Source organism: Desulfurivibrio nitratireducens (assembly GCF_044068515.1).
In the GTDB taxonomy this organism is placed as follows: Bacteria; Desulfobacterota; Desulfobulbia; order Desulfobulbales; family Desulfurivibrionaceae; genus Desulfurivibrio.
Genome location: NZ_JBIPKI010000011.1, coordinates 1 through 53,300, shown reverse-complemented (window position 1 = coordinate 53,300; position 53,300 = coordinate 1). Strand labels below are relative to the sequence as shown.

At 58.1% G+C, this 53,300-nt stretch carries 45 protein-coding genes, 2 tRNA genes and 1 pseudogene; 27 read left to right on the top strand and 21 right to left on the bottom strand.

All coding sequences use genetic code 11. The features are described 5' to 3' along the window. The 3 genes from ACHHTY_RS05160 to ACHHTY_RS05150 all read left to right on the top strand — a co-directional run. A partial coding sequence (locus tag ACHHTY_RS05160) for an aminotransferase class V-fold PLP-dependent enzyme (protein ID WP_395493026.1) occupies positions 1–386 on the top strand: 386 nt, incomplete at its 5' end. Positions 387–538: 152 nt separating this feature from the next. Beyond that, positions 539–2,395 (top strand): glutamine--fructose-6-phosphate transaminase (isomerizing), encoded by a 1,857-nt coding sequence (gene glmS / locus ACHHTY_RS05155; protein ID WP_395493025.1) that lies wholly within the window; start codon positions 539–541, stop codon positions 2,393–2,395. A gap of 553 nt (positions 2,396–2,948) precedes the next feature. Further along, on the top strand, positions 2,949–4,394 hold the full coding sequence (locus tag ACHHTY_RS05150) for a mannose-1-phosphate guanylyltransferase/mannose-6-phosphate isomerase (protein ID WP_395493024.1): 1,446 nt from the start codon (positions 2,949–2,951) through the stop codon (positions 4,392–4,394). A 284-nt stretch (positions 4,395–4,678) separates the two neighbouring features. Here ACHHTY_RS05150 and ACHHTY_RS05145 read toward each other — a convergent pair whose 3' ends face one another. The 3 genes from ACHHTY_RS05145 to mltA all read right to left on the bottom strand — a co-directional run bounded on the left by ACHHTY_RS05145 (position 4,679) and on the right by mltA (position 7,968). Further along, positions 4,679–5,374: a hypothetical protein gene (locus tag ACHHTY_RS05145; protein WP_395493023.1), complete on the bottom strand. Its 696-nt coding sequence runs from the start codon at positions 5,372–5,374 to the stop codon at positions 4,679–4,681. Positions 5,375–5,433: 59 nt separating this feature from the next. Then, complete coding sequence (locus tag ACHHTY_RS05140) at positions 5,434–6,609, bottom strand: type IV pilus twitching motility protein PilT (RefSeq protein ID WP_395493022.1); 1,176 nt, start codon at positions 6,607–6,609, stop codon at positions 5,434–5,436. A 240-nt stretch (positions 6,610–6,849) separates the two neighbouring features. Next, positions 6,850–7,968: a murein transglycosylase A gene (mltA, locus tag ACHHTY_RS05135; protein ID WP_395493021.1), complete on the bottom strand. Its 1,119-nt coding sequence runs from the start codon at positions 7,966–7,968 to the stop codon at positions 6,850–6,852. A gap of 242 nt (positions 7,969–8,210) precedes the next feature. Here mltA and ACHHTY_RS05130 point away from each other — a divergent pair. From ACHHTY_RS05130 to ACHHTY_RS05110, 5 genes are all read left to right on the top strand, one after another. Next, positions 8,211–8,297, top strand: a tRNA-Leu gene (locus ACHHTY_RS05130). A gap of 92 nt (positions 8,298–8,389) precedes the next feature. Next, entirely contained in the window at positions 8,390–8,617 is a 228-nt protein-coding gene (locus ACHHTY_RS05125) for an Arm DNA-binding domain-containing protein (RefSeq protein WP_395493020.1), read from the top strand. A 289-nt stretch (positions 8,618–8,906) separates the two neighbouring features. Then, the gene (locus ACHHTY_RS05120; protein WP_395493019.1) at positions 8,907–11,015 is read left to right on the top strand and encodes an AAA family ATPase; all 2,109 of its coding nucleotides are present in this window, start codon (positions 8,907–8,909) and stop codon (positions 11,013–11,015) included. 38 nt (positions 11,016–11,053) lie between these two features. Further along, on the top strand, positions 11,054–11,488 hold the full coding sequence (locus tag ACHHTY_RS05115) for a hypothetical protein (protein WP_395493018.1): 435 nt from the start codon (positions 11,054–11,056) through the stop codon (positions 11,486–11,488). A gap of 24 nt (positions 11,489–11,512) precedes the next feature. Continuing rightward, positions 11,513–11,995, top strand: coding sequence for a hypothetical protein (locus ACHHTY_RS05110; RefSeq protein ID WP_395493017.1), 483 nt, complete (start codon positions 11,513–11,515; stop codon positions 11,993–11,995). Positions 11,996–11,998: 3 nt separating this feature from the next. Here ACHHTY_RS05110 and ACHHTY_RS05105 read toward each other — a convergent pair whose 3' ends face one another. Both ACHHTY_RS05105 and ACHHTY_RS05100 read right to left on the bottom strand, forming a co-directional pair. Next, complete coding sequence (locus tag ACHHTY_RS05105; RefSeq protein WP_395493016.1) at positions 11,999–12,727, bottom strand: hypothetical protein; 729 nt, start codon at positions 12,725–12,727, stop codon at positions 11,999–12,001. Positions 12,728–12,757: 30 nt separating this feature from the next. Continuing rightward, positions 12,758–13,897 (bottom strand): hypothetical protein, encoded by a 1,140-nt coding sequence (locus ACHHTY_RS05100; protein ID WP_395493015.1) that lies wholly within the window; start codon positions 13,895–13,897, stop codon positions 12,758–12,760. 373 nt (positions 13,898–14,270) lie between these two features. On the opposite strand from ACHHTY_RS05100, the gene ACHHTY_RS05095 reads away from it, so the two are divergent. The 3 genes from ACHHTY_RS05095 to ACHHTY_RS05085 all read left to right on the top strand — a co-directional run bounded on the left by ACHHTY_RS05095 (position 14,271) and on the right by ACHHTY_RS05085 (position 17,586). Continuing rightward, positions 14,271–15,776: a DUF2779 domain-containing protein gene (locus ACHHTY_RS05095; protein ID WP_395493014.1), complete on the top strand. Its 1,506-nt coding sequence runs from the start codon at positions 14,271–14,273 to the stop codon at positions 15,774–15,776. After that, positions 15,749–16,744, top strand: coding sequence for a helix-turn-helix transcriptional regulator (locus ACHHTY_RS05090; protein ID WP_395493012.1), 996 nt, complete (start codon positions 15,749–15,751; stop codon positions 16,742–16,744). The genes ACHHTY_RS05095 and ACHHTY_RS05090 overlap by 28 nt, the downstream gene beginning before the upstream one ends. A gap of 470 nt (positions 16,745–17,214) precedes the next feature. After that, positions 17,215–17,586 (top strand): hypothetical protein, encoded by a 372-nt coding sequence (locus ACHHTY_RS05085; protein ID WP_395493010.1) that lies wholly within the window; start codon positions 17,215–17,217, stop codon positions 17,584–17,586. A 110-nt stretch (positions 17,587–17,696) separates the two neighbouring features. Here the strand turns inward: ACHHTY_RS05085 and ACHHTY_RS05080 are convergent, their stop codons facing one another. After that, the gene (locus ACHHTY_RS05080) at positions 17,697–18,056 is read right to left on the bottom strand and encodes a hypothetical protein (RefSeq protein ID WP_395493009.1); all 360 of its coding nucleotides are present in this window, start codon (positions 18,054–18,056) and stop codon (positions 17,697–17,699) included. Positions 18,057–18,999: 943 nt separating this feature from the next. On the opposite strand from ACHHTY_RS05080, the gene ACHHTY_RS05075 reads away from it, so the two are divergent. Next, positions 19,000–19,692 (top strand): M48 family metallopeptidase, encoded by a 693-nt coding sequence (locus ACHHTY_RS05075; RefSeq protein ID WP_395493008.1) that lies wholly within the window; start codon positions 19,000–19,002, stop codon positions 19,690–19,692. 72 nt (positions 19,693–19,764) lie between these two features. On the opposite strand, the gene ACHHTY_RS05070 is transcribed toward ACHHTY_RS05075, so the two are convergent. The 9 genes and pseudogenes from ACHHTY_RS05070 to ACHHTY_RS05035 form a co-directional block, all read right to left on the bottom strand. After that, positions 19,765–20,160: an ATP-binding protein gene (locus tag ACHHTY_RS05070; protein WP_395493007.1), complete on the bottom strand. Its 396-nt coding sequence runs from the start codon at positions 20,158–20,160 to the stop codon at positions 19,765–19,767. Between the two features lie 20 nt (positions 20,161–20,180). Then, positions 20,181–20,558 (bottom strand): STAS domain-containing protein, encoded by a 378-nt coding sequence (locus ACHHTY_RS05065; protein ID WP_395493005.1) that lies wholly within the window; start codon positions 20,556–20,558, stop codon positions 20,181–20,183. Positions 20,559–20,610: 52 nt separating this feature from the next. Then, positions 20,611–22,485: a SpoIIE family protein phosphatase gene (locus ACHHTY_RS05060; protein ID WP_395493004.1), complete on the bottom strand. Its 1,875-nt coding sequence runs from the start codon at positions 22,483–22,485 to the stop codon at positions 20,611–20,613. Between the two features lie 102 nt (positions 22,486–22,587). Next, a complete protein-coding gene (locus ACHHTY_RS05055) occupies positions 22,588–23,532 on the bottom strand; it encodes a cation diffusion facilitator family transporter (protein WP_395493003.1) in 945 nt (314 codons plus the stop codon). A gap of 322 nt (positions 23,533–23,854) precedes the next feature. After that, the gene (locus ACHHTY_RS12070) at positions 23,855–24,475 is read right to left on the bottom strand and encodes a prolyl oligopeptidase family serine peptidase (RefSeq protein WP_462346276.1); all 621 of its coding nucleotides are present in this window, start codon (positions 24,473–24,475) and stop codon (positions 23,855–23,857) included. Between the two features lie 276 nt (positions 24,476–24,751). Then, positions 24,752–25,973, bottom strand: a pseudogene (locus ACHHTY_RS12065) (S9 family peptidase); the annotation flags it as partial. Between the two features lie 200 nt (positions 25,974–26,173). Continuing rightward, positions 26,174–28,555, bottom strand: a complete 2,382-nt coding sequence (locus tag ACHHTY_RS05045) for an ABC transporter substrate-binding protein (protein ID WP_395493002.1) — start codon at positions 28,553–28,555, stop codon at positions 26,174–26,176. Positions 28,556–28,674: 119 nt separating this feature from the next. Then, complete coding sequence (locus ACHHTY_RS05040) at positions 28,675–29,700, bottom strand: BMP family lipoprotein (RefSeq protein WP_395493001.1); 1,026 nt, start codon at positions 29,698–29,700, stop codon at positions 28,675–28,677. A gap of 137 nt (positions 29,701–29,837) precedes the next feature. Beyond that, complete coding sequence (locus ACHHTY_RS05035; RefSeq protein ID WP_395493000.1) at positions 29,838–31,052, bottom strand: hypothetical protein; 1,215 nt, start codon at positions 31,050–31,052, stop codon at positions 29,838–29,840. A gap of 786 nt (positions 31,053–31,838) precedes the next feature. On the opposite strand from ACHHTY_RS05035, the gene ACHHTY_RS05030 reads away from it, so the two are divergent. Next, the gene (locus ACHHTY_RS05030; RefSeq protein ID WP_395492999.1) at positions 31,839–33,533 is read left to right on the top strand and encodes a TraB/GumN family protein; all 1,695 of its coding nucleotides are present in this window, start codon (positions 31,839–31,841) and stop codon (positions 33,531–33,533) included. Further along, complete coding sequence (locus tag ACHHTY_RS05025; protein WP_395492998.1) at positions 33,527–34,381, top strand: GNAT family N-acetyltransferase; 855 nt, start codon at positions 33,527–33,529, stop codon at positions 34,379–34,381. The genes ACHHTY_RS05030 and ACHHTY_RS05025 overlap by 7 nt, the downstream gene beginning before the upstream one ends. Positions 34,382–34,493: 112 nt before the next feature. Here the strand turns inward: ACHHTY_RS05025 and ACHHTY_RS05020 are convergent, their stop codons facing one another. From ACHHTY_RS05020 to ACHHTY_RS05010, 3 genes are all read right to left on the bottom strand, one after another. Then, the gene (locus ACHHTY_RS05020; RefSeq protein ID WP_395493028.1) at positions 34,494–35,249 is read right to left on the bottom strand and encodes a slipin family protein; all 756 of its coding nucleotides are present in this window, start codon (positions 35,247–35,249) and stop codon (positions 34,494–34,496) included. Between the two features lie 187 nt (positions 35,250–35,436). Continuing rightward, positions 35,437–36,870 carry an NfeD family protein gene (locus ACHHTY_RS05015; RefSeq protein WP_395492997.1) on the bottom strand — a complete coding sequence of 478 codons (1,434 nt, stop codon included), beginning with the start codon at positions 36,868–36,870 and terminating at the stop codon, positions 35,437–35,439. Positions 36,871–36,928: 58 nt separating this feature from the next. Then, positions 36,929–38,275 carry an O-acetylhomoserine aminocarboxypropyltransferase/cysteine synthase family protein gene (locus tag ACHHTY_RS05010; RefSeq protein ID WP_395492996.1) on the bottom strand — a complete coding sequence of 449 codons (1,347 nt, stop codon included), beginning with the start codon at positions 38,273–38,275 and terminating at the stop codon, positions 36,929–36,931. 467 nt (positions 38,276–38,742) lie between these two features. Here ACHHTY_RS05010 and ACHHTY_RS05005 point away from each other — a divergent pair, with 467 nt between their 5' ends. Beyond that, positions 38,743–38,976 carry a ferredoxin gene (locus ACHHTY_RS05005; RefSeq protein WP_395492995.1) on the top strand — a complete coding sequence of 78 codons (234 nt, stop codon included), beginning with the start codon at positions 38,743–38,745 and terminating at the stop codon, positions 38,974–38,976. Between the two features lie 36 nt (positions 38,977–39,012). Here the strand turns inward: ACHHTY_RS05005 and ACHHTY_RS05000 are convergent, their stop codons facing one another. From ACHHTY_RS05000 to ACHHTY_RS04990, 3 genes are all read right to left on the bottom strand, one after another. Then, a complete protein-coding gene (locus ACHHTY_RS05000; protein WP_395493027.1) occupies positions 39,013–39,558 on the bottom strand; it encodes a YqaA family protein in 546 nt (181 codons plus the stop codon). Between the two features lie 284 nt (positions 39,559–39,842). Beyond that, positions 39,843–40,493, bottom strand: coding sequence for a protein-L-isoaspartate(D-aspartate) O-methyltransferase (locus ACHHTY_RS04995; RefSeq protein WP_395492994.1), 651 nt, complete (start codon positions 40,491–40,493; stop codon positions 39,843–39,845). Continuing rightward, positions 40,490–40,888 (bottom strand): hypothetical protein, encoded by a 399-nt coding sequence (locus ACHHTY_RS04990; protein ID WP_395492993.1) that lies wholly within the window; start codon positions 40,886–40,888, stop codon positions 40,490–40,492. Before ACHHTY_RS04990 ends, ACHHTY_RS04995 begins: the two co-directional genes overlap by 4 nt. Before the next feature lie 247 nt (positions 40,889–41,135). On the opposite strand from ACHHTY_RS04990, the gene ACHHTY_RS04985 reads away from it, so the two are divergent. From ACHHTY_RS04985 to dsrP, 12 genes are all read left to right on the top strand, one after another. After that, complete coding sequence (locus tag ACHHTY_RS04985) at positions 41,136–41,921, top strand: hypothetical protein (protein WP_395492992.1); 786 nt, start codon at positions 41,136–41,138, stop codon at positions 41,919–41,921. A gap of 70 nt (positions 41,922–41,991) precedes the next feature. Next, a tRNA-Phe gene (locus tag ACHHTY_RS04980) sits at positions 41,992–42,067 on the top strand. A gap of 365 nt (positions 42,068–42,432) precedes the next feature. Then, complete coding sequence (locus ACHHTY_RS04975) at positions 42,433–43,035, top strand: ankyrin repeat domain-containing protein (RefSeq protein ID WP_395492991.1); 603 nt, start codon at positions 42,433–42,435, stop codon at positions 43,033–43,035. 372 nt (positions 43,036–43,407) lie between these two features. Continuing rightward, positions 43,408–45,486: an elongation factor G gene (gene fusA, locus ACHHTY_RS04970; RefSeq protein ID WP_395492990.1), complete on the top strand. Its 2,079-nt coding sequence runs from the start codon at positions 43,408–43,410 to the stop codon at positions 45,484–45,486. A 22-nt stretch (positions 45,487–45,508) separates the two neighbouring features. Continuing rightward, positions 45,509–46,222: a hypothetical protein gene (locus tag ACHHTY_RS04965; protein WP_395492989.1), complete on the top strand. Its 714-nt coding sequence runs from the start codon at positions 45,509–45,511 to the stop codon at positions 46,220–46,222. Between the two features lie 135 nt (positions 46,223–46,357). Continuing rightward, positions 46,358–47,119: a phosphoribosylformimino-5-aminoimidazole carboxamide ribotide isomerase gene (gene hisA, locus ACHHTY_RS04960; protein WP_395492988.1), complete on the top strand. Its 762-nt coding sequence runs from the start codon at positions 46,358–46,360 to the stop codon at positions 47,117–47,119. A 341-nt stretch (positions 47,120–47,460) separates the two neighbouring features. After that, positions 47,461–48,048, top strand: coding sequence for an RsbRD N-terminal domain-containing protein (locus ACHHTY_RS04955; protein WP_395492987.1), 588 nt, complete (start codon positions 47,461–47,463; stop codon positions 48,046–48,048). A gap of 6 nt (positions 48,049–48,054) precedes the next feature. Then, a complete protein-coding gene (gene dsrM, locus ACHHTY_RS04950) occupies positions 48,055–49,107 on the top strand; it encodes a sulfate reduction electron transfer complex DsrMKJOP subunit DsrM (protein ID WP_395492986.1) in 1,053 nt (350 codons plus the stop codon). A gap of 53 nt (positions 49,108–49,160) precedes the next feature. Then, positions 49,161–50,807, top strand: coding sequence for a sulfate reduction electron transfer complex DsrMKJOP subunit DsrK (gene dsrK, locus ACHHTY_RS04945; protein ID WP_395492985.1), 1,647 nt, complete (start codon positions 49,161–49,163; stop codon positions 50,805–50,807). Between the two features lie 3 nt (positions 50,808–50,810). Further along, positions 50,811–51,194: a sulfate reduction electron transfer complex DsrMKJOP subunit DsrJ gene (dsrJ, locus tag ACHHTY_RS04940; protein ID WP_395492984.1), complete on the top strand. Its 384-nt coding sequence runs from the start codon at positions 50,811–50,813 to the stop codon at positions 51,192–51,194. 1 nt (position 51,195) lies between these two features. Beyond that, on the top strand, positions 51,196–52,011 hold the full coding sequence (gene dsrO / locus ACHHTY_RS04935) for a sulfate reduction electron transfer complex DsrMKJOP subunit DsrO (protein WP_395492983.1): 816 nt from the start codon (positions 51,196–51,198) through the stop codon (positions 52,009–52,011). A gap of 11 nt (positions 52,012–52,022) precedes the next feature. After that, a complete protein-coding gene (dsrP, locus tag ACHHTY_RS04930) occupies positions 52,023–53,192 on the top strand; it encodes a sulfate reduction electron transfer complex DsrMKJOP subunit DsrP (protein ID WP_395492982.1) in 1,170 nt (389 codons plus the stop codon). Positions 53,193–53,300 lie beyond the last annotated feature (108 nt).

Genomic DNA, 53,300 nt, shown 5'->3' with positions numbered 1-53,300 from the left:
ACCTGGCCGGCGGCGGCCGGGCGGCGGTGGCCCAACTCCGGGGCCGGCTCGAGGAAGGGATTCTCGCCGCCTGTCCCGGCGCCCGGATCAACGGGGCCGGAGCCCCGCGGCTGGTCAACACCGTCAACGTCAGCTTCGAACACTGTTCCTCGGCCCAGATGATCCAGGATCTCGACGACCGGGGCTTCGCGGTTTCGGCCCATGCCGCCTGCCACGGCTCCGATCCTGAGCCCTCATCGGTGCTGGGCGCCATGGGGGTGCCGGAAACCTTCCGCCATGGGACCCTGCGTCTCAGCCTGAGCCGCTTCACCAGCGCCGCCGAAGTCGACGCCCTGCTGGCGGTCCTGCCTGAGGTGGTGGCCAATTCCCGGCGCGGATTTGTTTGAATCAACTTCCATCGCCATGGATCAAGGCCGGTTACGGCGGCCTTATTACCTTGGCTCTTGCGCCTTGGGCCTCGACCCTTTATAAATACGGATTGGGGAGGGAACCGGTTTGATTGCCGCAGGCATCAACTAACCCAAAAGAAGGGAACATCATGTGTGGAATTGTAGGTTATATCGGTTCGCGGCGGGTGGTTCCGGTACTCCTTGAAGGTTTGAAACGCCTGGAATACCGGGGCTATGATTCCGCCGGCCTGGTTTACCTGAGCAAGAACGGACTGGTCAAGCACCGGGCCGCCGGCAAGCTGGTCAACCTGGAGACCAAGCTCGACCAGGTGCGGGAAACCGCCAGCCATATCGGGCTGGGCCATACCCGCTGGGCCACCCACGGCTCCCCCTCGGAACTCAACGCCCATCCCCACAGTGACTGCAACGGCGAGCTGGTGGTGGTCCATAACGGGATCATCGAAAACTATCATACCCTGCGCGAGGAACTGCAGGCCGACGGCCATGTGTTCAAGTCCGAAACCGATACCGAGGTGCTGGCCCACCTGATCGAGGAGGCCCTGCCGCTGAGCCGCAACAACCTGCCCGCGGCGGTGCGCCGGGCCCTCAAAAAAGTCCGGGGCTCTTACGCCATCGGGGTTCTCTGGACCGGGGCGCCCGACCAGCTGGTGGCGGTTCGATCGCAAAGCCCGCTGGTGCTGGGCATCCAGGAGAATGAGGGGGGCGGCTCCCTGCTGGCCTCCGATATTCCCGCCCTGCTGCCCTATACCCGCAAGGTGGTCTTTCTCGACGACCAGGAAATGGCGATTCTCCGGGCCGACGGTTTTGAGGTGCGCTCCCTGGCCAGCGGCCGCAAGATCAACAAAGAAATCAAGACCATCGACTGGAACCCGGCCATGGCCGAAAAGGCCGGCTATACCCACTTCATGCTCAAGGAAATCTTCGAGCAGCCCCAGGCGATCATGAACACCTTCCGGGGCCGGGTCGAGCCCGAAACCGGCCAGATCTGCCTGCCCGAACTGGACCTCTCCGACCGTGAGATCAAAAAGCTCAACCGGATCTCCCTGGTGGCCTGCGGCAGCTCCTGGCACGCCGCCCTGGTGGCCAAGTACTGGCTGGAGAAATGGGTCGGGATCCCGGTGGAGGTGGATATCGCTTCCGAATTCCGCTACCGCCGCCTGATCCTGAATGAAAATGTCCTGGTGGTGCCGATTTCCCAGTCCGGCGAGACCGCCGACACCCTGGCCGCAATGTGCCTGGCCCTCCAGAAGGATGCCAAGGTGGTGGCCATCTGCAATGTCCTGGGCAGCACCATCACCCGCGAAGCCCACGGGACCATTTATACCCATGCCGGCCCCGAGATCGGGGTGGCCTCCACCAAGGCCTTCATCTGCCAATTGGTGGCCCTTTACCTGCTGACCCTCTATCTCGCCCAGGTCCGGGGGGTGATGAGCGCCTCGCAGCGCCAGACCATGATCGAGTCCCTGGTGGAACTCCCCCCCATGCTGGAACGGGAATTGCCGGGCTGGCAGGAGGAAATGGGGCGGTTGGCCGAGCACTTCGTCAAAAGCCGGGACTTTCTCTTCCTCGGCCGGGGCGAAAATTTCCCCATTGCCCTCGAGGGGGCCCTGAAGCTCAAGGAGATTTCCTATATTCATGCCGAAGGCTACGCCGCCGGCGAGATGAAGCATGGCCCCATCGCCCTGATCGACCGGGATATGCCGGTTTTGGCCCTGGCCCCCCAGAACGGGGTCTACGAGAAGCTGATCGCCAACGTCGAGGAGGTCAAGGCCCGCCATGGCCGCCTGATTCTGCTGGGCAGTCGGGGTGATCGCGATCTGGCCCGGCTGACTCCCCATGTCATCTACCTGCCGGTGGTGATGCCGGATCTCAACCCGATTCTCTATACCATCCCCCTCCAGTTGCTGGCTTACGAAGTGGCCCGGCTGCGGGGCTGCGATGTCGACCAGCCCCGTAACCTGGCCAAAAGCGTTACCGTTGAGTAAACGGGCAGCAGGGCCGCATCTTGCGACGATCGGTTCGGCTGGCATAGCGAACTATGCGGCGCCGACCCGCTTGCCGCAACCTGCGGCCCTGCTGCCCGTTTACGGTAGGTGGCCGTCAGAAAGCTTCAGCCGGCCGGAGCAGGGCCCGGCTTGTCCGGTGCGTTACCGGTACTGCATCTTGCGACGATCGGTTCGGCTGGCATAGCGAACTATGCGGCGCCGACCCGCTTGCCGCAACCTGCGGCCCTGCTGCCCGTTTACGGTGGGTGGTCTGTCAGAAAGCTTCAGCCGGCCGGAACAGGGTCCGGCTTGTCCGGTGCGTTACCGGTACTGCATCTTGCGACGATCGGTTCGGCTGGCATAGCGAACTATGCGGCGCCGACCCGCTTGCCGCAACCTGCGGCCCTGCTGCCCGTTTACGGTAGGTGGCCGTCAGAAAGCTTCAGCCGGCCGGAAAAGAGTCCGGCTGAGCCGGCAGCCCGGTTTTGGCCTGGTGTGATAAAGACCCCGGGGGGCTGGACTGGCCCGCTCCGGGCAAGATAAGGGGGGATTTATGATTGTTCCGGTTGTGTTGGCCGGCGGCGCGGGAACCCGGCTCTGGCCCCTGTCGCGGGAGCTTTATCCCAAGCAGTTCCTGCCCCTGGTGGGCGAGATGACCATGCTGCAGGAAACCCTGAACCGGGTCGGACAACTTGCGGGCTGCGGGCGCCCCATCGTGGTCTGCACCGAGGCCCACCGCTTCATGGTGGCCGAACAGCTGCGGGCCATCGGGGTGGAGGCCGACATCATCATCGAACCCGTGGGCCACGACACCGCCCCGGCCATCGCCGCCGCCGCCCACCAGGCCATGGCCGGGGGCGACGACCCCCTGCTGCTGGTGCTGCCTTCCGATCATCTGGTCACCCGGGTTGATATTTTCGCCGTCGCCGTGACGGCCGCCGTCCCGTTGGCCTTGGCCGGCTGCCTGGTCACCTTTGGCATTGTGCCCACCCGCCCCGAAACCGGTTACGGCTACATTCAACCGGGTCCCCCCCTGACCCCCGGCACTCCTCCCCTCGATCCTGCCCAATGTCCCGGCAACGGGACGGCGGCCTACGCCGTGACCCGCTTTGTCGAAAAGCCCGCCCTGGCGGCGGCCCAGGCCTACCTGGAGCAGGGGTACCTCTGGAACAGCGGCATGTTTCTTTTCCGGGCCTCGGAGCTGCTGGATCAGTTGGCCCACTTCGAGCCGGAAATGGCCGCCCGGATCGACGAATCTTACGAGAAGCGGGTAATGGACCTTGATTTTATCCGCCTGGAAGCCGAGTCCTTCGCCGCCGCCCCCGGCCGTTCCTTCGATTACGCGGTGATGGAGCGGACGCCCAAGGCGGCGGTGGTTCCCCTGGCCTGCGGCTGGAGCGATGTCGGTTCCTGGAACGCCCTCTGGGAGATCGGCAGCCCCGATGCCCAGGGCAATATCTTCCAGGGCCAGGTCCTGGCCCGTGAGACCCGCAACTGCTACGCCCAGGGCACCGGCCGGCTCCTGGCCCTGCTGGGGGTCGAGGACCTGGTGGTGGTGGAAACCGCCGACGCGGTGCTGGTGGCCCGGCGGGACCGGGTCCAGGAGGTCCGGGAGCTGGTGGGCTCCCTCAAGGAGCAGGGGCGCGATGAGGCCATGCTGCACCGCCGGGTCTTCCGGCCCTGGGGCTTCTACGAGTGCGTGGACACCGCCGAACGCTTTCAGGTCAAGCGGATCGTGGTCAATCCCGGGGCCAGCCTCTCCCTCCAGCGCCATTATCACCGGGCCGAACACTGGGTGGTGGTCAAGGGCACGGCCGAAGTCACCACCGGCAGCGAGGTCCGCCTGCTCGGCGAAAACGAATCCACCTTCATCCCGGTGGGCGTCTCGCACCGCTTGCGCAACCCCGGCCAGATTCCCCTGGAAATCATCGAAGTCCAGTCGGGGAGTTATCTCGGCGAGGATGATATCGAGCGATTAGAAGACCTCTACGGCCGGTAAACGCCCGGCAGCACCGCACCTTGCGGCGATCGGGCCGGCTTGCGTACTGATGTACGCGGCGTCGGCCCGCTTGCCGCAATCTGCGGCACTGCCGGGCGTTTACCTTTCGGTTTGGCGTAGGTGGGTGATGATGGCGCGGTATCAGGAGGGACCCAGCATTCAGCTTAGATACGGCCCCGCACCTTGCGGCGATCGGGCCGGCTTGCGTACTGATGTACGCGGCGTCGGCCCGCTTGCCGCAATCTGCGGCACTGCCGGGCTCTTTACCTTTCTCTCCCCTACCGCTATAATTTGCCGTGGGTTTTTAGGGTGTCCAGGTAGGGGCCGAAGAGGAGTTGGTAGTCCTGGATGGCCTTCTTGAGGATCAGTTCCATTTGGGGGAGGTCATTTTCGTTGACCACCAGGTTGGCGCTGTTGGCCAGGGCCTCCAGGTCGTAAAGGGTGTGGAACTCGGGGCCGACCAGGACATAAAGCATCAGGCGGCGCTGGGTCATGGGCAGCTTGCGCAGGTGCCGGTGAAAAACCGATTGAGCCAGGGTGCCGCCCTCAAATCCGCTGTGGAGGACCACGGCGGCGAAGTTGACGAACCGCAGCCGCTTCAGGGCCACCGCCGCCGAAGGGGGAAATTCCACCTTGTAGCCCTGGTATTCCAGGGCGGTGGCCACCGGCTCGCGCTGTTCCTCGTCATGCATCAGGACCATGGCCAGGGGAATATCCCGGATGATCCCCGACTGGTCGGCGAATACCGCCCCCTCCTGCAGCCAGCTGATATCGGGCGGGGCCGGGGCCGCCGTGGTTACGGGCTTGGGTCCGGGCGCCTGGCTGCCCTCCCGCTCAAGGTGGATCGGCTCCTGGCAGAGAGGACAGTTGATCTTGAGGGTTTTGCCCGCCGGCAGGGCGGCCAGGGCCTGGCGGATCTTTTCCTGCTGGGCGGCGGTCAGTTCCAGTTTGTTCCGACAATGTGGGCATTGTGACAGCATCTGGCATTCTCCCTGGATGAGCGCTGGTTAAAAAGCTTTCCGGCGGGGCTGGGGCTGCTTCAGCGGTTGCGGCCGTAGGGGTCCTTCAATTCTTCCATGCTGAGGCCCCTGATATCGGTGGTTTCCTCGCCCCGGCCGGCCTTGATCTGGTCGAGGCCGCGGTTGATCGCGGTGCGGCGGGTGCAGTAGCCCACCGCGGTTTCCTCGGTGATCAGCCCTTCCGTATAAAGGTCGAGAATATGCTGGTCGAAGGTCTGCCAGCCCAGAGCCCGGGAAGAGTCGATGATGTCATAGAAGGTCTTGTCCTCCTGTTCCCCGTTCATGATCAGTTCCCGCACCCGCAGGTTCATCCCCATGATCTCCAGGGCGGCGATCCGGCCGCCGCCCACCTTGGGCAGCAGGCGCTGGCAGACCACCCAGCGGACCGTGTCCACCAGCCGGTTGCGCACTTGGGCCTGTTCATCCTGATCGAACATGCCCAGGATCCGGTTGATGGTCTGGCCGGCATCGACGGTGTGGAGGGTGGAAAGGACCAGGTGGCCGGTTTCCGCCGCGGTCAGGCCGATTTCCATCGTGGTGCGATCGCGCATTTCGCCCACCAGGATGATCTTGGGAGCCTGGCGCAGGGCGGCCCGCAGCCCCGAGGCGAACTCGTCGAAATCGGTACCCAGTTCCCGCTGGTTGAAAGTCGCCCGCTTGTGAGGATGGACGAACTCGATGGGGTCTTCGAGGGTGACGATATGCTCGGGGCGCTCGTCGTTGAACTTGCCCAGCAGGGCCGCCAGGGTGGTGGACTTGCCGGTGCCGGTGGCGCCGGTGACCAGGATGAAGCCGGTGCGCTCGATGGTCATTTTGTTGAGGATCGGGGGCAGATTGAGCTCGGCCACGGTGGGAATATCGGTGGCCAGGCGGCGCAGCACGGTGGAGAGGTTGCCCTTCTGCGAGAAGATGTTGACCCGGAAGCGGGCCTTGCCTTCCAGGGTGCGGGACAGGTCGCAGGAGCCGTGTTCGATCAGGTCGTTGAGCAGCCGGCGGTCGCTGCCGATCAGGTTGAGGGCGAAAACCTCGGTCTGGAAGGGGGTCAATTCCGCCACCGGCGGCGCAACCTCCACCGGGGTCAGGCGGCCGGAGGTTTCCACCTGCAAGGGCCGGCCCACGGTGATGTTGAGGTCGGAGACGTTGCCGTGGGACTCCAGCATGGTGGTGATCCAGTAATCGATTTCCGGTTCTTTCATGTCCAGGCCTCTTTTTGCCGGAATTGAACGGCCGGGACTCGCCGGGCCGGAAGGAGAAGCGCTCTCTCACGCACTTTTATAGTAGATCGCCCCCGTTCCTGACAACCTTTCTTTCATCTTCCCCGTGCCCGAAGCGCTTTTTTTTCACCGGCCCGGCGGATTTAGGGCCGGCGCCGGCGCGGTTCAGGCGCAACCGCCGGGAGCAGTTTGCCGCCGGGGCCTGGCCGCGCTCCCCTGTGCTCAGGCCGGGTCCCGGGGCAGGAGCAGGAAAAGATCGGCCGGATGGCGGGTCGCCCCGGCGGCTATTTCGGCTGCCCGGTCGCTGCCCCAGAAGAGATCGGCCCGGCCCGGGCCCCGGATGGCCGAGCCGCTGTCCTGGTTGAAGACAAAGCGCCCGAAAGGGCGCCAGCCGGCGATTTCGTCATCAGGGGCAATTTCGGGCTTGGTCCCGGCCAGATAGGCGGGCATGCCCGGCGGATAATGGGCCTGGTCCAGGGCCAGGGAGCGGCCGGCGGTCAGGGGCAGGCCGAAGGAGCCCAGGGGGCCGGGCTCGTCGGGCCGGTTCCAGCGGAAAAAGATATAGGATTCGTTGTGGTGGAGAACCCGGGTCAGCTCCTCGGGATGGGCCCGCAGATAGCGCTGGATGCCCGGCCAGTCGGCTTCCGTCAGCGAGAGCCGGCCTTCCGCCACCAACAGGCGGCCGATGCTGCGGTATTCCCGGCCGCTTTTGGCCGCGTAGCCCACCGGCCGCAGGCTGCCGTCGGGCAGCCGGATCCGGCCCGAACCCTGGACATGGAGGCTGAAGACCGCCAGGGGATCTTCCAGGTAAACCAGTTCGTGGCCGGTCAGAAGATCGCCGTTTTCAATTTCGGCCCGGCTCCAGTAAGGCTCGAGGCGGCCTTCCACCAGCCGGCCTGCCTGGCCGTCGCGGCGTAGCAGGTCGGGCGGGGGGGCGTAAAGGGGGTAACGGAAGCGCTCGCTCCTCTCCAGGCTGCCGGCCAACTCGGGGGCGTAATAGCCGGTGAGAAAGGCCCGCCCCGCCCATGGTTCGCCGCCGCTGGGGCAGAGGATAAAATTTTCGGCCACGTAGGCGGCCAGTTCCCCGGGCTTGGCGGCCTGGCGGGCGGCGGCGGTGAAATCCTCCAGGCCCCGGCGCAACCGGGCCAACGAATAGTCCCGGCCGCAAAGGGTAAAAAGGGCGGCCCCGTCCCGGCCGGCCATGATCCGGAGGCTGGTTTCGGCGGCGCTTACCAGGCCGGCCAGGTTGAGGTCATCCTCCAGCAGCGGGGGAGCTTCGGCCGGGTTGGGAGCCGGTTGGGAGGCCGGGCTTCCCGACGCCGGGTAAGAGCCGGCAAGCATGATCACTCCCAGGCAGAGCAACAGAACGGGTGCGAAGAGGGGGGCTGTCCGGCCCCCAACCGGGGCTGGCAAGGCCTTAACTCTTGCTTCTGGGCGGGTTTCAGCCATGGGGATAAGCTCCGTTCACCGGCGGCAAAAAGCGTGATTTACCGCATAGCTTGTGCTTGACAGGCTCCGCCGGCCTTTTTATAGTGAGCGCTTCCGGCTGCTCCACCCCGTTTGCGCGGAGGGCAGCCGTTGCCGCCGGAGTGGTGAAACTGGTAGACGCACGGGACTCAAAATCCCGCGAGGGCGACCTCATGTCGGTTCGATTCCGACCTCCGGCACCATTTGAATACCCCATACCGTCCGGTATCGTTCAAAAAGCCCTGAGAAATCAGGGCTTTTTCTTTTTGTGTTGTCCGATGACGTACGCTTTAATATGCTGGAATCCAGAAAGTTTGGGGGCCTTCTTGGGGGCCTCGGAGCCTCAACTAAAAACAAAGGCCCCCAAAAACTTCTTCTGGAGGAAAAGGCAATGCCCAAGCGGACAATCCCCTTAGTCCCCCTACAAATTATCAACGCCAAAGTCAAAGAAAAAGAATGCAAGCTGATCGATGGTGGGGGCCTATATTTGCTGGTGACCACCAGCGGTGGCAAGCTGTGGTGACCCAAGAACCCTTTTGGGGGCATGGAGAAGAAGCTCTCTCTGGGTGTAGCTAACCCCATTTGAAGAGATACCTTGATTTACTAAATAGCAACCAGGGGCACGCTACAGCAAAGATAATAATTCACCGAACAATCTTACTCTGAAGTATTTGCTCGTAATTATGTAATGTTTTCAGATAGTAACAGCCGATATGGCTTCGTTTCGCAATTGTCTGCTTCTGACTATGTGCGACACATTTTGTCTCACCTCCTTGGTATGATGTTCTTAAAGCCAAACGGAGGAGGACAGAATGATACGTCGGCGCAGGAAAAAAACCGCGAGTTGGGCAGATGTCGATGGTCATGAGCAGAGCCCGGTTTTGGACAAGCAGGTTCGTCTTTGGGTACTACGGATTCTGGCGGGATTGCGGGGTTATCGAAACTTTTTCGAGTTGTTCAGGCAAAGCGAAGAAATTCTGCTCGATCTCTTCGGCACCTCTGAACCACTGGATATTGACAAAAATAATCTCCCCCGGGTGGTCAAGACCCTCCAAAAACATCATCGAAAGGCCGAAGCGGAAGCCGCCAACCCGCACTCTGCTAACCCTCGACTAAGCAATAACCTGAAGCTGATCGGTGATCTGGTGGGTCTCTCAGCCATCGATCGCCGAATCCTCGAGTTTCTGGTTATGCTGAGCAACAACGCTGCCCTGGCTAATGCCGCTGAGTCCTTGGGCGATCTTTCCACCCAGAAGTTCCAGCATACGCTGGCGGTAATCCTGGATTTGCCAGAGGCGGAAATCAAGGCTTCTTTATCCCCCAGCGGTACCTTGGAGCAGTCCGGCCTGGTCCGGCTCGATCGAGCCAACTCCAACGAAATGGCGCGGAAGTTTGAACTCCTTTCCGACAACTTCGCCGACTACATGCTTACCGAGGAGGAGGATCCGCGACGGATTCTGCGGGATAGCGTAACCACTGGCAAGAAGACCACCTTGCGACTTGCTGATTTCGCCCACCTTGGTTCCGATCTTGAGGTGCTCCATGGCCATTTGGCGCGATGCATCGCTGATGACAAAAAGGGGGTCAACATCTTTCTTCACGGTCCCCCTGGAACCGGCAAAACGGAGTTGGCCAGGTTGATGGCTGAGGTCATTGGTCACGAGATGCTTGAGGTCGCCAGCCAGGATTATGACGGCAACCCCATTAACTCGATCAAACGCTTGCAGGCCCTCAGGGCTGCCCACAATATTTTTGCCCGCCGGCCGGTATACCTGCTCTTTGACGAGGCAGAAGATGTCTTCAATGACGGCGGATTTTTTTCCCAGAGCACCGCCGACAAGCACAAAGCCTGGATCAACCGGCTGTTGGAGGAAAACCAGGTCCCGACCATCTGGTTGTCCAATTCGGCCAAGCTGGACCCGGCTTTTGTCCGCCGCTTTGATGTGGTCCTGGAAATCCCCGTTCCTCCTCGCCGTCGGCGCGAACAACTGGTGGAGGAAATCTGTGGCGACCTGCTGGGGCCGGAGGCCCGGGCCCGGATTGCCGAGGCGGAATCTATGGCCCCGGCCGTTTTGCAGCGGGCAATGGCGGTGGTAAACAATCTCCTTCGGGATAATCCGCAAATTAAGGCGGCCCAGGTGCTGGAAAACCTGATCAACCAGACCCTGGTCGTGCAAGGACACCCTCCGCTGTCTAAGGGAAATGCCGGACGGTTGCCTGGTCACTACGATCTGCGCTACTTACGGGCCGATGTTGACCTGGCGAAAATCACCTCCGGCCTGGCCGCTGAACGCAACGGGCGCCTTTGTCTTTACGGCCCGCCGGGGACCGGTAAAAGCGCCTTCGGCCAATGGTTGGCCCAAAAACTGGACTTACCCCTGCATGTGCATCGCGCTTCGGATATTCTTGGGCCTTATGTGGGGGAAACGGAACAGAATATGGCCCAAGCCTTCCGCAAGGCGGAACGGGAGCAGGCGCTGCTGCTTATCGATGAGGCGGATAGTTTTCTTCGGGACCGCCGGGAAGCGCAACGTTCCTGGGAAGTTACGGCGGTCAACGAGATGCTGACCCAGATGGAAGGATTCAACGGCATCTTCATCGCCTCCACCAACCTCCTTGACACCCTTGATCAGGCTTCCTTGCGCCGTTTCGATCTCAAGATTCACTTTGGCTATCTGACCTGCAAGCAGGCTTGGCCATTGTTTCTCAGCCACTGTCGTTCCCTTGGGTTTTCCCGTCCAGCCGTAACTCTCAAGAAAAGTTTATCGATCATCACGACCTTGACTCCCGGGGATTTCGCCACCGTAGCCCGGAAGCACAAGTTTCATCCTTTGGCAAATCCTGCCGAACTGCTCGCTGCCCTGCAAGGGGAATGCGCCCTGAAAAACGATGGCAGGGCTAAGAGCATCGGATTTGTCTAGATCAAAGATAAGCGGCAACCAATAACGAGGATATACCGATGACTGACGCTTCCCGAGCAGTGTATACCTTGCGAAATTCTGCGCTTAAGAGAAACTTTTTCAAACTGATCTGGCATAGCAGACCTGATACCCCGTTTGGCTTAAAACATGAAAGAACTTATGCTAAACGATCGCCCAATGGTTGGCTGGTCAGACATATGTTCGTGGCCGGGAAAAAGTACACCCGATCGGCGATTATCTATCTGTCCGACAGCGAGGGAGCATGGAACCCGGAGCCCGGCGAGGTGAAATGGGAGCGTGTTGCCATCGAATCAAATCCCAACTTCGCTCTAATTACCAGCAGGATGGAGGTGCCGGGGGGCTGGCTGGTCAGTGAACTGCTCTCGACCATTTCAAGTGCGCCGGAGGCCGCGACCGCCGATGTCAGCCTGGCCTATGTGGATGACGAAAACCATGCTTGGGACATCTGGTAACTGACCAGATCAGGAAGGGGCAAAATGGCAACCACCGGCAAGCACATAGATCGGCTGGTCAGAAACGGGCGGATCAGAATCACTTTTCCCCAACGCAAGCCTGACGATGCAGGCTGGCGGTGCATTTTGCAGGGCACTTTGGCGAAAGTCGCCGGAATGGCCGGCAACACCGAGGAGTACCTGCTGGTCAACTTCGACGGTCACGATGGTACTCTGTATGCTGACGCGATCGATGATTTTCTCTGCTCACTGAACAAAGAACAGTATGAGGAATATTGGTATCCACGGGTGACGATAAGTGAAGTTGATCGGCCGCTGGAATTTATCGATCTGTCGCTGGTGATCACCTCCCGGAACCCGGCCTTCGCTCTTCATCCCAAAGGAGCCACCGGCATCGGGTCCTCGGCGACCCTGGATGCTGTCGACGCACTCCTCCGGTTCGGCTGCAGCAAAGACCTGGAACTCAATATTTTCGGCGATCTGGAGTTGATCGTCATCGAAAATTGACGGCTACAGCAGGACTTCGTTCTTGCGGACCAGCAGCATTTGGTCAAGTTGCACCGCCAGCAAGCGGCCCAGCGGCACCCCGTTTGCCTCCAACCAGGCGGCCTTTTCCGGGGCTAACAGGGTGATCAGACCGTCAGCGAACAAATCGTCGCCGTCGTAGAGCTTCCAGTCGGCATAGCCGGGGGCTTGGTAATTGTAAATAAAACGCATGAAGGGAGCAAAAATGCTGGGGTGAATCCGCCCCGTTCTGGTCTGCCATTTTCTTCTTTCATCCATCACCTGCCGGTTGGAATGGGCGACGGCCAGTGCTTCCTCCAGATCATGATCAGGCCCGCCGGTCCCTGTGGCAGAGCGCAAAATATGGGACTGGATATCGCAAAACAGGTGAAAGTGTTCGTGGGTCCAGGTTTTGAACACTGTAATGTGGGCCAGGGCTTCGAGGTCGCTCAGCCAGAAGGCATGACCCGCCTGCTCCAACTGCTGGATAATTGACCAGAAAAAACCCCGGAGCTTATCACGGTAAAGGGCGATGGTGCCGGGACTGCTCATGGGATGGTAGTAGCCAAGGCATTCTTCCCCCGACTCGCGATACTCCCCCAAGCTGAAGCCACCCTGAAAAGACTCAAGCTGTTCCGGCTCCAAATAAATCCGACCGCTTTCCGGATCCTCGGCCAGCCGGGCATCAAGGGCAGGCTTGAGGATATAACTTGTCGCTTCTTTGCAAATATCCATAATATGCTCACATTCAATAATTTGAGTTAGCTAAGGAGTTTTCCTTTCACTTTGTTTTTCCAACAAAGATAGCACCTCTTCAATCTGTTTACTCAAATTTTCAAGAACAGCCTCAAGCTCCTTGCCGACCGGCAGCAGTAACGGAATGTAAGCTGCTGGGTGCGTTTTTAACTCAGTATAAAACAAGCGATCATCTGGCAGTTGGCTTAGAGCATTTTGAACCTTGGTAGTCAAGGTCGGGTTGCCTGAATCATTTTTTCTTACCGACAGCCAGATTGGCGACAGTCCGTATTTTCTCCAAATTGTGTAGTCCAACTGGATATTTAACCCAAATTCGTAGAACGAAAACGAACGTGCATAATAACCATATCCTGCGTTACAGCTTTTTCCAGTCGGAGGAGGTTCACCGGGTACATTTTCCTTTACCTTGTAGACTACCTTGTAGAATACCTTGTCGACAATATCGTAAAACTGTAGCTGGCAACGAGGAATTGCTTGTGAAGTAATATCTTCCGAAGTAAGCGGCAGGAAAGCTTCTGCATCCATTCTTTCGCACAGACCCGAAAGCTGGGCGATATTGTTGGACAGTTGAGGCTCATCAATCGCGGCCTTTTTGAGGTAGTCTAAAATCTCACGCCAACTGGTCAGTGCCAGAAATTGCCCAGATATAAGTTTTGAAACTATGAATTTTCCAGAAGCTGGCCGTTTTGTCTCGCCAATAAAATCATGATTAACTGACTTTTTACAACGGTGGCCAAGTTCAAACCAAAGTGTTTCCAGCCTGTTCTCCGGCGCAACAAACATGAGCACCCCGTTGCCGGCACCTTTCAAATGACCCAGGTAGCCTACAGGCTGATTTGCTGTTAGTCCGGCCCCAAACTTGGCTTCGATAATCAATATTTTATCGTCTCCATTTTTCCCGATGATGTCCGGAATACCACCATCATCTCCTCTTTCCTGGGAGCTAAAAAATGTATTTTCCGGCAACTGAAAAGAAGGTTCAACGGCGCGAATCTTATCTTGCACATACTTCAGGAATGCCCGTCGCAGAACCGCCCCTCTTCTTCCGTCCAAAAGATAGGTCAGGGCTTCGGTGGCAATGTTTTCTGGATGACTCGCTAATCGCAAGGCCAGATGCCCCAACAGACTATCATGTTGTGTATCTCTCATTATTGTCACCTCGTTTTGATTTCGAGTTAGCAATGCCTGATTGCCTAAATATCATTCCTCTCACGGTTGCTTAACATGAAAGATTAGCCATGGGAAAGCCATTTTTCCCCAAGTTGTCAGGCGAATACACCAGACGAGCAGGGCGTTGTTTATGTCTCCACCAACAGTTTGCCATGGCAATGCGACAAAAAATGTCGCAAAAAAGTCGGGGAGATAATACGCTGTGTTGGCGATGCTATTCACATTTGAGTTTCTTAATTGTTGTTTTGCGGAACTGTTCGGCCGCGACGCATTATGACTTGATGCTTTGTTATAATTTCTTTAAAACGAGTAGACTCAACGAATCATGCAATCAGCAACCGGAAATTGAGCCATGACCAGACATCCTGGGCTTTCCAAATCTCGGATCATTATTCATCGCCAGTGCCCCCGGCGGTTGTGGTTGCAGGTATATCGGCCAGAGTTGGCGGTGGTCGAGAAAGCGGCTACGGAAATGATGGCGACTGGTAGACGGGTAGGGGAGGTTGCCCGGACTTTATTCCCCAATGGCCTACTGATGCCCGAAGGAGATCTCAAGCAGGCTCGGTGGGAAACTGATGCCGCCCTGGCTTTGCGCCCGAGAAGGCCGCTTTTTGAAGCCACTTTCAGTCATCAACAGGTCCTGGTTCAGGCAGATATTCTTTATCCTGCAGGGAACGGCTACCGGATGGCGGAGGTCAAGGCTGCTAACGAGGTTAAGGAATATCACTATGACGATGCTGCTGTTCAAGCCTGGGTGATTCGTCAAGCCGGGGTCCGTCTGCACCGGGTTGAAATCTGCCACCTGAACAGGGATTATATTTATCCGGGCGGGGATAACTGGCATGGGCTGTTCGCCTTGAGCGATATCACTTCTGAAGTAAAAGATCGGCGAAAAGCGATACCGACCTGGGTGAGTGATGCTCAACGCACTTTGGGCCAGACCGTACAACCAAGGGTGCAAACCGGTGTACAGTGCCGCCAGCCCTTTGCCTGTCCGTTTTTTACCCACTGCGAACCCAACGCGATTGCAGAGCTTAGGCCATGCGATCTTCAGGTATTGCCACGAGCCGGTAGTTTGGTAACAATGCTGAGGGAATCCGGCTTTACCAGCTTAAAAGATGTCCCGCCGGAAAAACTTAATAACCCGGTCCAGCAGCGAATCCGCCGAACGCTGATCGCAAACCGAGCTGAAATCGATCCGGTCGCTGGCGAAATACTTGGTGGCTTGCCTTATCCCCGCTATTATCTCGATTTTGAAACGATGCAGTTTGCTATCCCGTTCTGGATTGGGACAAGTCCCTACGCCCAGATTCCCTTCCAGTGGTCCTGCCATGTGGAAAAACGGGCTGGTGGTAAATTGCGGGAGCATTCATTTCTGGCTGACGGCGCAAACAACCCATGCCGGGAGTTGACCGAAAATCTTCTCGCGGCTGTGGGCAAGATGGGGCCGATCTTCGTTTATTCCTCTTTCGAACAGAGCCGGTTAAAAAACCTGGCCTCTCAGTATCCGGATCTGGCCCCGGCTATCGAGAAGGTTATGAAACGGCTGGTCGATCTGTTGCCCATAACCAAAAAATATTATTATCATCCGGATATGCGTGGTTCATGGTCTTTGAAGGCGGTGTTGCCAACCATCGCCCCTGATCTGGACTACAGCAATCTACCGGTCGCCGACGGACTTATGGCCCAAGAGGCTTTCCAGGAAATAATGCGACCGGAGACCAAGGTTCGGCGACGCAATCAGCTGCGCCGTCAGCTTGTTGAATATTGCGGCCTGGACACCTTGGCCCTGGTCCGATTGGTTCACTTTTTCATGGAGGCCTCAGCATCATGCCGGCGAAAATCCACCAGGCCATAGCCCGCCAATGGGAACTGCTGAAGCTTTTGCCCTCCCGGCCTCCAGGCAAATCTGCCCGTGAGTTGGCGGAAAAATTGACCCAGGAAGGCTTCCAGGTAAGCAAGAGAACGGTGGAGCGGGACTTGAACGAACTCTTGATCCAGTTTCCCATTCAATGCAATGACCGGGGCACTCCCTATGGCTGGTACTGGTCACCAGACGCTCACTGCGACCTACCAGGTCTCACCTTGGCGGAGGCCATGTCCACACGATTGCTGGAGGACTTTCTCAAGCCTTTGTTGCCCGCCTCAATTTTACGGGCTTTAACTCCACGCTTTAGACTTGCAGAGCGGAAACTCCAGGCCATGGCGGACAACCGGATGAGCAGTTGGGCCGATAAGGTGAGGGTGGTTTCCCCCACCCTTACTCTTCTCCCGCCCAAGATTGACCAAGAGATCCTTGCAACGGTACAGGAAGCTTTGTTGGAGGATGAACAGCTGGAAATCGTTTATCATTCTATTAGCAGGGAAGAAGCCAATACTCAGACAATCCACCCCTTGGGCCTGGTGCAGCGGGGCCCGATCACCTATCTGGTAGCCACTGCCTATGATTATGACTATGCCTACATCTATGCCCTGCACCGAATAAACGCCGCTCATATGACTGGGGTAAAATGCCGGCGACCCAAGGATTTCTCCCTGGATAAGTACATCGGTTCGGGAGCCCTTCACTTTGGCGATGGTGAATTTATCCGCCTGCGTGCCTCTGTCTCCCTCTCCCTGGCAAAATTGTTGCAGGAGACCCCTTTGGCGGAAGACATGATTATTAAGAAGCGTAAAAAAGATTGTATGCTGACTTGCACTATCGCTCACACCTGGCAACTTCACTGGTGGATTCTTTCCCAGAGTGACGAAATAGAAATCCTTTCTCCCCCCAAATTGCGCATTGCAGTAATTGATGCGATCCAGAGGATGGGAAAGGTTTATTGAAAGTTGGCCTCCTGCTCCAAAAACATTGCACAAATAGATAAAACAATCTGACACAAGTAGTTGACCCCATTTGAAGCGGACGCTCTTTTGAGTGGCTGACTGATACTGCCAAAATTATCTGCCCGGGACCTGGTCAATTTTGCCAGGAGGATCAACCTCGTTCCCTGCAGCAACCCGGTTAACAGCCCGGAGAGCAAAGGTGTCCGGTTTTATTGGGGCAACTCCACAACCCAAAACGGTAGTGCGCTTAAACTAGATTTGCTTGGTGATACTATCTCTGTACATTAAGTTGACACCGGATTAGGGTGCAAGTTTAAAATATGTCGCATATACAGGGCTGGGCATTTGAAGCCCAAGGCCGAGTGGTGCCGACTTTGTTCGTCGCCCGGAACACTGAGCTGGGCTTACCGATAAAATGCTAAATGTTAGGCGTGTGAAATGACAAGTGGGGGAATTGACTTATCCTTTAAATGGAGGAAGCTATGGACATTCGAAAAGGTACTTCATCAACCGTTTTGCTGAATATCAGCGGGAATGATATACGAGAAGGTACTAGCTCTAGGGTCTTATATAATTTGTCCGGCAATAACATTAATAAGGGGACCAGCTCCACAACAGTACTGAATGTAAGCGGAAATAACATTCGAAAAGGTACATCATCAGCCGTTTTGCTGAATATCAGCGGGAATGATATTCGAGAAGGTACTAGCTCTAGGGTCTTATATAATTTATCTGGCAATAACATTTGCAAAGGAACGAGTTCAACAGTGCTTTACAATACAACCAGTAGATGCAATACTCAGCAACTGGCTGCAATATTGCTTGCATTGAACGAGATATAGGTGCCTAACGGCACGAAGAGGTGGTCCCCAATTTTCGAACAGGGTGCCAAGGTGGCCAACCATCCACTGGCGAAGGAGAACCCTTAATCATGAAAGTTTCCCAACCTTGATCAGCCTCGCGCCGGGTTGCGCACCTTGCGCCACAGCCAGAAGGAGATCAGGCCGAAGATGATCAGCCAAGGGTGACCGGCCAGAACTGCCAGAGCAATGAATAATCCGATCCCAGTGGCGAACAGAGCCAGGAGGGAGGTCACCCCTTGGCCGATTGTATCTACGAGGTCCGGAGGACGATTTGGTTGATCATCAGCCAATTGTCGTCGCCAGAAGATCACTGCGATTATCCCCAGTCCCAGCGGCACCAACCAGAGATTGGTGGCCACCAACAGGGCGCAGATAATCACCACCACGGTGGAAAAAATGATAGCGGCTGTCCGGAACCAGAAATTGATGAATTTTTCAATCCATTCCATTTTTCACCTCGTCTAGCAGGATGCGGCCGGTAGCTGGGGTTTGCTCTCTTGGCTCAATTAACCGGCAGCGATTTTAATGTGGTTTATCATCACCGCTGCTGTTATGGCAGGCCAAACAGGACATACAACCAGCGATGCCAGGTGGTACTTGCCCTCTTGTCTGGGAAATCGCAAAAAAATCAGTTGCTGGCTTTGGGGGTACTTTTAGGGGTACGAGAAAAAAAGGAGTTGTAAAATAATCTATGATATCAATAAGAAGCATAATTAGTTAGAATATGACCTCCACCACCTAAAATCAAGGGTTTCCCGGTTTGCGCCGGGGAGCCTTTTTTTTTGCAAAAACCTATGTAAGCAGGGTCGCTAACTTGCATGCGGCCAATATACCATGCCCACTAACCCCTATGCTTACGAATTTTCCATTCCTGCCATGCTGTCTTTGCTCCCGGAAGCTCCCCTAACAGGCAGACGCGCCAAAGGTAAATTTTTCAGTATAATTCTCTCAAAAGGCTCAGGCAAAAATACGCGTTGCAGCGCAGTCCGGATCACCAGGATTCTCAAGCAGGTTGATACTGCCGGAATCCTGCAGATAACGCCGCCGCGCGGCCCGGACATTTGCCTCAATTCGGTTGAGTTTTCGGTCGGTTATTTGGGTTGACAAGCCTGCCGTCGTCGCGACATAATTAATTGCAGCCCGTTGTGCTTACCGGTTAGACAGGCTGTCGTAGCCCCTGTTTTTTGTCAGGACCGGCAAAAAAGATTGCTTGTCGCTCCGTTGGCCTTTAATGCTGGACATAGCGGTTTACGAGCCGGGAGAAGAGTCCGCCCACTATCCCCGCTTGGCTCAGAACTCCATGCCAAGGGGGGAGACTCTGGCTGCCCTGCACCGGCGGAAAACTCATTTGACGGCTGGAAGTTCTCATGGTCAGCCTCTGGGGGATTTTGGATGAATAAGACGGTAGTAGCAATCAAGTTTGTGCTGATTGGCCTTTTGCTGGCCAGCTTTGCCGGCTGCATAGCACTTGGCGGAATTCCTACGTCTCCCGCTCCGGCCCCTCAGCCGACCGGGACAGCCACGCAATCCAGGATCGAAGCAGCCCAGGCGGAGAGGTTGCAGAGGCTAATGATCCCCCTGCTCCAGGTAATGAACCGCCCGATCCCGGCGGGGCAAGTCCAGGTCGTGGTGGTTGATGACCCGCAGATTAATGCCGGCAGCGCCGGCAGCGGCCAGTTTATTGTCACGACGGGACTGCTGAATCGGGCCAATGACCAGCAACTGCAAGCGATCCTGGCCCACGAGATTGCCCATGATGATCTCGGCCATTCCGCCACGGCCCAGACCATGGGGGCGGGGTTGAATATCGCTACGGTTCTGCTGGATCAGATTTTTCCCGGTAGCGGCCAGTTTACCCCGATTGCCGGGGACCTGGCGATTCGGGCTTACGGACGTCGCGAGGAGTACGCGGCGGACAGCCATGGCGTTACACTCCTGCGCAGGATCAATCTGGACGGCAAGGGCATGATGGTCAGCACCCTGACCTGGCTGGAGCAGACGGCCGGGAGCGGCGGCGGCGGCGGGTTTTTCGCCACCCATCCCGGGACTCCCGACAGGATCGACCGGGTCCGCAACCTGCCGTGATGACTCTCTTACCTCGCGGTGAGCCAGCCCTGCTACGTTAAGGAGGTTACGGATGAACGAAGCTGGAAAGCTCTATTCGAGCTTGAATTTCATCCTTAAAACGTTCCGCTCGTTTTCCCGACAGTAGCTTACGCTATCCGACAATTTGCGGATAAGATGAACCCCAAGTCCACCGATTTTTCGCTCCATGATGCCCAGTTTTGTATCCGGATCGGGGAGGGACAAAACGTCAAAAGGGTTACCGCTGTCCGCAATTTCCAGCACAAAGACCCCGCCGTCTTCCCCGCAAGAAATTTCGGCGTCCCCTGCGCTGCCAGGGTAGGCATAGCTACAGATATTAACGAACGCTTCTTCCAGAACCAGCGCAAGAGCGTATTTTTTTCTCTGGTCAAGGCCGCTACGGTTGGCGCACTCCTCGACAAACTCGGTCGCTAAAGCGAGATTTTCCAGGACAGCCGGAAATTTCATTGTGCATAAGTTCATGATATTCAGGAAAAGGTCGCCAGAGACGCCGCTACCGAGTCATCCATCGGGAAGATCGTGCCGAAACCCGATATATCGAAGACTTCCTTGACTGCTCCCTTCACATTGGCAAAACGAACCTGCCCCCCTTTAGCCTTGAGCTGCTTGGCTGTGGTAAGCAACCCTCGCAGCCCGGCGCTGCTGATGTAGTCGAGACCCCCGAAATCGAGGATAAACGCAATTTCCCCCTGGGCAATCAGCTCATTTATTCTCTTTTCATACTCAGATGTCGTAACGGCATCCAGCCTGCCGGTAATCGTTGCTACGGTTACGTTTGCTTCCTTTTTTGTCTGAATATTCATTGGTCGCTCCATTTTTTGGATATGTTGAACGGGTGATGCCATGAAACATCCGCAGGGCAGTCGTGCAGCAAGAAACATCTCGATTCGTGGTAGCCTAAGCTTCCGGTCTGCCCCGGTAGGTTATTGCCACCATGGTAACATCGTCTGATTGCGCTGCGCCATTGGCATGTTTCATGACTTCGGCCCGGATGAGCTGAAGGATGGATGCAAGCGGCTCTCCCTGTTTCTGCTTCAGCGAGTTCAGCAATTGTGCTTCACCGTACAGTTCGTTCTCAAGGTTTGCAGCTTCGGTTACGCCATCGGTATAGAGAAACAGGGTGTCCCCCGGCTGCATTACGAGCCGCTCGGTTTCATAGACAGTATCTTCCATGGGGCCGAGGACAAATCCGGATTTCATGGCAAGGTAGTGTATGCCCTGTGCGTCAATAAGCAGCGGCGGGTTGTGTCCGGCGTTGGCAAAGCGGACCTCTCCGTTTTCGGTGTTGAGGATGGCACAGAAAACCGTGGCAAACATGCAACTGTCGTTGCCCTCTGCCAGGATGTTGTTGACGGCAGCCAGGATGCGGTCCGGCTCCCCCAGCCGCTGCCCTTCAGACTTGAGAAGGGTTTTTGCCACCATCATGTACAGGGCCGCAGGAACCCCCTTGTCGGAGACATCGGCGATTAGAAAGCAGAGGTTGGTTTGGTTAATGAAGAAGAAATCATAAAAGTCCCCGCCGACCTCCTTGGCCGGGTCCATGGCGGCGAAAATATCGAACTCGGGACGTTCGGGAAAGGCGGGGAAGATTCTGGGCAGCAGGCTTGCCTGAATATCGGTGGCTATTTTCAGCTCACTCTGAATTCGCTCCTTGGCGGCGGTAGTTTCGGTCAGGCGAGTGATATGCTCTTTCAGGTCACCGGTCATCCGGTTGAAGGCATCGGCAAGCTCCTGGATCTCGTCACCGGTGTGGATGTCCAGCCGGTGGTCAAGATTCCCAGTGCTGGCCTCAGCGACACCTTTTTTAAGAAGCAGGACCGGGGCGCTGATTTTGCCGGAGAGCAGAGCAATAACCAGCAGCATGGCCAGAAGCATAGCTACCATCAGCCAGGCGATGTTGCTGATCAGCTTTTCTGGCCGCTCCATGAATTCGGAGTGCAGCATGGCGATGCCGAAGCTCCAGCCGGGGGTGTTGGGAATGGGGTTGAAGATGGCTATAAACCGTTCGCCGTTTGGCCGGACATAGAGACCCTGTCCGGCCTCACCCTGGATAATCTTCTCACCGATCGCTTCCAGTCCCTGGTAGCCCGCGGCCGATGATTTCAGAAAGTTGAGCTTCATGGTAAGCGTAGGGTCCGGGTGCGCCACCTGCAGGCCACTGCTGTCTACGATCCAACTGATCCCGCTATGACCGATATTGATTGACTGTACGATCTGCGAGAGGGTGGTAAGGGTCACCGTGGCTGCAACAATGCCGATTCGCTCTCCCTGTTCATTGGTCACGGCATGGGCCAGGGCAAAAACGCTCTGGCTGGTTGCTTTGGAGATCATGGTGTCGCTGATGGCATGGGATGCGCCGTTTTCCATGATGCTTACCCAGTAGTCGCGGTCGGCAACATTGCCCCTGTCACCTGTGTTGGTGATATATTCTCCACGGGTATCGGCAAAGAGGATCATCTCGAAATCCGGATTGATTTCCTCAGCATTTTTAAGCAGATCCTGGCCGATGGTTTCAAGGTTTCCGGAGCGGATAAGATCACTTCCGACTAACACTTTGACTTCGTTCAGGTAGCCCTGTATCAGTCGGCCTACTTCCGCTGATCTGGCTTTTAGAATCTCCTGGCTCAGATCTTGAGTCAGCGGGATGACGGTACCCTTGATGTTGGAATAGGTGATAAACCCGAAAACGAGCATGAGAATCCCCAGAGTTGCACCAAACCAGGTCAGCATCTTGGCCCTGATGGATTTCATCTGTACCTTATCCTTTTTCATTCAAACGGTTTTCCGGCCCGAAAAATATTTTGCCATCTGTCATTTGTGTCGGCACCAGGACTGTAGTCATAAACGTCAGGTATTTTCTTGAGAATAGCCCAATTATGGCTTCTGAATAAGCGGGATCAGGTGGAATACCAGCTTGCTGAAATGTACCCTCAACCTCTCTTCAAGTCTTATGCGGAGGTTTTCAATTTCTTCTACGGTCGTTGTCTCTTTGAAATACAACTCCATCTGGACAAAGCGGGTGCTGCCACTGAGCTGAGTATAAAAGTTGCCGATCCCCTCGTAGGTATCGAAATCTGCGACCAGAGCTTTCAGGATCTTATGCTGATCCCCCTCCGGCAGCGGCAGATCTATCAACGATTTGAAGTTCTTCACCAGCAGGCCGATGGCACAATAAAACATATACAACACCACCGAGAGGCCGATGATCAGGTCAACCGTCACTGCCGCCTGAATCTGTCCCTCTGAGAATAACCAGAGTCCTAACAAAAGACCGGCAGAAACAGACAGGTTGAGGACCAGGGTGAGCTTGAGATCGACGTAATATGAGTGCGTCATCGGAGAATGGTCAGAATATCTGCGGCACAGGCGTGACGCCCAGGCCACCATTACCCAGGCGCGGAGTATTGCCAATACCAACGTTATTTGAGCCAGCCCTAAGTTGATTGTGGCGGGTGGGTGAAGATAACGATTCAGGGCGGAGTTAATGATGACCATGGTGATCAGAATGACAATTATAGAGTATAAGAAGCTCGAGAAATTTTCGAGTTTTCCTGTGCCGTAGGGAAAATTGAAGGAGTTGCGGCGCTGGATGACGATGACCGCGGCCATATTGAAGCTGTGGAGGATCAGACTGGCCGCGTTCTCCACGGCAATGGTGAATATTGTCAGCGAGTCACTGAGAATTGCTATCGCGATGTTGATTGCCGTTAGTGGCGCCAGGGTGGCAATCAACCAGAAAATGTATTTTTTTAGATCGGCATATTCCTGGCTGTCTAGGCTTGTTGATTTACCGTCGCTATTTCCAGTTGACAAACTCACGCAATACGCACCTTTTTCGGAGCTTCAAAGCTGACGGTAGTTCATACTTGAACTCCGGTTACTACCTTACTGATCACCGTGCCGATAACGCCTATTTCAATTTTTCAGTTTGATCGTGTAAACCATTCCCAGATATTGACCATATCTGTAGACCGGATAGAAGAGAAACGCACCATCGCCATCCTCAGACAGAGGGATTTCAAGAGCAGCAGGCTGCCGCCTGCAATGATGGCAAGAAACTCACTGTCACGTATGTCGGCACCAAGATTGTAGTCATACCCGGCGGGGAGACGGCGCAACCGGCAACAATGCCGCTAACGATTTACTCTTGCAATCCCAGTTGATTCAACATGAACGAATAATACTCCGCTGCTTCCTGATAACGCTGAAAGCGTCCGGAAATCCCTCCGTGCCCCGCCTCCATCTGGGTACGTAATACCAGCAGGTTGTTGTCGCTACGCCGGTCGCGCAGGCGGGCGACGTATTTGGCCGGCTCCCAGTACTGTACCTGCCAGTCCCACAGGCCGGTGCCGATAAACATTGCCGGATAGGAGGCCGCGTGCAATTGGTCGTAGGGGGAATAGCTCAGCATGTAATCATAGTAGACTGGATCCTGCGGGTTACCCCACTCGTCAAATTCGTTGGTGGTCAGCGGAATGGATTCATCAAGCATGGTGGTGACGATATCAACGAAGGGCACCTGTGAAACAATCACCCGGTAACTTGATGGCGCCATATTGGCGATGGCGCCCATTAACAGACCTCCGGCACTCCCCCCCATGGCGGCGATCCGATCCGGAGCCGCATACCCCTGACCCACCAGATGATTGGTGACATCGATAAAATCAGTGAAGGTGTTTCTCTTTTCGAGCAGTTTGCCATCCTCATACCAGTGTCTACCCATCTCCTGGCCGCCGCGGATATGGGCAATGGCATAGACCATGCCGCGATCAAGCAGGCTGATGATGTTTCCATTAAACCAGGGCTCCATGCTGAACCCATATGAACCGTAGCCGTACTGCAAGAGTGCGGCGGAGCCATCTTTTACAAACCCCTTGCGATAGACCAGGGATACCGGAACAAGTGTGCCATCACGCGCAGTGGCCCATTGCCGCTCAGTCACGTAATCGTGTTTGTCAAAACCACCAAGCACCGGAGCTTCCTTGAGCATGCGGAGCTCATTGTTGACGCTGTCCAGCTCATAGATGGTCGTAGGAGTTGTCAGTGAGGTATAGCTGTAGCGCACCCAGTCGGTATCTGGCTGCCGGTTGACGTTAAGCTCCATAAGATATGCCGGTTCTTCTGCGGCAACAATGGTTTCAACCCCTGCGTTGGAAAGCAGCCGGATGCGGGTAAGGCCATTGAAACGCTCGTCAATAGCGATAAAGGTATTGAACAGCTCAAACCCTGTGATCAGCACCGCCTGATCGTGGGGAACCAAGACGTCCCATTGCTCACGCCCGTTCCAGATGCCGTCGGCAAAGGTCATCAGCTTGAAATTTGCGGCATTCCAATTGGTGTGCACCACCCAGCGCTCGTCAAGATGGTCGGCCTGGTACTTGAAGTCGAGACCGCGCTCGGCAATCAGATTAAACCCACCGGGGTTGTTTGCCTCTGTACAGCGTTGTTCGTCAGACTGGGTGCTGGTACTATAAATGCAAATGTACTCTTCCGAACGGGTCAGACCGACATACATGCCGATTGGTGGCAGCGTCGGTGTTGATGGTGTGAGATTTCACCTTGGTGCTCAGCAATGTCTCCGGATCGTTCCAGATATAGAAAATGGTGGCATTGTCTGCTGCCCAGGCGATCGAGTGGGATATGCCGGAAACTCCGGTGTCGCTGATGGCTCCGGTTTCCAGGTTCTTGATGCGCAGCTTATACTGGCGGCGGCCGACGCTGTCTTCGACAAAGGCAAGCAGCTTCTGATCCGGGCTTAATTTGAAGTAATCTATACTGTAATAACTGTAGCCTTGGGCAAGCTCGTTGATGTCGAGCACGATCTCTTCAGGAGCGTCCATGCTCCCTTTGCGGCGCGCATGAATCTGATAATCTTTCCCCTCTTCATAACGGCTGTAGTACCAGTAGTCCTTGTAGAGGTACGGCACAGAGGCTTCATCCTGCTGCAGCCGTCCAACCATTTCCTCGTAGAGCTCATCCTTAAAACCGGCCAGCAAAGCCATAACCGCATCGGTATAGGCGTTCTCTGCATTCAGGTAGGAAAGCATCTGGGGGTCTTGGCGCGTGTCATCGCGCAGCCAGTAATATTCATCCAATCGTGTGCCGCCTGGCGCGTACACATCATAGAGCCGTTTTTCTGCAACCGGCGGAGTTTGCCCCACCGCCTCAGCAGTCAGTGGGGTTGTTTCCGCAAAGGGTGAATCACCTGACGAACAGGCCGTGAGGAAGACCAGAAAAAGCAGAATTGCCGGAAACTTCATGAAAATTTTAGTGCCATGGTGGGTCATGTTTTTTCCATTTTCGCTTTTGCTCACATCTCATCGCTACAGGTGAGATCCGAAAAACCAGGTCTCGGGATGAAGCAGATACTGTTCTTAGCGATCATCGGTCTTCTCTTCCATCAAAACTACTTCAATCTTCACGTGAATTCCTTAATGTATCGAAACAGGGCCGCTTCCGACTATTCACCTATGATCTCAAGATTGTCAGAGGCAACAAAATAGTCGCGATAGTAGGCGGTCGCTGCCCAGACCGGTCCGCTGCCGGTCTCCCTGGGGGTATAAAAAGTAAAGAGGCTGATTGTCTGGTCATGATATTCGTTGAATATGTAACCGTTAATGCCTGAGATAAACGAGAGATTATTGAGATACGCCCAGAGCTCATCGGAAGCGGCAGTGGGACCAGTCATGGCGAAAGCACTGGCACTGATCCACAGCGCATCGTAGGCGCTGATTTCGTTCCAGGTTGAAGCTCCGCCCAGCAGCGGAGCCAGCTTTGATTCGAGGACATGCTGGGTTGGAAAGAAGTAAGTCAGCGCCGCAACGTCAAAGATCGAGCAGGTCAGTTGGGTCTTTTCCGCTATGGCCACCGCAACGGGCGACTCGAGCAATGTTCGGGTTTGGCTGATGCCGTCGGTACCGTACCACCGTACCTCCGTCAATGGTCCTGTTTGGACCTGTTCCAGCAGTAAGGTGACTTCATCGAGACCGACAACTAGTACTGCGGTGGTGGCGGGGGCTGCTATCTCTCCCAGCTTGGCTGAGGCCTGATCGAGAACAGGGGAAAAATTGGCTGCATCAGGTTCATAGCTGTAGCTATCGACAACACTCCCTTCGAATATTTCAGTGAATGCTGTCAAGAAATCCTGGCCGTAGGTATCATTACGATATATCAGCACGACATTCTGCTTGTTCTGAGCCGTTATCAGGCGTGATAGGGCTTTGGCCTGACGTGTGTCATCCGGTGTAAGGCGCATGATCCGGTCATCGGATCTGGCCAGGGATGGTGCAGTGCTGGTGGTGCTGATAATGACGATGTTGTTTGCCTGGGCGTAGGCACGCACGGCGGCCAGTTCGCCGCTGTAGATCGGGCCGATGACCAACTCGATGCCAAGAGCGTGTAAAGCTTGCAACTGTTCAAGAGCAGTGGCGGGATTGCCGGCCGTGTCACGCACTTCCACCTTGAAATCAATGTTGACCCCCAAGGACTTCTGATAATAGTCGTTGGCGTGTTTAAGCGCCAGGTTGATCGCTTGCTCTGCGCCCCAACCGGCTTCGGCACTGGCACCGGTCAGCGGCAGAAGCACCCCAATGACAGCATCCCCTGTTGCATGCGTGGGAATTGCGGTAGCCGGAATAATCAACGTCCCCACATTAATGCTTTTGATGAACATTCCCTTGAGGTTCCAGCGTATGCCGCTACTCCCCTCTTCAACCGCAAAGCGGGCGTACCGGACTGGCACCATATCACCATTGTCATCCAGTTGGGTCATTTGCGAGGAAAAGTTGCCACTTTTATTGACTACGGATTTGAAGTTTTCGATCAATTCGGCCATGCCAGCCTTGGGATTCAGGCGATAGGCTTCCGTGATATACCAGAGGGCATCCCAAACCCCCAAAGTGGCAGGTGATGGCGTCGTGCCCAGCTTGGCCGCCATCATTCCGGTAACCATCATGGTGGAAACGACGGGGGTAGTTGCTTCCGATGAAAAGGTGTATCCTTCGAGATTTACTTTTGCGGCAAAGGCTTTGGCTTCCGCCGAGTTTAAAATCGTTGCTTCACGAATAATCGAATCGGTAGCAAACCACTTGAAGTCGGCAAGCGGACTGGAAATGCCGGCGCTGGAGAATATTTTGACGGCGTCGGAATCACGACCAATGAACAGGATGGCGGTGGTTTCAGGATCCAGCTCGGCAGCTGCCGATGTGATACTGCCGACCACCGGCGCGAAATCAGTTGTTTGTACTTCATACTTGATGGCGTCAAGCACTTCAATGCCACTGGAATTGGCGTGCATTAGCTGCTCAAAGTCTCTGCCATAAGGATCATCGACATAAACCGGAAGCAGGCGGGTGAAGTTCTGGCTTTCCACCAGAGCGCTGAGCGCCTCAACCTGATTGATGTCATTTGGCACCAATCTGAACAGATTGTCCGGAAGAGCAAGGGAAGCGGCGGTGCTGGACGGGCTCACGAGCAACATGCCATTTGCATTGGCGTAACCAACCATTGCCGCCGCTTCGTCGCTGTTCATGGGGCCGACAACCGCACGCACACCCTTGGCGTGGAGCGACTGCAGGGCAACCAAAGCACTTCCGGCATCGCTGTGGCTGTTCTCCACCACGAGTTCCAGTTGCAGATTATCATCCTGCAAATAATCGTTTGCCGATTCCACCGCGAGATCCAGCGCTACTTTGGCATTTTCTCCCCACGAAGACCATGGACCATCCAGCGGCAGGACCGCTCCTACCTTGACCATCGTCACCGGCTCCGAAGAAGATGATGATTGGCAACCAACCATGAGGAAAACCAGCCACAGACCCATCAACGCACATACTGATTTCATTATTCGTTATCCCTGTTCGTTATTATTTTACCCACTCTCGTCATCCCTCTTAGCTCCGCATACTAAGGAGCCAGAGTTAATGTCTATGACTGACCAGTCGCAACACGAGGCAAGCCTGATTATTGTGTCAGCACAATGATCTCACCGTTTACTATTCCAGCGGCAGCCGCATCTGCGGCTGCCTGGTACGGCCCAACAGCAGGGTTTGAGGAGGCATAACCAACGCCGCCACGTTTCAGGTCAAAGTTCTGAACGCCCACCAAAGGTGATCCGGACGCAACACCTTCGATGACTTCAAATACCGCCACATCAACCCGTTTCAGCATCGAGGTCAGAATCACGTTTTTGACATCGGCAAGCGAAGGAACATTGTATTGGTCGGAATCCGCACCGATCCCCCACAGCCCGTTGCCCACTCCCCCTGCCGCCTCGAACGCCTGAAACATGCCGGCATTTGAAGCGCCTGCGGCGGCATACCCGACATCAACATGATTGGCAATCATCACCTCGGTTGCGCTCTTTGCCTTTTCCGGCGAGTTCCATGCGGTCGCATCTCCGGACGCCCCTATGTAGGCGATCTCAATCGTGATGTTTGGGTTTATTGATTTAGCTCCCTGTACATAACCGGCCCTAAAGGCATTGATTAACGGAATATCCATGCCACCGATAAAGCCGATTTTTCCGGTTTTGCTGGCCGATGCCGCAATCACCCCGACAAGGTAAGACCCCTGTTCTGCAGCAAAGATCAGGCTGACAACGTTAGGTCCTGCGACCTCCGCATCGATGATGGCAAATGTGGTGCCGGGAAATTCCTTGGCAATGTCATCAATAGCGGCACTGTAACCAAAACCGGCTGCTATGACCGGGTTGTAGCCACTTGAAGCCAGCAACCGCAGATGCTCACGGCGTTCGTTATTCGTATCGCTTGCCTCGGCTGTGATCTCCATGATCTCGGCGCCAAGTTCCTGCTGCGCCTTAGCCAGACCAGCATAAGCGGCATCGTTGAATGAACCGTCCCCCCTGCCGCCGGAGTCGTAAGCCATGCCCACCTTAAGAGTTGCAATCGACTTTCCATCTCCGACGCATGCTGCAAGTGTCAGCATGCTGGCCAGCAGAACTAAAATTGCTATGAGATTTTTTAACATTCGTTAGTTTCCTCGATGCAAATTTTCATTGTAGCGTATGAACGAATCTTGGTGTAAGCATCCAGTACGTAAACTGTTGTACCATCAGTAAGAGGATCAGCAAACTTAACGCTACACCTACAGGAGATAGGTTACAACTAATCGGTTTTTAGCTTGATGCTGTATATCATCCCCAGATACCGGCCATCATTAAATACCGGTTTGAATGTGAAATAACCGGTTTTCCCCTCGAACAATGGCGCTTCTAAAACATCCGGATGTTGTTTTTTCAATATCCGGAGAATCTGCCTGTCACTCTCAGCGGTTCCGGGATTGTAGTCATACTCTGAAAGACTGTTTTCCACCGGGAACCCAAAACGGTTTATCCCTTTGGCGTTAATCCATTGCACCGAGTAGATGGCCGGCGTTAATGAGTAAAACTGCTCGAACAGTTTCATCGCTTTATCTTTGTCGTCATCGACCAGTGCCGCTTTCAGGGTGGTATCCGCCGCAAACAACTCAAGTGCCTGTTCGGCAGCGACAGCCGAAGCGGGTCTCAATGACATCCGTTCTTTTGTATTTCGCTCCAAACGAATGCCTACCAGTCGCCAGTCGACTCCGTACAGGGATACGCTGGTCCAGTATGCTTTTTTGTCGACATCATCGCCGGTCAGATCTTCCTTCTTAAAGCGGTAGACGCCATGACCCTGCGGAGTTGCGGCAATTTTTCGTGCCAGCTCAACAAATTCTGTATAGGGCTGAAACACAGCTGAAGTGAAAATGTTAAGGCCAATCTGTACCGGATCGCTGTCGTAGAGGGTTCTTCCTCCCAGATCCATTACCGATATATCCAGGGGTACCCCTTTCACCAGAGGCTGTATGATTTCTCCCAGAAATCTTTCCGGCTTGAACATGACGCTAACCGAGCCGATAAAACGACCTTCAGGGTTGAATATCGGATATTCCGCATCAACCGCATCATACCCCTCCACCGAATGGAAAACCTCGCTCAGTACCGGCTTATGAAGTTTCAGCAGATGCTGGACCTGTTCTTGCGCTGAAATATCTGTGCCTTCAAAATGACGGTATTCGGCAGGCTCTATCGTTGTCAGCAGCCCCTGAGTATCTACGGTAGCGCAATCAACGGCATAGCTGAACTCATGGCAGAGCACTGTTAAAATCCCCTTGGCTTCTTCACCGGTCAGTCCTGTTTCTCCGAGTTTTTCTGCAGCCATGTTGAGCCCAGTGTCAAGACGCTCAAAGGCAGCCGTTATCTGCTGTTGAGCGATTGTCAGCATTACCGGCTGAGTTGCCGCTTCTGCGGCGGAGACAGTGAACAGAAAACTAAAAAATAACAGACCTAATTTTTTCATGATAAATGCTCTCTCCTCATTCAGTAATCTCAGCAATCTGATCATCCGTATCAATCAATGACTCTGAACCAGGTTCATTAAATGAGCCCGAAAATTGTTTTGGATGCAGAAACTGACGTTTTTATTTTTGGGCAGTCGCTGCCCGGGGGTTATTCATCCCGAGGGCCATATGCGGCCGCTCGTGTTATACACGCATAACCACCGGGTAGATAGCAAACTCTTGTAAATCAAACGGATTCTGCCCCAACCAGTCATCGTGAACTGCTGCTTGTAGCGCTCCCCATAAGCATTCTGCAGGGGTTTGCCCGGCTTAATAAAAATCAATTCTTATTCCTTGCCGCCGCTCGGCCCTGAGTGCGCAGCACCTCGCCAATGCATTCTGGGCCATAGAGCCAAGGGGTTGCTCCGCCATTCTGCCTGGCCGCAGTCCAGGTGGCTTGCGCCCTGGCCGGGGGGGGGGATTTGATCCAGGGCTCGGATTGCTCTTTCCGCTGGCAGCGAGAAAGGTCCGCCTCGATGCCAAGCACTTCCCGGTTGAAATAAGCGATCACGGGCGATTCCCCTAAATTAGCGGTGTCCAGAAGCAGGATTTTCTCGTATTCTTTACCGAACAGGTTCTGCCTGCTTACCTGGGGGTATTCCCGGCCAGCGGCCGGGTAGGGCCCTGGGTGGCATAACCCGCAATCACAGTTGGTTATGGGCGGCCATGGCTCTCTTGCCGGTTCCCATCATAATGGGGAAAATGCCCGATAAGATACACCGGACTCTTACCAGGCGAGGAATATTTTGGATCGGAGTGAAATCAGGGATATTCTCGCAAAAGCAAGCGTTCCGGAACATTCCGTACCCTTCATGCGGGCCATGTCCGAAGGCGAGCCTTTTGTCATCGGCGACTATCTATTCTTCGCCGCCGCCGATTGGCTGGTGGCCATCGGTTATCCCCTTGCCGAAGAGTACCAGCCCGCGCATTTTGACCAAGCGGTTCAAGCCGCGGTCACCCGCAGCGCCGCCCGCAACTGCTGGGCCGTGTGCCCGGCCTTGCCGGAGCGTCTGCAACCACACCGCCGGAGCAGGGACTCTTATTATATTCTGCCCCTCGAGGCCGAAATCCCCGTGCGTCTCAACCGGCTGGCCGAACGCGCATCCGCGACCCTGCGCGTCGAGCAAAGCACCCGATTCACTTCGGCCCACCGCCGCCTTTGGGCCGAATTCACCGTGCGCAAACCTTTGCCGGCCAACGTGCAGGAATTATTCGCCCGCACCGAAGATGTGCTGGCCAGGGTGGAAGGCCTGTCCCTGATCAATGCCTGGGATCCCGACGGCAACCTGGCGGCCGCGCTGCTGGTCGATGAAGCCCCCGCCCGTTTCACGGCCTACCTGCTGGGCGCCCACTCCCGGGTGCATTACACCCCCTACGCTGCGGATTTGCTGTTCCGGGAAATGATCCTGGCGGCCAGGAAAGCGGGCAAAAAATTTCTCCACCTGGGGCTTGGCATCAACAGCGGCATTACCCGCTTCAAGACCAAATGGGGCGGCAGGCCCGCCATGGCCTACGAATCGGCCGAATGGAGCGAAGAGGCAGGCCTCGTCAGCGATATAGGTCAGTTGGCGCTGGCCATTACCGCCGGCTCCGGGAAAGCGATGAGCAAAAGGGAATTCTGGGAAAGCCTGCCCCAACAGCGTCCCTTCAGCATGCTCTGGGAAATCGAGAAGGATGGCCGCCGCTCCTGGATCGGCGGCACGGCTCATTTTTTCTGCTACAGTTTCGAGGCGTCGCTGCGCAAACTATATAAGAAGGCCGACGTGGTGCTGTTTGAAGGCCCCCTGGACCAGGCCAGTCTTGACAGTGTCGTGGAGGTCGGCAGAAACCCGGGCTCGGATTCGCCCCGGGTAATCGATCATCTGAGCGCTGAAGAAATCCGGCGTCTCGAGCGGGTGGTCTGCGGTCCGCGCGGCTTCTGGGCCTGGGTGCTGGGCTGCCAATGGGACAATCCGCCGGATGTCCGCCATCTGCTGGCCGATACCCGCCACTGGATGGCCTTTTTTTCCCTGTGGTCAAGCTACCTGGCCCGCCAGGGCTGGAACCAGTCGGTTGACATGGAGGCCTGGCGGATAGCCCGGGAAATGGGCAAACCGATCCATTACCTGGAAAACATCACCGCCCAGGTGGCAACCCTGGAGCGGATCCCGATGCCGCGGGTGGTGAATTTTCTCAGCAACTGCGGCAGTTGGAACCGCTATATCCGCCGCTTCGTCCGGGCCTATCTCAAAGGAGACCTGGAGAGTCTCTACGGCACCAGCGTCGAGTTTCCGACTCGCACCGAAGGGGTCATAAACCTGCGGGACGCTGTTTTTCTGCAAAAGATGAAGCCGTTTATCGAGTCGGGCTCCGCCGCGGTTTTCGTCGGTTCGGCCCACATGGTCAATCTGCGCCGGATGCTGGCGGACGAAGGGTTCCGTGTTCGGAGGACCGGATGCTGAGGCCGGACAGCTTTGCCCGGGTAAGCGCGGCGGCGGTGGTGCCCGAGCAGATAATCTCTTACGTGCGAGCCGTATCGGGCTCCCGGCCGCGCCTGGTCGGCTCCTGCATCGCCTACCAAACGGGGACCGAGCTGGTGCTGGTCGGCTACCCGCTGCCCGATCCGACCGACGAGACGGCCATGGCCGCAGCCGTGGACGAGGCGTTGACGATCAAGGAACTCAGCCGCCTGACGGTGATAGGCCCGGCCCGGCCGCCCCAGGCGCCGGCGGGAACCCGGTTTGGGCGGGATTGCTATGCGCTGCTCCCGCTGCCTCCCCCCGCACCGGGACAGAAGCTGCGCAACATGCTCCGCCGGGCGGCTCGCGAACTCACAGTGCAACCGGGACGGCTCTGGGGGGAAGAGCATCAGGCCCTGGTCGACCAATATCTGGCTAGCCGTTCGCTGGATTCCGGCACCATTCATATTTTCCGGCAGATTCCCGACTACCTGGCCGCCTCGGGCGGCAGCCTGCTGTTTTCAGCCCGCACCAGCGCCGGCCGGCTGGCGGCGTTGGTGGTCGGCGAATTTGCCTCCCTGGAAACGGCGTTTTTCATGTTCTGCTTCCGGGATCCGCAGGCCGCGCCCCCGGGCAGCACGGATCTGCTGCTGGCAGCGCTGGTCGATGAGGCGGTCAAGCGGGGACACGCCAGGCTGAACCTGGGTCTGGGCATCAACGAGGGGGTTCGCTTTTTCAAGCGCAAATGGGGAGCCAGTGCCGAATTGCCCTGTTTCCAGGGGGCCTGGGACATCGAGCCTCCCGGCCTGGCGCGCCGGCTCAGAGCCTTTTTTGGCAAGGAAAAGCAATGAATTGGAGCAACCTCCGACAAGGGGCTTGCAGGGGGTGGCCTGCAAGCCTCTTGCCGGTTATCGGCCGGGCCAACCAAAGCGCCGGGCCCGCCCAGGACTGCTCCAGGTCGGCCTAGGCTTCCGTTTTTACGGTTTTGCCGGCGATCGCCTTCATGATCGGGCCGATAATGTCGGTGGGGACCGGGAAGACTATGGTCGAGCTCTTGTCGCCGGCGATATTGGACAGGGTCTGGAGATAGCGCAACTGCATGGCCTCCGGTTGCTTGGACAAGGTTTGGGCCGCCTCCAGCAGCCGCTGCGAGGCCTGTACTTCGCCCTCGGCGTGGATAACCTTGGCCCGCCGTTCCCGTTCGGCCTCGGCCTGGCGGGCGATGGCCCGGATCATCGACTCGTTGATGTCGACATGCTTGATCTCGACGCTGGAAACCTTGATCCCCCAGGCGTCAGTCTGGACATCGAGGGCCTGCTGGATATCCATGTTCAGTTTTTCCCGTTCGGCCAGCATCTCGTCCAGTTCGTGCTTGCCCAGCACCGCCCGCAGGGTGGTCTGGGCCAGCTGGCTGGTGGCCACCAGGTAGTTTTCCACCTGGATGATGGCCCGCTGGGGATCCACCACCCGGAAGTAAACCACTGCGTTGACCTTGACCGAGACGTTGTCGCGGGAGATTACGTCCTGGCTGGGCACGTCCATGGTCAGGGTCCGCAGATCCACCCGGACCATCTGCTGGATGCCGGGAATGACGATGATCAGGCCCGGTCCCTTGACGCTCCAGAAGCGGCCAAGCTGGAAGATGACCCCCCGCTCGTACTCGCGCAGGATCCGGAAGGTGTAGCCCGCCAGCAGGATAAAACCCACCAGTACCAGCATGAAAAAATAAGCGTCGAACATGGTCTCCTCCTTTTTTTGCCTGGTTCAAGGTTCAAGGTCCGGGTTGCGGGGGTAATAGCCCCTGAACCCGGCGCCTTGATTGTGCGCCTTGCGCCTGGACAGCTTTAACATTCAATAAATCAACCAGATATATAATAACCGTTTGTTTAACCGTGCAACCCTGAACCTAAACCGCCTTGACGTCAAGCTCCAGCCCCCGTACCCCGATGACTGTCACTTTCTGACCCTTCTTGATCGGCTGGGGGCTTTTGGCCCGCCAGCTTTCGCTGTGGACCCGGATCCAGCCCAGGCCCTCTTGGTCGAAATCCACCAGGGCCTCGCCCACGGCCCCTGTCATTTCTTCCGAGCCGGCCACCACCGGTCGCTTGCGGGCCTTGAGAGCCATGCCGACCACCAGGAGCAGAAAGATCACGGTGGCAATGGTCACCCCGATAATCAGGGACCAGGGCAGGGCAAATCCAGGTACGCTTGTATCCATGAGCATCACCGATCCGATCACAAAGGCCACCACCCCGCCGATTCCCAGGATGCCGAAGGAGGGCACCATCAGTTCCGCCGCCATGAAGGCGATTCCCAGGAGAATCAGCCCGGCGCCGACGTAGCTAACCGGGAGCAGGTGGAAGGCGTAGAGCGCCAGCAGCAGGCTGATGGCGCCGGTTACCCCCGGCAGGAGAAAGCCGGGATTGTAAAATTCCAGCAATAAACCGTAAATCCCGAGCAGCATCAAGATATAAGCGACCCCGGGATTGGTGATGGTGGCCAGAAAGCGGTTGCGCCAGTCGGGCTCGATGGGCAGCAGCGCCGCCCCGGCGGTGGCCAGGGTCACTTCGCCGTAAGGCTGGGGCAGGGTAATGGTGCGGCCGTCGATCTTGGCCAGCAGGTCGCGGAGATCATTGGCCACCAGGTCCACCACGTTCATCTCCGCCGCCTCATCCGCCGGCAGGCTGACTGCCTCGCGCACCGCCCTTTCGGCCCATTCGGCGTTGCGGCCCCGCATCTGGGCCAGGCCCCGGATGTAGGCGACGGCGTCTTCCACCTGCTTGCGGGTCATGGCGTCGCCGGGGAGTTCTTCCCGCTGCTCGCCGTTGCGCCGCTCCTCGTCGCCCGGCTCTTCCCGTTCGCCGGGCCGGTCCGGGGGACCGCCCGGCCCCCCGATGGCCACCGGGGTGGCGGCGCCGAGATTGGTTCCCGGGGCCATGGCGGCGATATGGCTGGCGTAGAGGATATAGGTCCCGGCGCTGGCGGCCCGGGCCCCGGAGGGATAGACAAAGGTCGCCACCGGGATCGGCGAGGCCAGGATATCCTTGATGATCTGCCGCATGGCGGTATCCAGCCCGCCGGGGGTGTCCAGCTGCAGCACCGCCAGTTGGGCTCCCTGGGCGTGGGCCTGGGCCAGGCCCCGCTGGATGTAGTCGGCGCTGGCCGGTCCGATGGCGTCAGCGATGGTCAGCACCGCTACCGGGGCGGTATCCCGCGGGCTTTCCCCCCCGGCCGGCTGGGGGGCCAGGGCCACGGCCAACAGGGGCGCGCCCAGCAGCAGGAGCAGGAAAAGGCGCCGCAACAGACAGGCCGCGGTAATGGTGGTGGTCGGGCTTTTCATCTTTTGGTGAGCTCTCACTGATCTGTCAATCAAAAAGCCAAAAATTCAGTCGGCTGATTTAAGCCAAAGCCTGGGCGAGATCGGCCAGGATATCATCCCGGTGTTCCAGCCCCACCGAAAGGCGGACGAAATCGGGAGAAACCCCCGCCGCCTGCTGCTGTTCCGGGGTCAGCTGGGAATGGGTGGTGGAGGCGGGATGAATCGCCAGGCTGCGCGAGTCGCCGATATTGGCCAGGTGGCTGAACAGCTTGAGTTTATTGATGAAGCGGCGCCCGGCCTCCACCCCGCCCTTGATCCCGAAACCCACCAGGGCGCCGTAGCCCCCTTGCAGGTAGCGGGCGGCCATGGCGTGGGTGGGATGATTGCTCAAGCCGGGATAAAGCACCCATTCCACCCCGGGATGATCCTGGAGGAATTCGGCCACCGCCAAGGCGTTGGCGCAATGGCGCTCCATGCGCAGGGTCAGGGTTTCGATCCCCTGGAGGATCAGAAAGCTGTTCATCGGCGAGATGCAGGCCCCGGTATCCCGCAGCAGGATGGTCCGGGCCCGGATCACATAGGCGGCCGGCCCCACCGCGGCGCTCCAGACCACCCCGCCGTAGGAGGGATCCGGTTCGGTGAACATGGGAAACTTGCCGCTCTCCTGCCAGGGAAACTTGCCGCTGTCGACCATGACTCCGCCGATGGAGTTGCCGTGCCCGCCGCAGAACTTGGTCAGGGAATGGACCACGATGTCGGCCCCGTGCTCGAAGGGGCGGCAGAGGGCCGGCGTGGGCACGGTGTTGTCGACGATCAGGGGGATCCCGGCCCGGTGGGCGATTTTCGCGATCTCGGCCAGGTCCGGGGTATCCAGGCGGGGGTTGCCGATGGTTTCCAGGAACAGGCAGCGGGTCTGCTCGGTGATGGCGGCGGCGAAACTCTCCGGCTTGTCGGCGTCGACGAAGGTGGTGGTGATCCCGTAGCGGGGCAGGGTGTGCTGGAGCAGGTTATAGGTCCCGCCGTAGAGGCTGGAGGCGGCCACGACATGATGGCCGTTCTCGCAGATATTCATGATGGCGTATGTGATCGCCGCCGAGCCCGAACTGGTGGCCAAAGCCCCGACGCCGCCTTCCAGCATCATCATGCGGCGCTCGAGGACATCGGTGGTGGGGTTCATGATCCGGGTATAGATGTTGCCGGTAGCCTCGGGAGGAAAGTCCTCGGGCCGGAGGCCGTCGCTGTCAAGGTTGAGCCGGGGGGCCCAGACCTCGGGCTTGAGGGCGAATAGCGAGGCGGCGTCATCGGTGTCGGCGAAGACGTAGCTGGTGGTCTGGTAGATGGGCACCGCCCGGCTACGGGTGGCGGGATCCGGGGTATGGCCCCCGTGGAGGGCGATGGTTTCGGCTTTCCAGGTGCTTTTGCTCATGGACGGTTCCTTGTTGAAGGGAAAAGTGGGAAGTTCGAGTAACGGCCATTACCTGCAGCCGGCGAGGGCGAACCGTCGACCCGGCGGCCGGCGGGCAAGCCGATAATCGCCGGGAGCCGACAGCCGCGGCCCTCTTCCGGCCCTGCCTGCCAACCTTTATACTTTCACAAGTTGGCCGGGGAAAGTCAACAGAACAAAATCTTCCGGAAGCGATTCCGGCCTCGGTGGCCCTTCCGGTCATTGCCCCTAAGGGCCGGAGCTTGTTTGGGCCGGGACTGATTCGCCTTTTCCGCTCACGCTTCATTATACCAAGATATTAATGAATCCGGCCCGAGTCAACTGGCTGGCCCGGGTTTCCGCTCGCCGCGATCAGGCATTGACAAGCGGCCGTTGAGGCCACATTGTAATAGCAGGCCGGAGATGGTTCCGCAGCCTGCCACGCTGAAGCTCAATAAATGGGGGGAAAGATGGAAACCTGCACACCGGCCCGCGATACGGCCGCCACTTTTGTTTATGTCTCCCTGGATACTTATGCCTGCAACGGCTGCGCCGGCTGCGCCGAGTTATGCCCGGAAGTTTTCCGGATGGACGAGACCGGGGACAAGGCCGAGCTGCTTGACGGCTGTGTGCCTTTGACCCCCGACTTGGCGGAGGCGATCAAGATGTGCGCCCAGCAGTGCATCGAGCTGGAGCCCTGCTGAAGCGGCGCCGGGGGAGGCCGGCCCGGCTCCCGGGGCTTAAAAAACGGTCTTGAAGACCACGAAGCCGCCGATCAGCAGAAGCAGGAAGATGATGGTCAGGAGATTGAAGTAGCGCTCGATGAAGCCGCGGATAGCGGGGCCGAAATAATAGATAAAGGCCGCCACCATGAAGAAGCGGGCGCCGCGGGAAATCAGCGAGGCCAGGCAGAAGGTGGCGAAGTTGAGCTCGAAAGCCCCGGCGGTCAGGGTAAAGAGCTTGTAGGGCAGGGGGGTGAAGCCGGCGGCTCCCACCGCCCAGGCGTCGTAGCGGCGGTAGAGGGCCTGCACCTCGCTGAATTGCTCGGTCATGCCGTAGAAGCTGATGATATGGTGCCCCACCAGTTCCATGAAAAAGTAGCCCAGGCCGTAGCCCAGCATCCCCCCAAGCACCGAGCCCACCGTGCAGACCAGGGCGAAGCGGAAGGCCTTGGCGGGCACCGCGATGGCCAGGCCCATGAGAAAGACGTCGGGCGGGATGGGAAAGACCGAGGATTCCACCACCGCCACCCAGAACAGCACCCAGATTCCCCCGGGTTTGCCCATCCAGTGCAGGCAGCTGTCATAAATCCGCCGCAGGATGCCGGGCGCCGCCGGGGCCTTAGGCTCCCGGCCGTTCAATCCTCCCTCCCCGCCATCATTATTCATCAAACCTGATTATTCCCGCGCCGCTGAGTTGGTATGCCTTGGTGGCCGCCGGCCGCCTCGGCCTGCCCGCCCTGAACAGGCCGCCGTAAACGTGGAGGCCCGGGCCCGCTTGGCCGCCACCGGAATTGCCGGAAGGGATCAAGCAGTGGCCGGCCCGCCGCGGCGGCTGGACCTTGCCATGATCATTCGGATTGCCAGCCGTGGGCGCCGACCAGCTTGACGAACCGGACATACTCCGCCACCCGGCTGCTGATTTCCCCTTCCGCTTTTTTGATCACTGTCAGGGCCTGGGAGTCCCGGTCGCCCACCGGGATCACCATGGTTCCCGGATCGGCGAGCTGCTCCACCAGGGGTTGGGGAATCCGGGGGCCGCCGGCGGTGACGATGATGGCATCGAAGGGGGCGTGTTCGGCCCAGCCGGCGGTGCCGTCATCGGCCTTGCTGAGGATATTGAAGAGCTGGAGGCGGTCGAAATTGCGCCGGGCCCGGGCCAGCAGGGGCTTGATCCGTTCCACGGTGTAAACCCGCCGGCAGATGGCGGCCAGGATCGCCGACTGGTAGCCGCAGCCGGTGCCGATCTCCAGCACCCGATCGGTTTTTTTGAGTTCCAGCAGCTGGGTCATCAGGGCGACGATGTAGGGCTGGGAGATGGTCTGGCCCTCGCCGATGGGCAGGGGGAAATCCCCGTAGGCCTGGGGCCGGAGCGCCTCTTCGACGAAGAAATGGCGCGGGACCGCCGCCATGGCGGCCAGGACGTTGGGATCGACGATGCCCCGGGGGATCAGTTGTTCCTCCACCATCCGGGTGCGGGCTTTCTGGTAGCCGTCCCTCATGGGCGTTCATCCGGCGCGGGGAGGTCGAACTTACGAAACTCCGCCTCGGTCAGGGCCCGATAGGTACTGTTGGTCATCCGGCCGTCCCGGAGGTTGATCACCGCCAGGTGGTAATCCTCGTGGCCCAGCCAGCCGCCGACCACTCTGGATCGCCGCATCCGGCTTTGCCGGGCTTCCAGGTAAAGCCATTCCTCGCCGCCCTCGGCGAGGGAACGACGCAGATCCGGCGGGCCCATGATCGCCAGGATTTCCCGTTCGTCGGCGGCCGGGGCCAACAGGCTGAGGTCCGCGGCCAGGTGGCGGGCCTGGTAGCCCCGGGAGGCGCAGGCGGTCAAGCCGCCCAGTAAAAGGAGGATCAACGCGGCATGCAGGACGCGGCGGTATGATGATGGCATGTCTTCTCCTTGCTGCTGCTTGGGTCGTGGTTGGCGTGGCTGGAGATGGTCCCCTGACCATGGCGGCCGGGACAGCCAGAGGCAAAATATCCCGATAGCCCGGCTTTTGCAACCGGGGAAAAAAATTCGCCCATTTTCCCGGCCCTGCCGGAGCTAAATGCTTGACCGCCGGTTCGGTCTTGGACTAGACTGAATGATATTGCCTTGTGCCTTGTCGAGTTGAAGAAAATGCTGCGAGGGCCTTTTGATGCGTTGTGGGAAATGCGGTTATATCTCTTTTGACAGCCAGGAAAAGTGTGGCCGGTGCGGCCGGGATCTCGGCGAGATGGCCGGGCAACTGGGTGGAACTGCGACCAGCCTCGAGGCCCCGCAATGGCTGGCGGGGGGGCTGGCGGCGGAACAGGCCCTGGCCGGCGCCGACGAACCGGAAGCCGACCCGGTCGAGACCCTGGTGCTGGACCCCAACCATGACGTTCCCGTGGATGAGGCCGCCGAGCTGGCTTTTGTCCTGGAGGATGTAACCGCACCCGCCCTGGCGGATGTGGATTTCGGCGAGGAAATTTCCCTGCGGGACGAGGCCAGCCTCCATTCCGCCGGGCCGGAGTCCGTGGATCCGGCCGAGACGGAACGGGCCGGGGCGGCGGTGGCTGCCGCCGCTTTCTCCCCGGCGGCCGAGCCCGGGCAAGGGGAGGCGATTCCCGAAGTGGAGGGCTACGGCTCCTTTGATCTGCTCGACCTGGAAGATATAGAAGAGAGCGCGGCTGGAGCCGGGCCGGACCCGTCCGGCGAGAAAACCGCGCCGGCGGCCCCGGCCGCCGGCTATCGCAAGATGGAGGATGTTTCCGATTTGCTCGAGGATCACGGCCCAGAGGCGGCTGATGATCAAGCCGGGCCGGATGAGCTGGTTCTTAGTCTCGATGATGACCAGGCCCTCTTGGGAGCCGAAGCAAAAGCGGCTGAGCTGCCGGATATTCCCGACCTGGGACTTTCCCTGGAAAGCGCCGAAGAAGCCGACGAAGAAAAGGATAAGTAACCCCCGAGCCCGAAAACTGCTTGACATTACGCCGTCGGTTCAATAAATAGCTCTCTTGCTTTCAGCGAGTGCCGGGATAGCTCAGTCGGTAGAGCATCGGACTGAAAATCCGAGTGTCCCTGGTTCGAATCCTGGTCCCGGCACCAGAAAAAAACAAGGGCTTACGGGGGTTTCACCTGTAAGCCCTTTTTTTGTTTTCCAGCCCCTTTTCCCCGGGGCCGACCTGGTCCTTGGCGGCCGGCAAGGGCCTGATGATTTCCCGCCAAAACGGTGCTGATTGCCCGGCCGCTGGCGGGGGTGGGGATTAAAATCTCGACCAAGTGGGGAATTATGATGGACCGGCAGGGAGATGGTTAGCGGCTGATCGCAGAGGTAAAAAAAAGTCTTCTGGTTGATGATGGCACCGTTTTTCGCTTTGGTGTTTTTGCTTGGCGGGCCGCTTCCGGGCGGGGCTGCCGCGGGGATGGGAGAGGGGGCCTTGCCGGCCGCAGGGCTTAACAGGGGACAGGACATGAACCAGCAAAATGAAGAGGATGGGGCAGATCTTATTGCGGCCGCCCAGTACGGGGCCAGCGAGATAGTCGCGGATTTGCTCGCGCAAGGGGTGGACCCGGATTTTCAGAACCAGGAGGGCAACACCGCCTTGATGGCGGCAGCCTACCATGGCCATACCGAGATCGCCGAACTGCTGCTCGACCGGGGCGCCCGCGTGGACATCCAGAACCTTAAGGGTGAAACGGCTCTTACCATGGCGGCCTACCAGGGCCTGATCGCAACCGCCTTGCTCCTGAGCGAGCGGGGCGCCCAACTCGATCTGCAAAATGAGTGGGGTTATACCGCCCTTTTCGGAGCGGCTTTCGCTGACAACACCGATATGGCCCGGCTGCTGATCGAGCAGGGCGCCCAGCTGGATATCCAGGATCGGCGGGGCCAGACAGTCCTGATGATCGCGACCATCCGCGGCAACACCGAGCTGGCCGAATTGCTGATTGCCAAAGGAGCCCGGCTGGATATCCAAACCCCGGATGGGACAACCGCCCTGGATTTGGCCCTCAGAACCGAGCGCCAGGCCATTGCCGAGCTGATCCGGGCCGCCTTGGCCGCGAACCCCTGAACCGGACCCGGCCGGGGGTCCGGCCGCGCAAAAAAATTCCACTCCCCCAGGTCGGCGGGTGGACCGGCTTTTCCGGCCCGTTCGTCGGCGGGCCTAACAAGTCGGCTTTCCTTTCTTTTTATCCTTGACAAGTCCGCTCTCCAGCGGTAAAAGTGCCTGTTTCGTCATAAAGAGAGATCTTGCTGACGGCTCCGGGTTGGGAGCCGTCTTTTTTGTCGGTTCCGCCAGTGCTTCGCCGACCTGCCAACGGCATGGCAGGTTATGCCGGCGCCCCCGCCTGGAGCAGCGGGGCCGCCAAACAGCAGCGGGCTCGGCCGGGCAGGTTCCGGCAAAATTCAGAACCAAACCAACGGAGCAAACGAGGAAAGCACCATGAGAGATCTGGCTAAAGCCCGGAATATCGGGATCAGCGCCCATATTGATTCGGGCAAGACCACCCTGACCGAACGTATTCTCTTTTACACCCAGAGAATTCATGCCATCCATGAAGTCCGGGGCAAGGACGGGGTCGGCGCCACGATGGATTCCATGGAGCTGGAGCGCGAACGGGGGATCACCATCGCCTCCGCCGCCACTTACTGCGACTGGAAGGGGCATTCCATCAACATCATCGATACCCCCGGCCATGTCGATTTCACCATCGAGGTGGAACGGGCCCTGCGGGTGCTGGACGGCGCCATCCTGGTGCTCTGCTCGGTGGGCGGGGTCCAGTCCCAGAGCATCACCGTCAACCGCCAGATGACCCGTTACCGGGTACCCCGGATCGCCTTCATCAATAAGTGCGATCGCACCGGGGCCAACCCCGACCGGGTTATCCAGCAGTTGCGCGACAAGCTCAACCTCAACGCCGTGGCCGTGCAACTTCCCATCGGCCTGGAGGCCGATCTGGCCGGGGTGGTGGATCTGGTCAGCATGAAGGCCCTTTATTTTGAAGGCGAAAACGGGGAGATCATTCGCGAAGCGGAGATTCCCGCCAACCTCCGGGAAGAGGCCGAAAGCAAGCGGGAAACCCTGCTCGACGCCGCCTCGATGTTCTCCGATGAGTTGATGGAGGCGGTGCTGGAGGGCAATCCCACCGAAGAGATGATCCAGGCCGCCATCCGCAAGGGCACCCTGACCCTGGAACTGACTCCGGTCCTGATGGGTTCGGCCTACAAGAACAAGGGGGTTCAGGTACTGCTCGACGCCGTGGCCGCTTACCTGCCCAGCCCCAGCGAGGTCACCAACTACGCCCTCGACCTGGATCAAGGCGAGGTCGAAGTCCCGGTGACCAACAACCCCAATGATCCCACCGTGGCCCTGGCCTTCAAGCTCGAAGACGGCCGCTACGGCCAGCTCACCTATCTCCGCACCTACCAGGGCACTTTGAACAAGGGCGATACCATCGTCAACGCCCGCACCGGCAAGAAGCTCAAGATCGGCCGCCTGGTGCGGATGCATGCCGACACCATGGAGGACATCGAAGCCTCCGGGGCCGGCGACATCGTTGCCCTGTTCGGGGTGGACTGCGCCTCCGGCGACACCTTCACCGACGGCAAAATCAATTATTCGATGAGCTCGATGCATGTGCCCGCCCCGGTTATCTCCCTGGCCATCAAGCCCATCGACAACAAGGCCCAGGTCAACATGTCCAAGGCCCTGAACCGTTTCACCAAGGAAGACCCAACCTTCAAGACCTTCGTGGACGCGGAAACCAACGAGACCATTATTTCCGGCATGGGCGAACTCCACCTCGATGTCTACATCGAGCGGATGAAGCGGGAATACAAGGCGGTGGTCGAGGTCGGCGCCCCCCGGGTGGCCTATCGCGAGACCATCACCCAGCGGGCCGACTTCAACTACACCCACAAGAAGCAGACCGGCGGCAGCGGCCAGTTCGGCCGGGTGGCCGGCTACATGGAACCCTTGGAGGAAGGCGAATACGAGTTCGTGGACAAGATTGTCGGCGGGGTAATCCCCCGGGAATTTATCTCCTCCTGCGACAAGGGCTTCCAGAAGGCCAAGGAGAAAGGGGTGCTGATCGGGGCCCCGATCAACGGGGTGCGCTGCGTGATCAACGATGGCGCCGCCCACTCGGTGGACTCATCCGATGTCGCCTTCCAGCAGGCGGCCCTCGGCGCCTTCCGGGAAGGTTACCTCAAGGCCCAGCCGGTTATCCTGGAACCCATTATGAAAGTTGCGGTGGAAGGCCCCACCGAATTCCAGGGCTCGGTCATGGGCAGCATCAACCAGCGGCGGGGCATGATCATCGGCACCACCGAGGAAGATGACTACACGGTGGTCGAGGCCGAGGTGCCGCTTTCCGAGATGTTCGGCTATTCCACCGATCTGCGCTCCTTGACCCAGGGCAAGGCCGAGTTTACCATGGAATTCGCCACCTACCGGCCGGTACCCAAGAGTGTCGCCGAGCAGCTCATCGCTGAATTCAAGAAAGAAAAAGAGAAGAAATAGGCAGATACAGGAGACCGCCGCCATGCTCAAGCAGGAATTGATCGCCAAGAACCCCATTCGCCACCTTAACTCCGGAGCCGAAGGGAATATCAGCTCGCGAATGGGGCTGGTCATCTCCCGGGCCGGTCTGGGCAAGACCGCCATTCTGGTCCAGATTGCTTTGGACTCGCTGCTCAACGGCAAACAGGTAATTCACGTCAGCATCGGTCAGAGCCTGGAAAAAACCCGGGTCTGGTATGACGATATTTTCAAGGATATCGCCGAAGGGTGCAAGTTGAGCAACCCCTACGAGATTTACGATGAGATCATGCGCAACCGGATGATCATGACCTTCAAGGAGTCCAGCTTCAGCCGCTCCCGCCTGGAAGAGCGGCTCAACGACCTGATCTACCAGAACATTATCCGCCCCGGCTGCATGGTGGTGGACGGCTACGATTTCGCCACCGCCGACCGGCGGATCTTTGAGGACCTGCGGGAAATGGCCCGGACCATGGATCTCCAGATCTGGTTCTCGGCGGTCAGCCACCAGGACGACCAGCGCACCAGCCCCGAAGGGGTGCCCGCTCCCTGCCACGAGATCTCCGACCTCTTCGATACCGTGGTGGTGCTCGAGCCCTCCAGCGGCAGCGAATGCATCGATCTGAACATCATCAAGGACACCGCCGGCAACGTGACCGGCGGTCTTTTCCTGCAGTTGGACACGATTACCTTCATGATCAAGGAAGGCTGCCGCTAGACCCTGATCAGCAGCGCATTCTGGCCTGAAGCAAACCGGCGGCATACTAGGGTATGGTCGCCGGTTTTGTTTGGGCCGGGCCGCAGCCCGGCTCGGCCTATGGCGGGCAGCAAAGACCGGTGGGGGGAGCTTGTGATGAAATTCCGGCCCTGTATTGATTTGCATGAAGGCAAGGTGAAGCAGATCGTCGGCTCCACCCTGTCCGATGGTGACCGCAACGCCCTGGCGACCAACTTTACCTCCGAGCAGCCGCCGGCCTATTACGCCGAAATGTACCGGCGGGATCAGCTCCACGGGGGCCATGTGATCATGCTGGGGCCCGGCAACGAAGAGGCTGCCACGGAGGCCCTGGCCGCCTGGCCCGGGGGGTTGCAGCTCGGCGGCGGCATCACCGCCGCCAACGCCGCCGCTTGGCTGGACCGGGGGGCGGCGGCGGTAATCGTTACCTCCTTTGTCTTCCGCGACGGTCAGGTGCTGGAAGACCGCCTGCGGCAACTGGTCCGGGCCGTGGGCCGGGAACGGCTGGTTCTCGATCTCAGCTGCCGCAAGCGGGACGGCCGTTACCTGGTGGTCACCGACCGTTGGCAGAAATTCACCTCCATGGCGGTGGACGCCGCCTCGCTGGACTATTTTTCCCGTTTCTGCACCGAATTCCTGGTCCATGCGGTTGATGTCGAAGGCAAATGCGCCGGAGTGGCCGAAGATTTGCTGGAACTGCTGGCCGACCACGCGCCGCTGCCCACCACCTACGCCGGCGGCGTGGCCAGCATGGCCGATCTTTACCGCATCCGGGAACTGGGCCGCGACCGGCTGGACGCCACCGTCGGCAGCGCCCTCGATATCTTCGGCGGCACCGGGGTAAAGTACCGGGACGCGGTGGCCTTTAACCGGGCTTGAGCGCCGGGCCTTCCCGGCCGGCTTGCCTCTCCCTCCCTCCTGTTCCGGCCCGCTCTGTCGGCGACGGTCATTCCGGTGATACAATGTGCCAGTCGAAGCCGGCCTTTAGCAGCGCCATCGATAACCTCCCGCCGCGGCCGCGCAAGCCGGATTAACAGCTATTATCAGCGATTGGTCCGGCCCTTAACATCCCTCCTTTTTTGTTTCTCCGCCCCGGTTTTTTGTCTTGAAATCCCTTGGCAAACATGCTACGAATGCCCCTTGAATTCTGAATTGTCATTCAGAATAACCGTTTTGCCGTTGTGGGAAGCGGAAACAGGGGAGAGGGAGGGCATAAAGGGATGCGGCTGGCGCAATTCTTGGAGGAAAACAGAGGAGATATTCAGGACCGTTGGGTTAATCGGGTTCTGGACAGTTACGCCGGCGATGCCGCCACCATTTTCAAGCGGGAAGATGACCGCTTTGCCAACCCGGTGGGTTACACCACCCGCCATACTCTCACCACCGTTTACACCCTCCTTTTCGATCAGTCGGACCGGCCGGGGCCGGACCTCGAGCAGGTTCGGGCCGAACTGGAAACCTTCATCAAGATCCGGGCCGTCCAGACCTTTACCCCGGCTTCGGCGGTCGCCTTCATCTACGACCTGAAAACCGTGGTCCGCGAGGCCGCGGCCCGGGAGCGCGCCCTGGAGGCTACCCCACAGGACTGGGAAAGGTTTCACGACAACCTGGATGCCCTGGCCCTGGTGGTTTTCGATCTTTACATGGCCAGCCGGGAACGTCTCTTTAAAGCCCAGCTCAATGAAATCAAAACCATGAACCACATGCTGACCCAGCACGGCTGCTCGGCGGCCGGGCTGGCGGATAAAACCACGCAGTTAATGGCGGATGTTAAACCTCTTCATACTCACAGCAACGAAGCGAGGTAACGGTCAATGAGAGTCCTGAAAGCCTTTATCGCGGTCGTGGCACTGGTCCTGGTCGCCTTGCTGGTGGCCCAGGTGCCTGGCGGGCAAAGCCTGCTCGGGATAGTGCTGCCCTACCTGGCATTTGCCATTTTCCTGGGCGGTTTTATCTACAAGGTGGTGGATTGGGCCAAGTCGCCGGTGCCCTTCCGCGTTCCCACCACCTGCGGACAGGAAAATTCCCTGCCCTTCATCAAGCAAAACAAGCTGGACTGCCCCTCCACCAGCGCCGGCGTGGTCGGCCGGATGCTCCTGGAAGTCCTGTTGTTCCGCTCCCTGTTCCGCAACACCCGGGCTTCGATCCATGACGGGCCCCGGCTGGCGTACGGCTCCAACAAGTGGCTCTGGCTTTTCGGGCTCATCTTCCACTACAGCTTCCTGGTGATCGTGCTGCGCCACATGCGCCTCTTTACCGATCCCATCGTCTTCTTCGTCCCCCCGCTGGAATTCCTCGACGGTTTTCTGGAAATCGGCGCCACCAGCATCTACATGAGCAGCTTCCTGCTGCTGGTGGGGGTGACTTTTCTCTTCCTGCGCCGGTTGGTGCGGCCCTATCTCCGCTACCTTTCCCTGCCCGCCGATTACTTCCCCCTGCTGCTGATTTTCGGCATCGGGGTCAGCGGGATTCTCATGCGGCACGTGTTCCGGGTCGACGTGGTGGCGGTCAAGGAACTGACCGTGGGCCTGGCTACCTTCTCGCCGGCCATCGACGGTCAGATCGGGGCGATCTTCTTCGTCCATGTCTTTCTGGTCTGCGTGCTGCTGGCCTACTTCCCCTTCAGCAAGCTGATGCATCTGGGCGGGATCTTCATGAGCCCGACCCGGAACATGGCCAACAACAGCCGGATGGTCCGCCACGAGAATCCGTGGAACGATCCCAAGATCAAGCCCCACTCCTACTCCGCATACGAGGACGAGTTCCGCGAGTTCATGGTTGACGCCGGTCTGCCGGTGGAGAAGGAACTGCCTGCCGCCGAGCCGGAACCCGCGGCGGAAGCCCCGGCCGAGGAACCGAAAGCTTGATGCAGCCGGTCTTGCCGAAAGCGCAAAAACTTTTCAGATAAGGAACGACGACAATGGCAGATACCAAAGCAGCAGAAATGAAGGTAAAGGTGGTCACGGAGCCGTCCCTGATGACCGGCGCCATACCCACCCGCGACTGGTGGGACGTGGAGGCGATCTTCAAGCCGGGCAACTACTGCTACCCGGCCAAGAAGAGCATCGTCGAATATCACGGCAAGAATCTTCCCGGCCTGTTCGGCGAACCCCGCGACTGGGACGTGGAAAGCGACGACTGGCTGTTGCCGGAGAACTGGCAGGAAATCATCATCAATGGGATCAAGGAACGGCTGGACAAGTTCCGGTCGCTCAAGATCTTCATGGACTGTTGCGTCCGTTGCGGCGCCTGCGCCGATAAGTGTCACTTCTTTCTCGGCACCGGGGATCCCAAGAACATGCCGGTGCTGCGGGCCGAGCTTTTCCGTTCGGTCTACCGCAACGACTTCACCCTGGCCGGCAAGATTCTCGGCGATATTGCCGGGGCCCGGCCCATGACCTTCAAGGTGCTGAAGGAATGGTTCATGTATTTCTACCAGTGCACCGAGTGCCGGCGCTGCTCGGTCTTCTGCCCTTACGGCATCGATACCGCCGAGGTCACCATGATGGCCCGCGAACTGCTCCATCTGGTGGGAGTCGGCACCAACTGGATCCTAGAGCCGGCGGCCAACTCCAACCGCACCGGCAACCATCTCGGCCTCCAGCCCCACACCTTCAAGGAGAACGCCGAGTTTCTGATCGACGACATTGAAGAGGCCACCGGGGTAAGGCTGCAAAACCTCAACTTTAACCGCAAGGGAGCGGAGATCCTCTTCGTCATTCCCTCGGCCGATGTTTTCGCCGATCCCGGGATCTTCACCTTCATGGGCTACCTGCTGATCTTCGAGCATATCGGGCTCGACTACACCATCAGCACCTACTCCTCGGAGGGCGGCAACTTCGGGCTCTTCACCAACAACCAGCTGATGAAGAAGCTCAACGGCAAGATGTACGCCGAGGCCAAGCGCCTGGGGGTCAAGTGGATCCTCGGCGGCGAGTGCGGCCACATGTGGCGGGTCATTCACCAGTACATGGGCACCATGAACGGCCCGGCCGACTTCCTCGAGGTTCCCAAGTCGCCGATCACCGGCACCGTCTTTGAGAACGCCGCCGCCACCAAGATGACTCATATCAGCGAGTTCACAGCCGATTTGATCCACCACGGCAAGCTCAAGATCGACAAGAGCCGCAACGATCACCGGGTAGTAACCTTCCACGACTCCTGCAACACCGCCCGCGGCATGGGCCTGCTGGAAGAGCCCCGCTACCTGCTGAAAAACGTCTGCAATAATTTTTACGACATGCCGGAAAACACCATCCGCGACAAGACCTTCTGCTGCGGCAGCGGTACCGGCCTCAACACCGGCGAGATCATGGACCTGCGGATGCGGGCCGGCCTGCCGCGCGCCAACGCGGTGCGCTACGTGGCCGACCGCCACGGGGTCAACATGCTCTCCTGCGTCTGTGCCATTGATCGGGCCACCCTGCTGTCCCTCAATCAATACTGGAACCCCGATGTTGAAGTCTGTGGAGTTTCCGAACTGGTCGGCAACGCCCTCATCATGGAGGGAGAAAAAGAGCGCGAGATGGATCTGCGATTCGCGCCCCTGGCGGGAATGGAGGGTTAAAACATGTACGGAAGCGGACGAATCATACCAGCGTTGATCATCTTTGTCGGCCTGATGACCTTCCCCATCTGGCACAATGCCGGCAAGGCCCAGCAGCCACCCCAGATCGTATTGCCCACCCAGTACGATGAATGCGTGCGCGATCCCCAGTTCATGCGGGAAAGCCACATGGTCCTGCTCCACGAGTGGCGCGACGATATCCTGCGCAAAAGCGGCCCCCGTTCGGGGGTTACCCCCAGCGGCATGCGCTACGAGCGCAGTCTGCAGAAGGGTTGCGTAACCTGCCACAGCAACAAGGAAACTTTCTGCGACGAATGCCATAATTACACGGCCGTCGTGCCCGACTGCTGGGCTTGCCATCTCGAACCGACCAAGGAGGCCATATAAGATGAAGAAGGACAGGCGAGGTTTTCTTAAACTAGCAGGGTGTGCGGCGGCCGCCGGGATCGGGTCCTCCACCGCGTTCCACTCGCTGCTTCGCGGCGAAGCTCAGGCCGCCGGCCTGCAAAGGGCCGGCAAAGACAAGGAAAAAGCCGACACCCGTTTGGGGATGGCCATTGATGTCAACAAATTTCTGGAAAATCGCGGCCTGGCCGAGCGCTGCATCCGGATCTGCCATGACATCCATAACGTGCCCGATTTCGGCAACCCCAAGGATGAGATCAAGTGGCTTTGGAACGATAAATTTGAAAACGTGTTCGTCAAGGACACCCACTATCGCCAGAGCGAAAGGCTGCTGGGGATGCCGGTGCTGACCCTCTGCAACCACTGCGACAACCCGCCCTGCGTGCGGGCCTGCCCCACCAAGGCGACCTTCAAGAAGAGTGACGGGGTGGTGGGGATGGATTATCACCGCTGCATCGGCTGCCGCTTCTGCATGGCGGCCTGCCCCTATGGAGCCCGGAGCTTCAACTATCGCGACCCCCGCGGCAAGGACCGCAACGGCCGGACCTTTATCCGCGAACTCAACCAAGAATATCCCGCCAGGACCATGGGTGTCGTGGAAAAATGCAACTTCTGCACCGAACGCCTGGCGGTGGGCCAGCTTCCCGCCTGCGTGGAGGAAGCCCGGCCCTATGAAGCCATGTTCTTCGGCAATCTCAATGACCCCAATTCGGAAATCAGCCGGGTGCTGCGCGATAAGTTCACCATTCTGCGGCGACCGTCCCTGGGAACCTATCCATCCGTCTTCTATATCATTTAAGGTGAGCCGTCATGATTGAAAAAGCGTTACAGGGGAGCAAGGGATACTGGACGTGGATAGCGTGCCTGCTGGCGGTCATCGCCGTCGGGGCCCTGTTCTACCTCCAGCAGTGGAACCAAGGTCTGGGCGTCACCGGCATGAGCCGGGATGTATCCTGGGGGCTCTATATTTCCCAGTTTACCTTCCTGGTCGGGGTCGCCGCCGGCGGCCTGATGCTTGTGCTTCCCTATTATCTCCATAACTACAAGGAATTCGGCCGGATCACGATCCTCGGTGAGTTCATGGCCATTGCCGCGGTGCTGATGTGCCTGATGTTCATCGTCGCCGACCTCGGCCAGCCGATGCGGGCCTTGAACGTGGTCCTCTATCCCACCCCCCAGTCCATGCTGTTCTGGGACATGATCGTGCTCAACGGCTACCTGGCCCTGAACCTGGTCTGCGGCTGGGCGATCCTCCATTCCGAGTACAAGGGGGTCAAGTACGCCAGCTGGGTAAAACCCTTCATTTACCTTTCCATCCCCTGGGCCGTCAGCATCCATACCGTCACCGCCTTTCTTTACGCCGGTCTGCCGGGTCGTGATTACTGGCTCACCGCCATCCTGGCCCCGCGCTTCCTGGCCTCGGCCTTCGCCGCCGGCCCGGCCCTGCTGCTGATCATCGCCCTGATCATGGAGCGCAACACCCTCTTTAAAGTCGGGCAGGTGGCCAAGGACAAGCTGGTGACCATTATTTCCTACGCCGCGATCATCAACTTTTTCTTCCTGGCCTGCGAGTTTTTCAGCGCCTACTACAGCCAGTATCCGAGCAAGATGTACACCAAGGATTACCTCTTCTTCGGGTTGGAACGGGATGGTTCGATCTTCAACAACCTGGTGCCCTACATGCAGGTCTCGGTGGTGATCGGGGTCATCGGCATTGTGCTGATCTTCATGGCCCGTTCGCGCAAGTCCGATATAATGCTGGGGATCGCCTGCGCCCTGATCTTCCTGTCGCTCTGGATCGACAAGGGTCTGGGCATGGTGCTGGGCGGTTTTGTCCCCAACCCCTACGGCCAGGTAACCCAGTACTATCCAACCATTACGGAACTGGGGATCACCGCCGCCATTTGGGCCACGGGCTTTTTGATCGTGACCATCCTCTACAAGGTGGCGATCAGCGTCAAGCTGGAAAAAGAACTGTAAAGTACCCACCCGGCTTGCGCCCCGGGTCCAGATCGGGCGGAAAGCCGCCGGGTGCTGTGGTTGACAAGCTGCCATCGCTGAAGCAGGTCCGGAAAATTCCGGGCCTGC

What these genes read in the sequence shown, in the direction of transcription:
- ACHHTY_RS05095 (WP_395493014.1), top strand. Translation starts at nt 14,271, where the DNA reads ATGACCAGACATCCTGGGCTTTCCAAATCTCGGATCATTATTCATCGC.
- dsrJ (WP_395492984.1), top strand. Translation starts at nt 50,811, where the DNA reads ATGTACGGAAGCGGACGAATCATACCAGCGTTGATCATCTTTGTCGGC.
- ACHHTY_RS04990 (WP_395492993.1), bottom strand. Translation starts at nt 40,888, where the DNA reads ATGCCATCATCATACCGCCGCGTCCTGCATGCCGCGTTGATCCTCCTT.
- ACHHTY_RS05000 (WP_395493027.1), bottom strand. Translation starts at nt 39,558, where the DNA reads ATGGGCAAACCCGGGGGAATCTGGGTGCTGTTCTGGGTGGCGGTGGTG.
- ACHHTY_RS05040 (WP_395493001.1), bottom strand. Translation starts at nt 29,700, where the DNA reads ATGTTAAAAAATCTCATAGCAATTTTAGTTCTGCTGGCCAGCATGCTG.
- dsrP (WP_395492982.1), top strand. Translation starts at nt 52,023, where the DNA reads ATGATTGAAAAAGCGTTACAGGGGAGCAAGGGATACTGGACGTGGATA.
- ACHHTY_RS05120 (WP_395493019.1), top strand. Translation starts at nt 8,907, where the DNA reads ATGATACGTCGGCGCAGGAAAAAAACCGCGAGTTGGGCAGATGTCGAT.
- fusA (WP_395492990.1), top strand. Translation starts at nt 43,408, where the DNA reads ATGAGAGATCTGGCTAAAGCCCGGAATATCGGGATCAGCGCCCATATT.
- ACHHTY_RS05020 (WP_395493028.1), bottom strand. Translation starts at nt 35,249, where the DNA reads ATGCTGGTACTGGTGGGTTTTATCCTGCTGGCGGGCTACACCTTCCGG.
- mltA (WP_395493021.1), bottom strand. Translation starts at nt 7,968, where the DNA reads ATGCTTGCCGGCTCTTACCCGGCGTCGGGAAGCCCGGCCTCCCAACCG.
- ACHHTY_RS05085 (WP_395493010.1), top strand. Translation starts at nt 17,215, where the DNA reads ATGGAGGAAGCTATGGACATTCGAAAAGGTACTTCATCAACCGTTTTG.
- dsrM (WP_395492986.1), top strand. Translation starts at nt 48,055, where the DNA reads ATGAGAGTCCTGAAAGCCTTTATCGCGGTCGTGGCACTGGTCCTGGTC.
- ACHHTY_RS04975 (WP_395492991.1), top strand. Translation starts at nt 42,433, where the DNA reads ATGAACCAGCAAAATGAAGAGGATGGGGCAGATCTTATTGCGGCCGCC.
- ACHHTY_RS05100 (WP_395493015.1), bottom strand. Translation starts at nt 13,897, where the DNA reads ATGAGAGATACACAACATGATAGTCTGTTGGGGCATCTGGCCTTGCGA.
- glmS (WP_395493025.1), top strand. Translation starts at nt 539, where the DNA reads ATGTGTGGAATTGTAGGTTATATCGGTTCGCGGCGGGTGGTTCCGGTA.
- ACHHTY_RS05150 (WP_395493024.1), top strand. Translation starts at nt 2,949, where the DNA reads ATGATTGTTCCGGTTGTGTTGGCCGGCGGCGCGGGAACCCGGCTCTGG.
- ACHHTY_RS05060 (WP_395493004.1), bottom strand. Translation starts at nt 22,485, where the DNA reads ATGAAAAAGGATAAGGTACAGATGAAATCCATCAGGGCCAAGATGCTG.
- ACHHTY_RS04965 (WP_395492989.1), top strand. Translation starts at nt 45,509, where the DNA reads ATGCTCAAGCAGGAATTGATCGCCAAGAACCCCATTCGCCACCTTAAC.
- hisA (WP_395492988.1), top strand. Translation starts at nt 46,358, where the DNA reads ATGAAATTCCGGCCCTGTATTGATTTGCATGAAGGCAAGGTGAAGCAG.
- dsrK (WP_395492985.1), top strand. Translation starts at nt 49,161, where the DNA reads ATGGCAGATACCAAAGCAGCAGAAATGAAGGTAAAGGTGGTCACGGAG.
- ACHHTY_RS04955 (WP_395492987.1), top strand. Translation starts at nt 47,461, where the DNA reads ATGCGGCTGGCGCAATTCTTGGAGGAAAACAGAGGAGATATTCAGGAC.
- ACHHTY_RS05005 (WP_395492995.1), top strand. Translation starts at nt 38,743, where the DNA reads ATGGAAACCTGCACACCGGCCCGCGATACGGCCGCCACTTTTGTTTAT.
- ACHHTY_RS05070 (WP_395493007.1), bottom strand. Translation starts at nt 20,160, where the DNA reads ATGAAATTTCCGGCTGTCCTGGAAAATCTCGCTTTAGCGACCGAGTTT.
- ACHHTY_RS05115 (WP_395493018.1), top strand. Translation starts at nt 11,054, where the DNA reads ATGACTGACGCTTCCCGAGCAGTGTATACCTTGCGAAATTCTGCGCTT.
- ACHHTY_RS05075 (WP_395493008.1), top strand. Translation starts at nt 19,000, where the DNA reads ATGAATAAGACGGTAGTAGCAATCAAGTTTGTGCTGATTGGCCTTTTG.
- ACHHTY_RS04985 (WP_395492992.1), top strand. Translation starts at nt 41,136, where the DNA reads ATGCGTTGTGGGAAATGCGGTTATATCTCTTTTGACAGCCAGGAAAAG.
- ACHHTY_RS05110 (WP_395493017.1), top strand. Translation starts at nt 11,513, where the DNA reads ATGGCAACCACCGGCAAGCACATAGATCGGCTGGTCAGAAACGGGCGG.
- ACHHTY_RS05140 (WP_395493022.1), bottom strand. Translation starts at nt 6,609, where the DNA reads ATGAAAGAACCGGAAATCGATTACTGGATCACCACCATGCTGGAGTCC.
- ACHHTY_RS05035 (WP_395493000.1), bottom strand. Translation starts at nt 31,052, where the DNA reads ATGAAAAAATTAGGTCTGTTATTTTTTAGTTTTCTGTTCACTGTCTCC.
- ACHHTY_RS05045 (WP_395493002.1), bottom strand. Translation starts at nt 28,555, where the DNA reads ATGAAATCAGTATGTGCGTTGATGGGTCTGTGGCTGGTTTTCCTCATG.
- ACHHTY_RS05065 (WP_395493005.1), bottom strand. Translation starts at nt 20,558, where the DNA reads ATGGCATCACCCGTTCAACATATCCAAAAAATGGAGCGACCAATGAAT.
- ACHHTY_RS05010 (WP_395492996.1), bottom strand. Translation starts at nt 38,275, where the DNA reads ATGAGCAAAAGCACCTGGAAAGCCGAAACCATCGCCCTCCACGGGGGC.
- ACHHTY_RS05015 (WP_395492997.1), bottom strand. Translation starts at nt 36,870, where the DNA reads ATGAAAAGCCCGACCACCACCATTACCGCGGCCTGTCTGTTGCGGCGC.
- ACHHTY_RS12070 (WP_462346276.1), bottom strand. Translation starts at nt 24,475, where the DNA reads ATGGTCTATGCCATTGCCCATATCCGCGGCGGCCAGGAGATGGGTAGA.
- ACHHTY_RS05025 (WP_395492998.1), top strand. Translation starts at nt 33,527, where the DNA reads ATGCTGAGGCCGGACAGCTTTGCCCGGGTAAGCGCGGCGGCGGTGGTG.
- ACHHTY_RS05090 (WP_395493012.1), top strand. Translation starts at nt 15,749, where the DNA reads ATGCCGGCGAAAATCCACCAGGCCATAGCCCGCCAATGGGAACTGCTG.
- dsrO (WP_395492983.1), top strand. Translation starts at nt 51,196, where the DNA reads ATGAAGAAGGACAGGCGAGGTTTTCTTAAACTAGCAGGGTGTGCGGCG.
- ACHHTY_RS05125 (WP_395493020.1), top strand. Translation starts at nt 8,390, where the DNA reads ATGCTGGAATCCAGAAAGTTTGGGGGCCTTCTTGGGGGCCTCGGAGCC.
- ACHHTY_RS05080 (WP_395493009.1), bottom strand. Translation starts at nt 18,056, where the DNA reads ATGGAATGGATTGAAAAATTCATCAATTTCTGGTTCCGGACAGCCGCT.
- ACHHTY_RS05105 (WP_395493016.1), bottom strand. Translation starts at nt 12,727, where the DNA reads ATGGATATTTGCAAAGAAGCGACAAGTTATATCCTCAAGCCTGCCCTT.
- ACHHTY_RS04995 (WP_395492994.1), bottom strand. Translation starts at nt 40,493, where the DNA reads ATGAGGGACGGCTACCAGAAAGCCCGCACCCGGATGGTGGAGGAACAA.
- ACHHTY_RS05145 (WP_395493023.1), bottom strand. Translation starts at nt 5,374, where the DNA reads ATGCTGTCACAATGCCCACATTGTCGGAACAAACTGGAACTGACCGCC.